51 protein-coding genes, 2 tRNA genes, 1 other RNA gene and 1 pseudogene (1 of these 55 only partly in view) are annotated in these 56,427 nt (G+C 68.1%); 35 read left to right on the top strand and 20 right to left on the bottom strand.

What is annotated here, in order from left to right:
• The 5 genes in view from moaC to ACJASC_RS04770 are tightly spaced (at most 39 nt apart) and all read right to left on the bottom strand, a layout consistent with a single transcriptional unit that may run on beyond the window.
• A protein-coding gene (gene moaC / locus ACJASC_RS04790; protein ID WP_110546376.1) for a cyclic pyranopterin monophosphate synthase MoaC crosses the window boundary here: on the bottom strand, positions 1-194 show its start. 280 nt of this gene lie to the left of the window's left edge; the window shows 194 of its 474 coding nt (coding positions 1-194); the start codon lies at positions 192-194; the stop codon falls past the left edge of the window.
• Positions 191-1,000, bottom strand: coding sequence for an indole-3-glycerol phosphate synthase TrpC (trpC, locus tag ACJASC_RS04785; protein ID WP_415143991.1), 810 nt, complete (start codon positions 998-1,000; stop codon positions 191-193). The genes moaC and trpC overlap by 4 nt, the downstream gene beginning before the upstream one ends.
• A 39-nt stretch (positions 1,001-1,039) precedes the next feature.
• On the bottom strand, positions 1,040-1,702 hold the full coding sequence (locus ACJASC_RS04780) for a uracil-DNA glycosylase (RefSeq protein ID WP_415143989.1): 663 nt from the start codon (positions 1,700-1,702) through the stop codon (positions 1,040-1,042).
• On the bottom strand, positions 1,699-2,718 hold the full coding sequence (trpD, locus tag ACJASC_RS04775; protein ID WP_415143987.1) for an anthranilate phosphoribosyltransferase: 1,020 nt from the start codon (positions 2,716-2,718) through the stop codon (positions 1,699-1,701). The genes ACJASC_RS04780 and trpD overlap by 4 nt, the downstream gene beginning before the upstream one ends.
• Entirely contained in the window at positions 2,715-3,317 is a 603-nt protein-coding gene (locus ACJASC_RS04770) for an anthranilate synthase component II (RefSeq protein WP_021693515.1), read from the bottom strand. The genes trpD and ACJASC_RS04770 overlap by 4 nt, the downstream gene beginning before the upstream one ends.
• A 156-nt stretch (positions 3,318-3,473) precedes the next feature.
• Here ACJASC_RS04770 and ACJASC_RS04765 point away from each other — a divergent pair, with 156 nt between their 5' ends.
• Together ACJASC_RS04765 and ACJASC_RS04760 are read left to right on the top strand one after the other, a co-directional pair.
• A complete protein-coding gene (locus ACJASC_RS04765) occupies positions 3,474-5,222 on the top strand; it encodes a divergent polysaccharide deacetylase family protein (RefSeq protein ID WP_415143985.1) in 1,749 nt (582 codons plus the stop codon).
• A 150-nt stretch (positions 5,223-5,372) separates the two neighbouring features.
• Complete coding sequence (locus ACJASC_RS04760; protein WP_415143983.1) at positions 5,373-5,720, top strand: DoxX family protein; 348 nt, start codon at positions 5,373-5,375, stop codon at positions 5,718-5,720.
• Positions 5,721-5,775: 55 nt separating this feature from the next.
• Here ACJASC_RS04760 and trpE read toward each other — a convergent pair whose 3' ends face one another.
• The 5 genes from trpE to fabI form a co-directional block, all read right to left on the bottom strand.
• On the bottom strand, positions 5,776-7,284 hold the full coding sequence (gene trpE, locus ACJASC_RS04755; protein ID WP_415143981.1) for an anthranilate synthase component I: 1,509 nt from the start codon (positions 7,282-7,284) through the stop codon (positions 5,776-5,778).
• Between the two features lie 5 nt (positions 7,285-7,289).
• Positions 7,290-9,188, bottom strand: coding sequence for a SurA N-terminal domain-containing protein (locus tag ACJASC_RS04750; protein WP_415143979.1), 1,899 nt, complete (start codon positions 9,186-9,188; stop codon positions 7,290-7,292).
• A gap of 77 nt (positions 9,189-9,265) precedes the next feature.
• Positions 9,266-10,441 carry an aminotransferase gene (locus tag ACJASC_RS04745; protein ID WP_415143977.1) on the bottom strand — a complete coding sequence of 392 codons (1,176 nt, stop codon included), beginning with the start codon at positions 10,439-10,441 and terminating at the stop codon, positions 9,266-9,268.
• A 124-nt stretch (positions 10,442-10,565) separates the two neighbouring features.
• Positions 10,566-11,072, bottom strand: coding sequence for a xanthine phosphoribosyltransferase (gene gpt / locus ACJASC_RS04740; protein ID WP_415143975.1), 507 nt, complete (start codon positions 11,070-11,072; stop codon positions 10,566-10,568).
• Positions 11,073-11,076: 4 nt separating this feature from the next.
• Positions 11,077-11,883 carry an enoyl-ACP reductase FabI gene (gene fabI, locus ACJASC_RS04735; RefSeq protein WP_045319816.1) on the bottom strand — a complete coding sequence of 269 codons (807 nt, stop codon included), beginning with the start codon at positions 11,881-11,883 and terminating at the stop codon, positions 11,077-11,079.
• A 168-nt stretch (positions 11,884-12,051) separates the two neighbouring features.
• Here fabI and pdxH point away from each other — a divergent pair, with 168 nt between their 5' ends.
• From pdxH to queE, 10 genes and pseudogenes are all read left to right on the top strand, one after another.
• The gene (gene pdxH, locus ACJASC_RS04730; protein ID WP_415143973.1) at positions 12,052-12,657 is read left to right on the top strand and encodes a pyridoxamine 5'-phosphate oxidase; all 606 of its coding nucleotides are present in this window, start codon (positions 12,052-12,054) and stop codon (positions 12,655-12,657) included.
• A 100-nt stretch (positions 12,658-12,757) separates the two neighbouring features.
• Positions 12,758-13,288: pseudogene (locus tag ACJASC_RS04725) on the top strand (cold-shock protein); the annotation flags it as partial.
• 116 nt (positions 13,289-13,404) lie between these two features.
• Positions 13,405-13,878 carry a DUF192 domain-containing protein gene (locus ACJASC_RS04720; RefSeq protein ID WP_021693525.1) on the top strand — a complete coding sequence of 158 codons (474 nt, stop codon included), beginning with the start codon at positions 13,405-13,407 and terminating at the stop codon, positions 13,876-13,878.
• 61 nt (positions 13,879-13,939) lie between these two features.
• A tRNA-Pro gene (locus tag ACJASC_RS04715) sits at positions 13,940-14,016 on the top strand.
• Positions 14,017-14,562: 546 nt separating this feature from the next.
• Complete coding sequence (locus ACJASC_RS04710) at positions 14,563-16,404, top strand: hypothetical protein (RefSeq protein ID WP_415143970.1); 1,842 nt, start codon at positions 14,563-14,565, stop codon at positions 16,402-16,404.
• Between the two features lie 71 nt (positions 16,405-16,475).
• On the top strand, positions 16,476-17,078 hold the full coding sequence (locus ACJASC_RS04705) for an exopolysaccharide biosynthesis protein (RefSeq protein WP_021693528.1): 603 nt from the start codon (positions 16,476-16,478) through the stop codon (positions 17,076-17,078).
• Between the two features lie 83 nt (positions 17,079-17,161).
• Entirely contained in the window at positions 17,162-19,216 is a 2,055-nt protein-coding gene (locus tag ACJASC_RS04700) for an NAD(+) synthase (RefSeq protein WP_415144200.1), read from the top strand.
• Positions 19,217-19,310: 94 nt separating this feature from the next.
• Positions 19,311-20,009, top strand: a complete 699-nt coding sequence (queC, locus tag ACJASC_RS04695; protein WP_415143968.1) for a 7-cyano-7-deazaguanine synthase QueC — start codon at positions 19,311-19,313, stop codon at positions 20,007-20,009.
• Positions 20,009-20,365 carry a 6-pyruvoyl trahydropterin synthase family protein gene (locus ACJASC_RS04690; RefSeq protein WP_021693532.1) on the top strand — a complete coding sequence of 119 codons (357 nt, stop codon included), beginning with the start codon at positions 20,009-20,011 and terminating at the stop codon, positions 20,363-20,365. Before queC ends, ACJASC_RS04690 begins: the two co-directional genes overlap by 1 nt.
• Complete coding sequence (gene queE, locus ACJASC_RS04685; protein WP_415143966.1) at positions 20,344-21,081, top strand: 7-carboxy-7-deazaguanine synthase QueE; 738 nt, start codon at positions 20,344-20,346, stop codon at positions 21,079-21,081. The genes ACJASC_RS04690 and queE overlap by 22 nt, the downstream gene beginning before the upstream one ends.
• Here the strand turns inward: queE and ACJASC_RS04680 are convergent.
• A complete protein-coding gene (locus ACJASC_RS04680; RefSeq protein ID WP_415143964.1) occupies positions 21,078-21,740 on the bottom strand; it encodes a hypothetical protein in 663 nt (220 codons plus the stop codon). The two genes, queE and ACJASC_RS04680, sit on opposite strands and share 4 nt — an antisense overlap.
• Positions 21,741-21,899: 159 nt before the next feature.
• On the opposite strand from ACJASC_RS04680, the gene ACJASC_RS04675 reads away from it, so the two are divergent.
• From ACJASC_RS04675 to ACJASC_RS04620, 12 genes are all read left to right on the top strand, one after another.
• Positions 21,900-22,910 (top strand): cytochrome c oxidase subunit II, encoded by a 1,011-nt coding sequence (locus ACJASC_RS04675; RefSeq protein ID WP_415143962.1) that lies wholly within the window; start codon positions 21,900-21,902, stop codon positions 22,908-22,910.
• A complete protein-coding gene (ctaD, locus tag ACJASC_RS04670) occupies positions 22,907-25,477 on the top strand; it encodes a cytochrome c oxidase subunit I (RefSeq protein WP_415143960.1) in 2,571 nt (856 codons plus the stop codon). The genes ACJASC_RS04675 and ctaD overlap by 4 nt, the downstream gene beginning before the upstream one ends.
• 10 nt (positions 25,478-25,487) lie before the next feature.
• The gene (locus ACJASC_RS04665; RefSeq protein WP_415143958.1) at positions 25,488-25,910 is read left to right on the top strand and encodes a hypothetical protein; all 423 of its coding nucleotides are present in this window, start codon (positions 25,488-25,490) and stop codon (positions 25,908-25,910) included.
• On the top strand, positions 25,907-26,485 hold the full coding sequence (locus ACJASC_RS04660) for a cytochrome c oxidase assembly protein (RefSeq protein ID WP_415143956.1): 579 nt from the start codon (positions 25,907-25,909) through the stop codon (positions 26,483-26,485). Before ACJASC_RS04665 ends, ACJASC_RS04660 begins: the two co-directional genes overlap by 4 nt.
• Positions 26,482-27,639, top strand: coding sequence for a c-type cytochrome (locus ACJASC_RS04655; RefSeq protein WP_415143954.1), 1,158 nt, complete (start codon positions 26,482-26,484; stop codon positions 27,637-27,639). Before ACJASC_RS04660 ends, ACJASC_RS04655 begins: the two co-directional genes overlap by 4 nt.
• Before the next feature lie 119 nt (positions 27,640-27,758).
• Positions 27,759-28,976 carry an ABC transporter substrate-binding protein gene (locus ACJASC_RS04650; protein WP_415143952.1) on the top strand — a complete coding sequence of 406 codons (1,218 nt, stop codon included), beginning with the start codon at positions 27,759-27,761 and terminating at the stop codon, positions 28,974-28,976.
• The gene (locus tag ACJASC_RS04645) at positions 28,948-29,808 is read left to right on the top strand and encodes an ABC transporter permease (RefSeq protein WP_415143950.1); all 861 of its coding nucleotides are present in this window, start codon (positions 28,948-28,950) and stop codon (positions 29,806-29,808) included. The genes ACJASC_RS04650 and ACJASC_RS04645 overlap by 29 nt, the downstream gene beginning before the upstream one ends.
• Positions 29,805-30,602, top strand: a complete 798-nt coding sequence (locus tag ACJASC_RS04640) for an ABC transporter permease (protein ID WP_415143948.1) — start codon at positions 29,805-29,807, stop codon at positions 30,600-30,602. The genes ACJASC_RS04645 and ACJASC_RS04640 overlap by 4 nt, the downstream gene beginning before the upstream one ends.
• A complete protein-coding gene (locus tag ACJASC_RS04635) occupies positions 30,599-31,636 on the top strand; it encodes an ABC transporter ATP-binding protein (protein WP_415143946.1) in 1,038 nt (345 codons plus the stop codon). The genes ACJASC_RS04640 and ACJASC_RS04635 overlap by 4 nt, the downstream gene beginning before the upstream one ends.
• 107 nt (positions 31,637-31,743) lie before the next feature.
• Positions 31,744-32,499 carry a cytochrome c biogenesis CcdA family protein gene (locus tag ACJASC_RS04630; protein WP_415143944.1) on the top strand — a complete coding sequence of 252 codons (756 nt, stop codon included), beginning with the start codon at positions 31,744-31,746 and terminating at the stop codon, positions 32,497-32,499.
• 65 nt (positions 32,500-32,564) lie between these two features.
• The gene (locus ACJASC_RS04625) at positions 32,565-33,794 is read left to right on the top strand and encodes a hypothetical protein (RefSeq protein WP_415143942.1); all 1,230 of its coding nucleotides are present in this window, start codon (positions 32,565-32,567) and stop codon (positions 33,792-33,794) included.
• The gene (locus ACJASC_RS04620) at positions 33,791-35,146 is read left to right on the top strand and encodes a cytochrome P450 (RefSeq protein WP_415143940.1); all 1,356 of its coding nucleotides are present in this window, start codon (positions 33,791-33,793) and stop codon (positions 35,144-35,146) included. The genes ACJASC_RS04625 and ACJASC_RS04620 overlap by 4 nt, the downstream gene beginning before the upstream one ends.
• A gap of 128 nt (positions 35,147-35,274) precedes the next feature.
• Here the strand turns inward: ACJASC_RS04620 and ACJASC_RS04615 are convergent, their stop codons facing one another.
• The 6 genes from ACJASC_RS04615 to ssrA all read right to left on the bottom strand — a co-directional run bounded on the left by ACJASC_RS04615 (position 35,275) and on the right by ssrA (position 38,834).
• Positions 35,275-35,493 (bottom strand): ribbon-helix-helix domain-containing protein, encoded by a 219-nt coding sequence (locus ACJASC_RS04615; protein WP_045320566.1) that lies wholly within the window; start codon positions 35,491-35,493, stop codon positions 35,275-35,277.
• Complete coding sequence (locus ACJASC_RS04610) at positions 35,486-35,662, bottom strand: DUF4169 family protein (protein ID WP_021695829.1); 177 nt, start codon at positions 35,660-35,662, stop codon at positions 35,486-35,488. Before ACJASC_RS04610 ends, ACJASC_RS04615 begins: the two co-directional genes overlap by 8 nt.
• Positions 35,659-37,059, bottom strand: coding sequence for a class II fumarate hydratase (gene fumC, locus ACJASC_RS04605; RefSeq protein WP_415143937.1), 1,401 nt, complete (start codon positions 37,057-37,059; stop codon positions 35,659-35,661). The genes ACJASC_RS04610 and fumC overlap by 4 nt, the downstream gene beginning before the upstream one ends.
• Positions 37,060-37,145: 86 nt before the next feature.
• Entirely contained in the window at positions 37,146-37,595 is a 450-nt protein-coding gene (locus ACJASC_RS04600; RefSeq protein WP_415144198.1) for an SspB family protein, read from the bottom strand.
• Positions 37,596-37,721: 126 nt separating this feature from the next.
• The gene (locus tag ACJASC_RS04595) at positions 37,722-38,402 is read right to left on the bottom strand and encodes a DUF1194 domain-containing protein (RefSeq protein WP_021693547.1); all 681 of its coding nucleotides are present in this window, start codon (positions 38,400-38,402) and stop codon (positions 37,722-37,724) included.
• A 77-nt stretch (positions 38,403-38,479) separates the two neighbouring features.
• Positions 38,480-38,834, bottom strand: a transfer-messenger RNA (tmRNA) gene (gene ssrA, locus ACJASC_RS04590).
• A 99-nt stretch (positions 38,835-38,933) separates the two neighbouring features.
• On the opposite strand from ssrA, the gene ACJASC_RS04585 reads away from it, so the two are divergent.
• Complete coding sequence (locus tag ACJASC_RS04585; RefSeq protein ID WP_415143934.1) at positions 38,934-39,479, top strand: GNAT family N-acetyltransferase; 546 nt, start codon at positions 38,934-38,936, stop codon at positions 39,477-39,479.
• Between the two features lie 80 nt (positions 39,480-39,559).
• Here ACJASC_RS04585 and ACJASC_RS04580 read toward each other — a convergent pair whose 3' ends face one another.
• Positions 39,560-40,600, bottom strand: coding sequence for an ABC transporter substrate-binding protein (locus ACJASC_RS04580; protein WP_415143932.1), 1,041 nt, complete (start codon positions 40,598-40,600; stop codon positions 39,560-39,562).
• A 156-nt stretch (positions 40,601-40,756) separates the two neighbouring features.
• On the opposite strand from ACJASC_RS04580, the gene acuI reads away from it, so the two are divergent.
• The 9 genes from acuI to ACJASC_RS04535 all read left to right on the top strand — a co-directional run bounded on the left by acuI (position 40,757) and on the right by ACJASC_RS04535 (position 52,962).
• A complete protein-coding gene (gene acuI / locus ACJASC_RS04575; protein WP_415143930.1) occupies positions 40,757-41,746 on the top strand; it encodes an acryloyl-CoA reductase in 990 nt (329 codons plus the stop codon).
• A 148-nt stretch (positions 41,747-41,894) separates the two neighbouring features.
• On the top strand, positions 41,895-43,610 hold the full coding sequence (locus ACJASC_RS04570) for a BCCT family transporter (protein ID WP_415143928.1): 1,716 nt from the start codon (positions 41,895-41,897) through the stop codon (positions 43,608-43,610).
• 136 nt (positions 43,611-43,746) lie between these two features.
• A complete protein-coding gene (locus ACJASC_RS04565; protein ID WP_415143926.1) occupies positions 43,747-44,859 on the top strand; it encodes a mechanosensitive ion channel family protein in 1,113 nt (370 codons plus the stop codon).
• Between the two features lie 51 nt (positions 44,860-44,910).
• Positions 44,911-46,326: a cryptochrome/photolyase family protein gene (locus ACJASC_RS04560; protein WP_415143924.1), complete on the top strand. Its 1,416-nt coding sequence runs from the start codon at positions 44,911-44,913 to the stop codon at positions 46,324-46,326.
• 99 nt (positions 46,327-46,425) lie between these two features.
• Positions 46,426-47,634, top strand: coding sequence for a class I SAM-dependent methyltransferase (locus ACJASC_RS04555; RefSeq protein ID WP_415143922.1), 1,209 nt, complete (start codon positions 46,426-46,428; stop codon positions 47,632-47,634).
• A gap of 41 nt (positions 47,635-47,675) precedes the next feature.
• On the top strand, positions 47,676-48,116 hold the full coding sequence (locus ACJASC_RS04550) for a TrgA family protein (RefSeq protein ID WP_021693555.1): 441 nt from the start codon (positions 47,676-47,678) through the stop codon (positions 48,114-48,116).
• The gene (locus ACJASC_RS04545) at positions 48,116-49,246 is read left to right on the top strand and encodes an NUDIX domain-containing protein (protein WP_415143920.1); all 1,131 of its coding nucleotides are present in this window, start codon (positions 48,116-48,118) and stop codon (positions 49,244-49,246) included. Before ACJASC_RS04550 ends, ACJASC_RS04545 begins: the two co-directional genes overlap by 1 nt.
• 51 nt (positions 49,247-49,297) lie before the next feature.
• Positions 49,298-50,332, top strand: coding sequence for a cysteine synthase A (locus tag ACJASC_RS04540; RefSeq protein WP_415143918.1), 1,035 nt, complete (start codon positions 49,298-49,300; stop codon positions 50,330-50,332).
• Entirely contained in the window at positions 50,329-52,962 is a 2,634-nt protein-coding gene (locus tag ACJASC_RS04535) for a DUF3772 domain-containing protein (RefSeq protein WP_415143916.1), read from the top strand. The genes ACJASC_RS04540 and ACJASC_RS04535 overlap by 4 nt, the downstream gene beginning before the upstream one ends.
• A 19-nt stretch (positions 52,963-52,981) precedes the next feature.
• On the opposite strand, the gene ACJASC_RS04530 is transcribed toward ACJASC_RS04535, so the two are convergent.
• A complete protein-coding gene (locus ACJASC_RS04530) occupies positions 52,982-54,106 on the bottom strand; it encodes an AI-2E family transporter (RefSeq protein WP_415144196.1) in 1,125 nt (374 codons plus the stop codon).
• Positions 54,107-54,260: 154 nt separating this feature from the next.
• Here ACJASC_RS04530 and ACJASC_RS04525 point away from each other — a divergent pair.
• Positions 54,261-54,350, top strand: a tRNA-Ser gene (locus ACJASC_RS04525).
• A gap of 1,183 nt (positions 54,351-55,533) precedes the next feature.
• Here ACJASC_RS04525 and ACJASC_RS04520 read toward each other — a convergent pair.
• Positions 55,534-56,427 (bottom strand): IS3 family transposase (locus tag ACJASC_RS04520; protein ID WP_415143914.1); only part of this gene is annotated, 894 nt, incomplete at its 5' end.

Genomic DNA, 56,427 nt, shown 5'->3' with positions numbered 1-56,427 from the left:
GCCATGATCCCGGCGAGCCGCGCGGTGCCGAGTACGTCGCCCTTGCCCGCGCGCCCCTCGCGCACCAGCGCCAGCGTTCCGACCTGCATGCGCACGGCGCCCGTCGCCACGGCGAGCCGGTCGGTCACCTGCTTGTCGGTGACATCGACCATGTGGGCGCGGCCACCCTCGTCGAAATGGGTGAGCGGCATCACGCGCCGCCCGGAGCCGTCAGCGGGTTGGCGAGGATCGTTCGCGTGGCCGCGGTCACGTCCTCTTGCCGCATCAGGCTTTCGCCGATGAGGAAGCTGCGCACGCCGTAACGGGCGACCTCGGCGAGATCGGCGGGCGTCGACAGACCGCTCTCGGCGACGATCATCCGATCGACAGGCACATGCTTGGCAAGCTTGCGGGTCACGTCGAGCGAGGTCTCAAAGGTCCGCAGATCGCGGTTGTTGATGCCGATCATCTTTGAGTTCAGCTCTGCCGCGCGCTCGAGCTCGGCGCGGTCATGCACCTCGATCAGCGCGTCCATGCCCCAGCGGGCCGCCGCATCCTCGAGCTCGCGCGCCTGCGCGTCCGACACGCTGGCCATGATGATCAGGATGCAGTCGGCCCCGAGCGACCGGCTCTCGGCCACCTGCCACGGATCATAGAGGAAATCCTTGCGCAGCACCGGCAGCGACGTCGCCTCGCGCGCCTGCACGAGGTATTCGTCCGCGCCCTGGAACGACGGTGCGTCGGTGAGCACCGACAGGCAGGCTGCGCCGCCGTCCTCATAGGCGCGTGCGAGGGCGGGGGGATCGAAATCGGCGCGGATCAGGCCCTTCGAGGGGCTCGCCTTCTTGACCTCGGCGATAAGGCCATAGCCCTCGCGCGCCGCTTCGGTGAGACGGGCGGCAAAGCCGCGGGGGGCGGGGGCCTGCGCGGCGCGGGCCTCGATGTCCGAGAGGGGCAGCTCCGCCTTGCGGGCCGCGACCTCTTCGAGCTTGTAGGCCTTGATCTTGTCGAGAATATCCATGTGAAGGTTCTACCGGGGGAATGGGGGCTTGGAAAGCGTTCAGGAGAGGGGGCCGCACCAGTCGATCGCGGGCGCGCCGCGTCGGTCGAGCCATGTGTCGATGCGCCCGAAGGGGCGGGAGCCGAAAAACCCGCGCCGTGCCGAAAGCGGCGAGGGATGCGCCGTTTCGATCACGAGATGATCGGGGCCATGGGAGGGGGCGATGAAGGGGGCCGCGACCTTCTGCGCGTGGTTGCCCCAAAGGAGAAAGGCGCAAGGGCGCGCCGCGACCCGCTCGAGCACCTGACGCACCAGCGCGTCCCAGCCCCAACGGGCATGACCGCCCGCCGCCCCCGGCTCGACCGACAGCGCGGTGTTCAACAAAAGCACCCCCTGTCGCGCCCAATGGGTGAGATCGCCCGTCTCGGGCGCGCAGCCGATATCCTCGCGCATCTCCTTGAAGATGTTACGCAGCGACGGCGGCAGCTTGGTCAGCTCGGAGGGCACGGAAAAGGCGAGGCCGGTGGCGTGACCGGGCGTCGGATAGGGGTCCTGTCCGAGAATCACAACGCGCACCGCCTCTGGCGGCGTCAGCTCGAGCGCCCGAAACCGCCGCTCCGCCGCGGGCATGACGGCGGGAAGGGCGTCGAGACGGTCGCGCAAGGCGGGCCATTCGGCACTGAAAAACGGCAGGTCGGCCCAAGCCTCGGGCAATGCGCTCACGCGCGCCCCGAGGTGATCGCTGCCAGACGGTCGATGGCACGGCGCGCGGCGCCCGAATCGATGCTCGATGCGGCCATTTCGGCCCCGGTGCGCAGATCCTCGACCCGGCCCGCCACCAGAAGAGCTGCGGCGGCGTTGAGCAGCACCGCGTCGCGATAGGCCCCCGGCGCCCCGTCGAGCAGCGCCGCCAGCGCGCGACCGTTATCCTGCGGGGTGCCGCCCAGGATCGCCTCGAAGGGGTGCTCGGGCAGGCCCGCGTCGGAGGGGCTGATCTCGAAGCTTTCGACCCGGCCATCCTCGAGCGCGGCCACCTGCGACGGTCCGCAGATCGACAGCTCGTCCGTGCCGTCGCCGCCATGCACCAGCCAAGCCCGCTGCGAGCCGAGCTGGCCCAGTGTCTCGGCCATCGGCTCGATGAGCGACGCGTCGTAGGCGCCGGTGAGCTGGCGCTTGACGCCCGCCGGGTTGGTGAGCGGGCCGAGGATGTTGAACAGCGTGCGAATGCCGATCTCGGCGCGGATCGGGCCCACATGCTTCATCGCCGGATGGTGCATCGGCGCCATCATGAAGCCGATCCCCGCCTCGCGCAGCGCGCGCTCGACGACCTCGACCCCGACCATCACCTCGACGCCCATCTGGCCCAGCGCATCCGCCGTGCCGGATTTCGAGGAAAGGTTGCGGTTGCCGTGCTTGGCCACCGGCACGCCCGCGCCCGCCACCACGAAGGCCGTTGCGGTCGAGATGTTGAGCGTGTTCTTGCCGTCGCCGCCCGTGCCCACGATGTCGATCGCGCCCTCGGGGGCCCGCACCTTGAGGCAGCGCGCGCGCATCACGCTCGCGGCGGCGGCGATCTCTGAGACCGTCTCGCCGCGCATCCGCAGCGTCACGAGGAACGCGGCCATCTGCGCGGGCGTGGCGTCTCCGTCGAACAGGATGCCGAAGGCCGCCTCGGCCTGATCGCGTGTCAGCGGCCCGGTCAACGCGGCGGCGATCAGCGGCTTGAGCCGATCGCTCATGCCGCCACCGGGGTGCCGGGCGCATGGCCGGGCAACCGGTCGAGGAAGTTCTTGAGCATCTGGTGACCATGCTCGGAGGCGATGCTCTCGGGGTGGAACTGCACCCCTTCGATCGGCAGGTCGCGGTGCCGCAGCCCCATGATCGTGCCATCGGCCAGCGCGGCGGTCACTTCGAGGCTGTCGGGCAGGCTGTCGCGCTCGACCACCAGCGAATGGTAGCGCGTCGCCTTGAACGGCGAGGGCAGCCCCGCGAAGACGCCTGCGCCCTCGTGCAGCATCTCGGCGGTCTTGCCGTGCACGATCTCGTGGCAGCGCACGACCTTGCCGCCAAAGGCCTGCCCGATGGTCTGGTGGCCGAGGCAGACGCCCAGGAGGGGTGTCGCGGTTTCGGCGGCGGCACGGGTGAGGGCGAGGCAGATGCCCGCCTGATCTGGGTCGCAGGGACCGGGCGAGAGCACGATGCTCTCGGGTGCCATGGCCATCGCCGTCTCGACGTCGATCTCGTCGTTGCGCTTGACCACGACCTCGGCCCCGAGCTCGCCGAAGTAGTGAACCAGGTTCCAGGTGAAGCTGTCGTAGTTGTCGATCAACAGAAGCATGGTCCCTCCGGCCGGGGCGGTTCGGTGCAAATTCGGGGCTACCGTTCGACGGTGGTCCCTTGGTAAGGTCGGGCCATAAATGGGACCGCAGGGCGGGAAACGTCAAGGTCCGGGTCTGAGGCGAATGCCGGCAAACGGCGCAGCGGGGCAGGAAACGTGGGATCTGGGTTCATCATCGGCGGACTCTGGGGTCTGATCGTCTCGGCGGGGGCCTTGGCCATCGCCTCCTTGATCGGCGAGCCACCGCGCGAGCGCGCGGCGTTGCCCGAGCCGCTTGGGCAGATCCCGGGGACGCAGGCGATCACGAGTGAGGGCGGGGGGGGCGCATCGCCCGCGGGCACCGAGACCGAGGCGGATACGGACCTGCCGTCCCCCGGCACCGCGCCCGCCGCCCTGCCGGAGGCGGGCGAGGCCGATCCGCTGCCGCGGCTCGGGGACGGGTCCGCCGAAACCTCGACCGAATCCTCGACCGGGCCCGTGGGCGACATCGCCCCGCCGGTCAGCAGCGAGGCTCCTTCGGCCCCGGCCGCGCAGACGCCGATCAGCGAGGCCCCGAGCGCGCCGCGACCGGACCCGGGCGCCGACGCCCTGCCGCGCACGCCGCGTGCCGACGTGCCATCGGGGCGCGGCGACACGCCCACGGCCGATACCGTGCCGATGCTGCGGCCCCGCGCGGATGACGCGATCGAGACCCCCGCCGCCGGTCCCGTGCCTCCCGCGCTGCCGCGTCTCGATGCTGGCTCAGAAGAACCGGTGCTGCCGGGGCCGCAGTCGCGGGTGATCGAGATCCCCGCCAACGAGGCCGACATCACCGTCGCGACCGAACCGCCCCCCGCCCCCTCCGACACCCCGCGCGAGGTCATCGACGAGACGCCGGGCGATGCCGGGATGGAGAAGGCGACGGTGCCGGAGGACGAGGCAGAGCCAGGCGACACACCCGCAACGGAGGCAGATCGCGTGGCCGAAGCCGAGGCCGATGCGACGGAGCCCTCCGTCACGGCGGATGGCGCGGCGCCGCGTGTGCCGTCGCCGCCAACGCGCCCCGAACGGCTGCCCGGGTCGGCGGCGGGCACGATCACGGTTCTGCCGGAGCCCGCGACACCGGAGCTGCCCGGACGCGCCGCCGGGTTTCAGGATGACGCCACCGTCATGGTCCGTCGGCCCGGCGCGGGGGGGGCGGAGCCGCAGGCCCCCGCACCCCAGATGGCCGATGACGCCCCGGCGCTGCTGCGCTTCGCGGCCCCCGATCTGGCCGAGGCCGGGGCGCCGCGCGTCTCGGTGGTGCTGGTCGATGACGGCACGCTCGACGATCCGGTCACCGCGGCCTCGAGCATCCCATTTCCCGTCACCATCGCACTCGACCCCGAAATGGCGCAGGCCGGGGCGCGTGCGGATCGCTGGCGCGCCGCGGGCTACGAGATCGCCGCGATGACGCGGCTGCCCGCCGGGGCCACGCCTTCGGATGTCGAGGTGGCCTACCGTTCGGCCTTTGCCACCCTGCCGGAAACGGTGGCGCTGCTCGATGCGGGCGGCGCCGGTCTGACCGCCGACAAGGCTGTGACGACGCAGGCGCTGGAGTGGCTGGCGCGGGACGGGCGCGGCCTCGCGGCGCTCTCGGCCGGTCTGGCGACGCCGCTGCGGCAGGCGCGCGGGGCCGGCGTACCCGCGATCGAGATCTACCGCGATCTCGGCGAGGTGGGGCAGGACGACCGGGTGATCCGGCGCTTTCTCGATCAGGCGGCGTTCCGGGCCCGCCAGCAGGGATCGGTGGCGCTGTTGGGTGATCTCAACCCCGAAACGATCACCGCGCTCACCTTGTGGGGCAACCGCGCCGATCGCGACGGCGTCGCGCCTGCGCCGCTCAGCGCGCTGTTGCAGATGCAGGGCACCGGTCCAGCCAAGTGATGCTTGTGCGCGCTGGCGCACGGATGCGGTGATTTGGCCCGGTGAGAGGGGTGGGACATGGCTTTGGCTATCCCGCCCCTTTTCGATTGGAGCTCAGATCATGATCGTACAGGCCCCGGCCTCTCCGCCCGCGCCCCGGAAAAGCTCAGCGTGCTGCGCATCGTCAGCGCGCTCATCTTCACGCTGCATGGCAGCCAGAAGATCCTCGCCTTTCCGCCGACCGACCAACAGCCGCCGCTGGCCTCGCTGATGGGCGTGGGCGGCCTGCTCGAACTGGTGGGCGGGGTGCTGTTGCTGCTGGGCCTGTTCACCCGCCCCGTGGCCTTCGTGCTCTCGGGCATGATGGCGATAGCGTACTGGATGTTCCACGCGCCGGGCAACCTGTCTCCAACCCTGAACGGCGGTGACGCGGCGATCCTGTATTGCTTCGTGTTCCTCTACATCTTCGTCGCGGGCCCGGGACCGTGGAGTCTCGACGCGTTGCTGCGCCGCCGCTGAGCGCGGCCCGCAGAGGAATAGCGAAGGGCGGGGATATCCCCCGCCCTTCGCCGTCTCAGCCATTGCCCTCGGGGCGGAACATCGTGGCGTCCGCCGCCGCGCGTCTCAGCGCGTTCGACTTGTGCACCGTCTCCTGGTACTCGGCCTCGGGGTCGCTGTCATGGACCACGCCGCCGCCCGCCTGGATGTAGAGCTTGGCGTCCTGCACCACCGCGGTGCGCAGGGCGATGCACATGTCCATGTCGCCATTGGCGCTGAAATAGCCCAAGCCGCCGCCATAGACGCCGCGCTTTTCGGGCTCCAGCTCGTCGATGATCTCCATCGCCCGCACCTTGGGCGCGCCTGACACCGTGCCCGCCGGAAGCCCGGCCAGCAGCGCCGAGAGCGCGTCCTGATCCTCGCGCAGCTCGCCCACCACGTTCGACACGATGTGCATCACGTGGGAATAGCGCTCGATGATGAAGCGTTCGGTCGGGCGCACGGTGCCCGGTTTGGCCACGCGGCCCACGTCGTTGCGCCCCAGATCGAGCAGCATCAGATGCTCTGAAAGCTCCTTGGCGTCGGCCAGAAGGCTTTCCTCGTGGGCGCGGTCCTCCTCGGGGGTGGCACCGCGCGGCCGCGTGCCCGCGATGGGGCGGATCGTCACCTCGCCGCCCATGACCCGCACGAGGATCTCGGGGCTGGCCCCCACCACCTGATAGCCGCCGAAATTGAAGTAGAACATGAAGGGCGAGGGGTTGGTGCGGCGCAGGCTCCGGTAGAGCGCAAAGGGCGGCTCGGGGAAATCCTGCGTCCAGCGCTGCGCCGGGACCACCTGGAAAATGTCGCCCGCGCGGATGTATTCCTTGGCCTTCTCCACGGCGGCGAGATAGCCCTCATGGGTGAAGTTCGACACCGGCTCGGACAGCGGCGCGGGGGCTTGTAAGGCGCGCGCCTCCTGCGGCACCGGCCGGTCGAGCGCGCGCATCGCCTCGGTGACGCGTTCGGCGGCCTGGGCGAAGGCGGCGCGGGCCGACTGGCCCTGACCCTGCCAGACCGGCGCCACGAGGATCACCTCGCCCTTCACCCCGTCGAGCACCGCCACCACGGTGGGGCGCATCATCACCGCATCGGGCAAGCCGAGCGGGTCGGGGTTCACATGGGGCAGCCTTTCGACCAGCCGGATCATGTCGTAGCCCAGATAGCCGAACAGCCCGGCCGAGGCGGCGGGCAGGTCCTCGGGCAGGTCGATCCGGCTTTCGGCCAGAAGCGCGCGCAGCGTGTCGAGCGGGTGGCCGTCGAGCGCCTCAAACGCGTCCTCGTCATAGCGTGCGGCGCGGTTGACGCGGCTTTGGGCGCCGCGGCAATCCCAGATCAGGTCGGGGTTCATGCCGATGATCGAATAGCGGCCCCGCGCTTCGCCGCCCGTCACGCTTTCGAGGATGAAGGCGTGCTTTCCGGCGTTGGCGAGCTTGAGCATCAGCGAGACCGGCGTGTCGAGATCGGCGGCGAGCCGGGTCCAGACGACCTGGTTCGCGCCTGTCTCGAAGCCTTGGCGGAACGTCTCGAAATCGGGGCTGAGCATTGGCGTTACCTGAAGGAGCTGTGGACCGCCTGAACGGCGGCATCGTCGATGCGAATCTCGGTCTGGGACTGCACGGCGGTGGCGAAGGCGGCGTAGATGTCCTGCGCGAGGCCGGTGCCGAGGCGCTCCTTGATCGCCTGACGCTCGGCCACGACGCCCTCGTCGTCCTCGGCGGGCGGATGGGTCGCATCGAGCCGCACCACGGCGGCGAAACCCTCGCCGGTGATGGCGCGCGTCTCGCCCTCTTCTAGGGCAAAGACGTCGCGGATGAAGGCGGGCAAGGTGCCCTCGACGAAGGAGCGGCGGGTGAGGTTGGCGGCGGCCTTGGGCGCCAGCCCCGCGGCCTCGAAGCTTTCGCCCGCCGCGATGCGGGCGGCCAGCGCCTCGGCGCGCTCGGCGCGCAGCCGCGCCCGCGTCTCGGCCTCGACATCGGCGATCACCTCGTCGCGCACCTCGTCGAGCGGACGCAGCGCGGGCGCGGTCACCGCGTCGAGGCGCAGGGCGAAGACGCCGCCATCCTCGAAGGCCATCAGCTCGGGGAAGGCGCCTTCCCGCGCCGCCGCCGCCGCCTCGCGGAAGGGCGCGTAATCGGTGATGCCGCCGGTGGTCTCGGTGGTCCACTCGATCTGGTCGAGCAGCATGCCGCTGCGCTCAGCGAGATCCTCGAGCGCGGCGCCGCCAGCCATGAGATCGGTGATCTCGTCGGAGCGGCGGTCGATCTCGCGCCGGGCGCGGGCGCGGGCCAATTCGTCACGCAGGTCGGGGGCGGCCTCCTCGAAGGTCACCTCTTCGGCGGCGAGCACGGCGTTGACGCGAAACAGCGCCGGGCCGAGATCGGTTTCGAGCGGACCGACCACATCGCCGGCCTGAGCGGCGAACACCGCATCGGCGGCAGCGCGCAGGTCGCCGCGCGCCACGTCGCCCAGGTCCACCGCCTGCAGCGTCAGACCCCGCGCCGACACCAGATCCTCGAAGCTCGCTTCATCGGCCTCGAGCCGGGCCAGCGCCTCAGTCGCGGCCTCGGCATCGGGATAAATCAGGCGCTCGACCAGACGGCGCTCCTCCTGCACGTATTCGGCGATGCGCTGATCATAGAGCGCGCGCACCTCCTCCTCGCCAACCTCGAGGTCGTCGGCCACGTCCTCGGGGCGCAGCCAGACATAGCTGATCTCGCGGATCTCGGGCGCGGTATAGGCCTCGGGCGCGGCGGCATAGCGGGCCTCGATCTCGGCCTCGGTGGGCGCGGGGATCTCGGCGTCGAGCGCGATCTCGGGTAGGAGCACGCGGGGGCGTCCGTCCTCCTCGGGGGCTGCGGCGGTGTCGCTCAGGGAGACGGGCGCCCATGTGATGTCGCGCCGCGCCATCAGAAAGTCGATCAGCGTCTCGACATGGGTGTCCGAGGCCGTGACGCCGGCGACCACCGCGGATTGCAGGAGGCCACGCGCCGCGCCTTCGCGCAGGCTTTCCTCGAATTCGGCGACCGTCAGCCCGTTGCGGCTCAGTGCCTCGCGGTAGGTGTCGCGGTCGAAATTGCCGCTCAACCCCTGAAACGCGGGGATGGCGAGCACCTGATCGCGCACCGCCGCGTCGCCGACCGACAGGCCGAGCCCGTCGGCGGCCTCGTCCATCACCCGTTCGGTGACGAGCTGGCCCAGAACCGCGCGATCGAGGCCGAGCTGCTGGGCCTGCGCCATGCTCACCGCCGAGCCGGTCTGGCTCTCGAGCGCGCGGATGCGCGACTGCAGCGCGTTGGCATAGCTCTGCACCTCGAGCTCCTTGTCGCCCACGGTGCCGAGCCGGGTCGCGTTGCCCGAGAGCCCCGTCGCGCCGAACCCGATCAATCCCACGAAGAGCAGGATCAGGATGATCCAGACGAATACGCGGTTGCCCTTGCTCGATGCCATTGCGGTCTCCCTGTCGCGCGCCCATTCGGCGTCTAAGGCTGAATAGGCAAGCGGGCAGGGCCGCGCAAGCCGATGGCTCAGCCGGGCAGGGCGCCAAGCCGCGCTTCGAGATCCGAGATGCCCGCGGCATCGACATTGGCGAAGGCGATGCGCAGCTGCCGGCGGCCCGCCTGCGCGCCATGGGGCGTGAACATCGTACCGGGCAGCAGCAGCACGCCCGCGTCGCGCACAAGCCGCCGCGCCAGCGCGTCGGAGGCCTCATCGAAGGGGTGCTCGATCCAGCCGAAATAGGCGCCGCAGCCCATCAGCCGCCAGCCCCTGTCGGCGAGCCGCGAAAAGCTCGTCTCCATGGCGGCGCGCCGGGCGATGATCTCGGCCCGTTCGCCCGCGAGCCAGTCGCCCAGTTTCCGCATCCCCCAAAGCGCGGCCTTCTGGCCGAGGCTGGTGGGACAGATCGTCACCGTGTCGAGAAACCGCTCCATCTGCGCGATCCGCGCGGTGCTCGCGGTGACCGCGCCGATGCGGTGGCCGGTGAGGCGGTAGGCCTTGGAGAAGGAATAGAGCTGCACCAGCACCTCGGCCCAGCCGGGATCGGCGAAGAGATCATGTGCCGGGCCTTCGCGGCTGTCGAAATCGCGGTAGGTCTCGTCGAGGATCAGCGCGAGGCCGTGGGCGCGGCACAGGTCGCGGTACGCGGCGAGGAGGGCGGCGGGGTATTCGACGCCGCCAGGGTTGTTGGGGCTGACCAGCACGATGGCCCGCGTCGCGGGGGTGATCAGCGCGGCGGCGCGCTCGGGGTCGGGCAGAAGGTCGGGGCCGGTCTCCAGCGGCACGGTGCGCACGCCCGCCATGTCGTTCCACATGCGGTGGTTGAAGTACCACGGGCTGGGCAGGATCACCTCCGAGCCTTCGCCGCAAAGGGCGGCGATGGCGGCGCAATAGGCCTGGTTGCAGCCAGAGGTGATCGCCACCTGTTCGGGCGCGACCTCGCCGCGATACTCGCGCCGCCATGTCGCCGCGATCTCGGCGCGCAGTTCCGGCAGGCCCAGCACCGGGCCATAAAGATGCGCGCTCGCATCCTCCATCACGATGTCGGCCATGGCCCGGCGCAGCGGCTCGGGCGGCGGATCGACCGGCGCGGCCTGGCTGACATTGATGAGCGGGCGCTCGGCCGGGAACGTCACCCCCTCGATCCAGCGACGGGCCTCCATCACCGGCGGCGAAAAGGTCGATGCGGTGCGCGTGTCGCTCATGGGGCCTCCCTTGTCTGTCCGGGCGGACGCTAGACGCGGGACCGGGCGGGCGCAATCGCGGCCAAGCAAAACGCGAAAGGCCCCGCCGGTCGGGCGGGGCCTTTTGGAGATGCAGCGGCGCGGCTCAGTCCTTGCCGCGATAGGGCTCGACATATTGCAGCGCCATGTCCCACGGGAAGAAGATCCAGGTGTCCTGGCTCACCTCGGTGACATAGGTGTCGACCTGGCTGTTGCCCATCGGCTTGGCGTAGACGGTGGCGAAATGCGCTTGTGGATAGAGCTTGCGCACCAGCTCCAGCGTGCGGCCGGTATCGACCAGATCATCCACCACGAGGATGCCGGTGCCGTCACCCATGATCCCGGCGTCGGGGGATTTGAGCACCTTGGCGCCCGACTGGTCCTGATGCTCGTAGGATTTGACCGAGATCGTGTCGACGGTGCGGATGCCGAGCTCGCGCGCGACGATCATCGCAGGGGCCATGCCGCCGCGAGTGATCCCGACCACTGCCTTCCAGGCGCCCTCGTCCCCGGGGCCGCGCCCGTCGAGCCGCCAGGCCAGCGCCCGTGAATCGCGGTGCAGCTGGTCCCAGGAGACGTGGAAACCTTTTTCATGCGGCAGTCGGTCGGTCATCGGTTCAGCCTCTCGTGATGTCGGGCGCGTCGGGGTTCTTCATGCCGATCACGTGGTAACCGGCATCGACATGGTGCACCTCGCCGGTAACGGCGCTGCCCAGATCCGACAAGAGGTAGAGCGCGGATTTCCCGACCTCCTCCTGCGTGACCGTGCGGCGCAGCGGCGAATTGTACTCGTTCCACTTCATGATGTAGCGGAAATCGCCGATGCCGGAGGCCGCGAGCGTCTTGATCGTGCCGGCCGAGATCGCGTTGACGCGGACCCCGTCGCGGCCCAGATCCTCGGCGAGATACTGCACGCTCGCCTCGAGCGCCGCCTTGGCCACGCCCATGACGTTGTAATGCGGCATCACCTTCTCTGCGCCGTAATAGGTGAGCGTCAGGCAGGAGCCGCCTTCGGTCATCATCGGTGCCGCGCGCTTGACCACCGAGGTGAAGGACCACACCGAGATGTCCATCGACATCAGGAAGTTCTGCTTCGAAGTGTCGACATAACGGCCGCGCAGCTCGGACTTGTCGGAAAAGCCGATGGCATGGACGATGAAGTCGAGCTTGCCCCATTTTTCCTGCAGCGCGGTGAACAGCGCGTCGATGCTGTCCTCGTCGCCCACGTCGCAGGGCAGCACGATGTCAGAGCCGACCTCGGCCGCCAGCGGATCGACCCGCTTCTTGAGCGCCTCGCCCTGATAGGAAAAGGCCAGCTCGGCGCCCGCGCCCGCGCAGGCCTTGGCGATGCCCCAGGCGATCGACTTGTCGTTGGCGAGCCCCATGATGAGTCCGCGTTTTCCCGCCATCAACTGCGATGTCATGAATATTCCTCTTGCCGATCCGGCGCCGTTTCGATCCGGTGTAGGCGATAGGTCGAGAGGCATCAAGGCCACAGCCTACGCCGCGTCACTACTGGTCCCTATGATCATATGGCGCATTAGATCGATCACGGGTTAGAATGAAGGCGTACGAGTGAGTGAGATGGTATGATGGACGACCGCCAAGGTATCTTTGCGGGCGACGATCCATTCGGAATTGCAAGGCGCTGGCTCGAAGAAGCCGGAGAGTATGAGCCGTCGGATCCGAATGCGGCGGCGCTGGCCACGGTGGATGCTGACGGGCTTCCCGATGTGCGGGTCGTGCTGATCAAGGATATCGAGGACGACGGTTTCCTCTTTTTCACCAATTACGAAAGTGCCAAGGCCCGGCAGATAGCTTCTGCTGGCAAGGCGGCGCTCGTGCTGCATTGGAAATCCCTGCGACGCCAGATCCGGGTGCGCGGGTTGGTGGAGCGCGAGGACGGGCCGAAGGCCGACGCCTATTACCGCTCGCGCGCGCTCGAAAGCCGGATCGGGGCCTGGGCCTCTCCGCAGAGCCGTCCGATCGCCTCGCGCGCCCAGCTCGAGGCCGACGTCGCGCGCCTCGGGGCCGAACTGGGCCCCGATCCCGCGCGCCCGCCCCACTGGGGCGGCTTTCGCATCCGGCCCCTCGAAATGGAATTCTGGGCCGATGGTGCCCACAGGCTTCACGACCGCTACAAATGGACGCGATCCGGCCCGGCCGGATCGTTCAATGTGCTACGCTTGGGACCCTAATTTCATGCGAAATGAAATTCGGTGCTTGTAGTGAATTCCCGACTGTGCTGCACAGTCATCAAAAGATGATCGGCTGGGCCGACGGCCGCTGGAGGCGGAAATGAACGAAATGCTGGACAAGCAGGCTGAAGACCGCTTCGAACTCGATGGTCACGTGAAGTGGTTCGATCCGGCCAAGGGGTTCGGCTTCATCGTGCCCGACGCAGGCGGCGCCGACATTCTTCTGCACGCCAACGTGCTGCGGAACTATGGCCAGAATTCCGTCGCCGATGGCGCCCGCATCCGCATTCAGGCCCAGCGCACGGAGCGCGGCACGCAGGCCGTGGAGATCCTGTCGCTCGACCCGCCGCCGACCGCCTCGGCGGTGCCTCTTGCCGATTTTGCCGAGTTCGATGCCGAGTATCTCTCCAGCCGCCCGCTCGAACCTGCGCGGATCAAGTGGTTCGACAAGGCCAAGGGTTTCGGCTTCGCCAACCAGTTCGGCATGTCGGACGACATATTCCTGCATGTCGAGGTGCTGCGCAGCTCGGGTCTTTCGGACCTGGAGCCGGGCGAGGCCGTGGCGTTACGGGTGATCCAAGGGCGCCGGGGACGCATGGCCACCGAAATCCTGCCCTGGGACGCGGCGGTACGCGGGGTCCGGAGCGGCACGGAGCGGAGCGCGTCCGTCGATGCGGGCACGCAGAGCGACACCGATACGGATACCGACGCTGCCTCGGACACCGACACCTCGTCCGGGTCGCCCGAATGAAGGCGCTGCTGCTGACGGCGCTGCTGCTCGGCCTGCCGGTCGCGGGTCTTGCCGGCGGATGCGCGCCCGACCGTGTCACCGTGCGCGGCGACTGGGGGCAGGCGGGTTTCGCGGTGGAAATCGCGGATGACGCCGCCGAGCGCGCGCAGGGGCTGATGAACCGCGCCGAGATGCCGCGCATGGCGGGGATGCTCTTCGTCTATGACGCGCCGCAAGCCGTCTCGTTCTGGATGCGCAACACGCTCATTCCGCTCGATATCATCTTCGCCGGGGCCGACGGCGTGATCCGCAGCATTCATCCCCGCGCCAAGCCGCTCGATGAGACGCCGATCCCCGGCGGCACGGATATCCAGTACGTGCTGGAGATCAATGGCGGCATGGCGGCCCGCCTCGGCATCACCGAGGGCGACACGCTGCGCCATCCCGCGATCGGTTCGGAAGAGGTTCCGGCAGCCGCGCCCTGCGACTGATCCGCGATCGTCACGCGGACGCTTGCACCCCGGCGCGGAGCGTCCTAGAAGGGCGGCGGTTCGGGGCGTAGCGCAGCCTGGTAGCGCATCTGTTTTGGGAACAGAGGGTCGCAGGTTCGAATCCTGCCGCCCCGACCAGATTTCTCCCAGTCACGATTGATCCCGCTGCGCCTTTGCCGCGGTGCGAGGCGCGATCGCGTCGCTGTACCCACGTCGAATCCCCCCGAGGTCGACCGGTCGCAGGAATTGCGCGATGTCGCCCGACGGGGCCGTTCTCGACGAATCCTCTCCTAGGGTTCCACCACGGTGCAAGACAGGTTCCCGATAGCCCCTGTTGCAGTGCCGCCACGGCCCGAAGTGGACAATTCCAGTCCCCGATTCACACCTCTTGTGGATAACCGCGATGCCCCGTGGTCAAGCGCGCGACGACGCGCAGGCCAAGGTGGCGCGCCGCCAGTGTGGCATGGGCCTTCGAGTGCTCGCCGCAGGCCGCACAACCCTGTGGAAAACTCTGTGGGAGAAACGCGAACTACGGTGGGCAAAAACCGCCCCCGCAAGAATGGCCCTGAGATTCGTCGGACGGCCCCTCCTGGCGCGTTGACCGTGCCCGCCATGCTGCACAGGGTCATGCGGCACCGGGCGGCCCAAAGGCTCCCGATCAGAGGTCCGACACGGGAACACGTCATGCAGATCGAACGGCGCTATAGCATTGCGGGGCGGGACCCGCTGGCCGGCCTGTCGATGCGGCAGGTGACGCTGTCGGATGGCCGCTGCAGTGACGTGCCGGGCGATTGGCCCAACCGCGCCGCCCACGGCCTCGCCGCGCAGGTCTCAGACGCCGCCGTCGATCTGCGGCAGGTGGCGGACCGGCTGGTGCTGCGGCTTCGGATGCGGGCCGAGGCGCAGGGCCGGATTGACGACCCGGCCGATGCGACCGCCTGGGCCGACGAGATGCGCCACATGATCGCCCGGCGGATCGCGGTGGCAGCACCTTGGATGTTGTCGGCGCAGGCACCTCGGACGCCGTCTCCAGCACCGTCGCTGCCACTCGCGATCGACATGGGCGCGGCGCTGCCGCAGCACGCCATGCGGCTGGTGCAGGCCGCGTGCGACGGCGCTCCGCTGGAGCTGCGGTTCGGCAAGGCCACGGTCGCGCCGCGCGTGGTGCTCGATCTTGGCCGTTTCGTGATCGACGGGGCCGTCGACGTCGACGCGCTGGTCGGTGCGGTGCGGGTCTGGACGCTGGCCCTCGCGGTCGATGCGGGGCAGGGCGATCTGGGCCTCGCCGGTCTGGGCGGCGCGCTGATGCGCCTCGGCCTCGGGCCCGCCACGCACGAAGGTCGGGCCATGGGCGCGGCGATGGCGGCGCTCGCCGAGGCCGCGCGCCTGAGGGCGGCGGCGGATCTGGGGCTCGGCTTTGACGCGTCGGCGGGAGCCCGTGGTCTCGCGCGGCTGCAAGACATGGCGGCCTCCGTTGCCGCCGCGAAGCCCGTGCTTTCGCGGACCATCGCCCTGCGAGAGGGGCTTGTGAAGTCGCCAGACGCGCCGCGGGCGCCGCGCCTCGTGGTCGCGCCCTTGGGCGATGCGGCGGCGATTTTGGGCAGCGGGCCGGACCCGCTCGCCCCCGCCCGCGCGCTGACGGTCGAAACCGAGACCCCCGGCGGCGGCCATCGCCGCGCCACCGCACCGGAGCTGGCGGCGGGCCTCGCGGCGCAGGGCCACGGCCCCGACCGGCTCGCGGCGCTGCTGCGCCATGTCGCGGGCCATGGCAGCCTCGCGGCGGCACCGGGGATCGACCATGCGAACCTGCGGGCCTGCGGTCTCGACGCCGCGCAGATCGCCCGGATCGAGGCGGCGCTGTCCGAGGCGCGCGACCTTCGGGCGGTGATCACGCCTTGGCGTCTGGGTCGTGCGTTCTGCACCGACCGGTTCGGCCTCGCGCCCGAGGATGTCGCCGGTCACGGCATGGAGCTGCTGGAACGCCTAGGCTTTGCGCCCGAGCGGATCGACGCGGCGAACCGCCATGTCTTCGGCCATGGAACGCTGAAGGGAGCGGCGGGAATCGACGCGACGCAGGTCGAAGCCTTCGAGGCCGGGCCGGACCTGCGCGCGGCTCTGGCCATGGCCGGGGCCGTCTCGATGGTGCTCGAAGGGCCGGTGACGGCGCTGCTGCCGCTTCGGCGGGACGCCCCGGCCCGAAGCGTGGCCCTCATGATGCGCGCGGCGCGCCGTGCGGGTCTGGCGGCGTTGGTGATCGCGCCCGAAGCGGGCGACGGCCCGCCGCGCGCGGCCCGGCTGCGCGAGATCCTCGCCATGCTGCCGCCGGGCATCCGGCCCGGCACGGCCCCCGCCGGAGCGCTCGAGATCCTCGACGCCGCCGCGCGCACCCGTCCCGAGGCCCGCCGCCACGCCCGCGCCCTGCGCGAACGGCTTCTGGCGGACCCGCTCCCGGCGACAAGGAGCCCGCGCCGCAGCTCCGATCTGCCCGGCTCCGAGGACTCCCGGTCGATAACCACGCGCGATTGAACGCTTTCGCTTGGAACGACGTCGCGCCGACGGGGTTGCTGCCCTGGAAGGTCAGGTCTGGAGACGCGGCGATGGGGCAGAACCAACATGCGGTCGAGGACATCCTCGACCAATTGAAGCAGGAAGGCCGCGACGACGACCGTGCCACGGTCGGCGATGTGACCGCTGCCCTGGGGGATCGCGGCTTCGGTCCGTTTCTCTTTGTCCCCGCCCTGATCGAGATTTCGCCCATCGGCGGTGTGCCCGGTGTGCCGACGCTTCTGGCGCTGATCATTGCGATCTTCGCGGTGCAGATCGTGATGCAGCGCGATGAGATGTGGCTGCCGGGGTTTCTCGAACACCGCTCGGTCTCGGGCGACAAGCTCGTCAAGGCTTCGGACAAGCTGCGCGGCATCGGCCGTTGGCTCGATCGTTGGTTTCACGGGCGGCTCGAGGCGCTGACCGGACCCAAGGCATCGCGGATCGCGGGCGTCGCGGTGTTGGTGTTGTGCCTGACCGTGCCGCCGCTCGAACTCGTGCCATTCGCCTCCACCGCGCCGATGGCGGCGATCGCGGCTTTCGGGCTGGGGATGACGCTGCGCGACGGGCTGCTGATGGGTTTGGGCTTCGTGCTGAGCGTGGTGGCGGTCGCGGTCGGGTTCGGGATGCTCGGCGGCGGAGGCGGTGGCGGTTGACCGCAAGCCACGGGGGGCTGGCATCGCACCCGAAGGGGCGGCATGGTCGCCCCGGAATTGCACAGGATGACGAGGTGACGATCATGCGCAAGGGGCCAGACGCCTTTCACTCCCTGCACCGGCACGGGTTCGTCCGTGTCGCCACGGCGACGCCGCGCGTGCGGCCCGCCGACGTGTCGTTCAACCGCGATGCGGTGATCGCCGAGGCGCGGCGCGCGCATGATGCCAAGGCCGATCTCGTGGTGTTCCCCGAGCTTTGCGTCTCTTCCTATGCGATCGACGATCTGCACATGCAGACCGCGCTTCTCGACGCGGTCGAGGCGGCGCTGGCCCTGATCGTCGAGGCGAGCACCAAGCTTGCGCCTGCGCTGCTCGTGGGCGCGCCGCTGCGCCACGAGGGGCGGCTTTACAACTGTGCAGTGGTGATCTCGCGCGGGCATATACTGGGCATCGTTCCCAAGAGCTTCCTGCCGAACTATCGCGAGTTCTACGAAAAGCGCTGGTTCGCCGAGGGGCGCGGCGTGACCGACCGCATGATGCGGCTCGGGGGAAAGGAGGTGCCCTTCGGCACCGACCTGATCTTCGAGGCCGAGGATCTGCCGGGGCTGATCTTCCATACCGAGATCTGCGAGGATTTCTGGGCCCCCGTGCCGCCGTCGAGCGCCGCCGCGACCGAGGGCGCGCTGATCCTCACCAACCTCTCGGCCTCGAACATCGTGATCGGCAAATCCGACGACCGCCACGTGCTGTGCCGCAGCCACGGCATGCGCAGCTTCGCGGCCTATGCCTATTCCGCCGCCGGACCCGGTGAGAGCACCACCGATCTGAGCTGGGACGGGCAGGGGGCGATCTACGAGATGGGCGACCTGCTGGCGCAATCGGGGCGCTTCGACGTGGAGCCGGAACTGTGCATGGCCGACGTGGATACGCAGCGGCTCCTCAACGAGCGGATGCGCACCGGCACCTTCAACGATGCGGGCAAGGGGCAGGCTCCGGCCTTCCGGCGCATACGCTTCGCGCATCAGCCGCATTTCGAGGATGCGGGGCTCCTGCGCCCGATCCGCCGCTATCCTTACGTGCCCAACCGCGAAAGCCATCTCGATCTTGACTGCTACGAGGCATTCAACATCCAGGTCGAGGGGCTGCGGTGCCGGATGGAGTCGATCGGCAACCCCAAGCTGGTGATCGGCATTTCCGGCGGGCTCGACAGCACCCATGCGCTGATCGTGGCCGCCAAAGCCTGCGACCGCTTGGGCCTGCCGCGCGACACGATCCTTGGCTACACCATGCCTGGCTTCGCCACCGGCGACGCGACCAAGTCCAACGCGTGGAAGCTGATGCGCGCGATGGGGGTGCAGGCGGCCGAGATCGACATCCGTCCCGCCGCGCGGCAGATGCTGGGCGATATGGATCACCCGTTTTCGGGCGGCGAGCCGGTCTATGACGTGACCTTCGAGAACGTGCAGGCAGGGCTTCGGACCGATTATTTGTTCAGGCTCGCCAACCAGAATGGTGGCATCGTCGTCGGAACGGGGGATCTGAGCGAATTGGCGCTGGGCTGGTGCACCTATGGCGTCGGCGACCAGATGAGCCATTACAACGTCAATTCCGGCGTGCCCAAGACGCTGATCCAGTACCTGATCCGCTGGTCGATCCGTTCGGGCCAGTTCGAGGAGCAGGCCACGACCGACGTGCTGCAGGCGATCCTCGACACCGAGATCTCGCCCGAACTGGTGCCGCAGTCCGAGGAGGAGGAGCTGCAATCGACCGAGGACCGGATCGGGCCCTATGCGCTGCACGATTTTTTCCTGTTCCACACCATGCGCTACGGGCTACCGCCCTCCAAGGTGGCCTTCCTCGCCTGGCATGCGTGGCACGACGCCGGGAAGGGGCTCTGGCCGATCGATTTTCCTGAGGAAAAGCGCAAGGCCTACGACCTGCCCGAGATCCGCAAATGGTTAGAGGTCTTCGTGTCCCGCTTCTTCGGCTTTGCGCAGTTCAAGCGCTCGGCCATGCCGAACGGGCCCAAGGTCTCGGCGGGCGGGTCGCTTTCTCCGCGCGGCGACTGGCGCGCGCCGTCGGATGCGAGCGCGGCGGTCTGGCTCGAAGAGTTGCGCGAGAACGTGCCTGAGGGCTGACCTTTTCCGTCCGACCGGGATGCGCTAGAGGGGGTCGCCCGGAATGGTCCGGGCACCGGTCGCAGCCTACCCGGTCAAAACAAGGACGGATCTGATGAAAACCTATGTAATCTGCTCTGGCGGGCTCGATAGCGTGTCGCTCGCCCACAAGGTCGCCGCCGAGAACGAACTCGCGGGCCTCATCTCCTTCGACTACGGTCAGCGCCATTCCAAGGAGCTGGACTTCGCCCGCGCTGCGGCCGACCGCCTCGGCGTGCCGTTTCACCTGATCGACATGCGCTCGATCGGTGCGCATCTGTCGGGCTCGGCGCTTACCGACGATGTCGAGGTGCCCGACGGGCATTACGCCGAAGAGACGATGAAAACGACCGTCGTGCCCAACCGCAACGCGATCATGCTCGCCGTGGCCTTCGGGCTGGCGGCGGCACAGAAGGCCGACGCGGTGGCGACGGCGGTGCATGGGGGTGATCACTTCATCTACCCCGACTGCCGCCCGGCCTTCACCGAAGCTTTCGACGCCATGCAGAAGCAGGCGCTCGACGGGTATGCCGACGTGACGCTCTACACCCCCTTCGTGCGCGAGCCGAAATCCGCGATCGTGACCGAGGGAGCAAGGCACGGCACGCCATTCGCCGAGACGTGGTCGTGCTACAAGGGTGGTGACAAGCATTGCGGCCGCTGTGGCACCTGCGTCGAGCGGCGCGAGGCGTTCCACCTCGCGGGTGTCGAGGACCCGACCGACTATGCCGATCCCGATTTCTGGCTCGAGGCCGTCGCGCGGGGGGCGAAGTGATGTACACGATCACCAAGGAATTCCACTTCTCGGCCTCCCACCAACTCTGCGGCCTGCCGGGGGATCACCCCTGCGCGCGGCTGCACGGGCACAACTACATCGCCGAGGTGGAGCTTCGGGCCGAGACGCTCGACGAAAACGGCTTCGTGCTCGACTACCGGGCGCTCGATCCGCTCAAGCGCTGGATCGACGATCATCTCGATCACCGCCATCTCAACGAGGTCTTCGGCCATGACGGCGTGACCTCCGAGGTGCTGGCCCGTGCGATTTTCGACTGGGCGCGAGCCCGTTGGGATCAGGTGAGCGCGGTGCGCATCTCCGAGACGCCCAAGACATGGGCGGAGTACCGGCCGTGAGCCTTCTGCGCGTCTCGGAGATCTTCGGCCCGACGATCCAGGGGGAGGGCGCGCTGATCGGGCAGGCGACGGTCTTCGTGCGGCTTGGCGGCTGCGACTACCGCTGCTCGTGGTGCGACAGTCTGCACGCGGTCGAAAGCGAATACCGCCACACATGGGCCGCGATGGAGACCGAGGCCGTCTGGGAGCGCATCACCGCGCTCTCCGGCGGGCGGCCCCTCACCGTCACCATCTCGGGCGGCAATCCGGCGATCCAGGATTGCGGCCCGCTGATCGAGAGGGGGCGGGCCTCGGGTTACCGCTTTGCACTCGAAACCCAAGGCTCGGTGGCGCGCAACTGGTTTTCGCGGCTGGAGCCGCTGGTGCTCTCTCCCAAGCCGCCGTCATCGGGGGAGACGCCCGACTGGGACCGCTTCGACGACTGCCTGAAGGCGGCGGGCGAGGCCGAGGCGATCCTCAAGATCGTGGTGTTCGACGAGACCGATTACCTCTGGGCCCGCGACGTGGCCGCGCGTTATCCCGCGCTGCCGGTCTATCTCCAGCCGGGCAACCACACCCCGCCGCCGCCCGAGGCCGAGGATGCCGAGATCGACATGGACGGCATCACCGATCGCATGGACTGGCTGGTGAGCCGCACGCTCGCCGATGGCTGGTTCGAGGCGCGCGTGCTGCCGCAGCTGCACGTGCTGATCTGGGGCAACAAGCGCGGCGTCTAGGCCGCGAGGCCCTGTCGCACCCTTATGAACCCGCTCAGGAACGCGGCCTCGGCCAGAAGCTTGACGCTCTCCTCGGCGATTTCGCCCAGATCATGTGCGAGATCGGGCCGGGCGGTGGAAAAGCCCGTAAACAGCACCCAGGCTTCGTCATTGAGCAGCATGTCGAGCGCCACCTGAAGCACCAGAAGCGCCGCGCCGATGCCGAGCCAGCCCAGCATCTGCGGAAAGCGCCGCAGCTCCGAGCGGCAGACCCACATGACACCCGCGCCGATGAACCCGTAGGCAAGGATGATCACGTCGTCCAGCCGGTCGGTGAAAGGCGTCTCCTCGATGCCGGCAAGACGGTGCAGCAGCCGGTCGAGGTTCTCGTGGATCTGGGCGAGATCGTCGAGCGCCAGCCAGATGAAGCCCAGCCCGATCGCCACCCAGACGATGCGCGGGTCGCGCCATGACAATCCAGCCCCGTCCCGACGCAACCGGCCGATGCGCAGGCTCGTCGCCGCCGTCAGCGCCAGAAGTGCCGCGGAGGTATAGGTGACGATGCCGCTTTCGCGGAACTGGTTGTCGAGATCGCCCAGCGCCAGACCGGCCGCCACGCCCAGCGCGAGGGCGATGCAGGCGATGGCGAAGGCGTGGATGGGGCGGATCAGGTCAAGCATGGGTCATCTTCGAATAAGGGGTGGCGAAGGACACACCGCATGCGCGCCCGACTTTCTCCCGTCGCGTATGTCTTTAACGATGTTGCGAGGTTGACCGCAACGCCGCGCGCACTCTCATTGTCGTGACCCCGGCCGACGGGCCTTTTCCACGGACGATGCATGACCCGCGACCCCCGCGCCCCAAGATCCCTGCCGCCCGGCCTGTCGCGGCTGCTTCTTGCCTCTCCGCTGTTGCTCGCTGCCTGCGAGGGGCGGCAATCGGTGCTTGTCGATGGCGGTGCGGATGCGCGCATCCTGAACGATCTCTTCGTCGTCATGCTGATCGGCGCGGTGGTGCTCTGGTTCGGCATGAACGGGCTGTTCTACTGGGCCACGCGCCGCAGCCCGGCGCCGCATTCGCAAAAGCTCGCCAACTGGCTGGTGATCCTCGGCGGCATCGCTTTTCCGACCGTCACGCTCGGCGCGCTTCTGGTCTATGGCCTCACAATCATGCCCGACCTGCGCGCCACCGGCGACGGGCCGGTGATCCGCGTGACCGGGGAGCAGTGGTGGTGGCGCGTCGAATACGAGCGTGACGACGGCTCGACGGTGACCACCGCCAACGAGATCCGGCTTCCGGCGGGCGTGCGCTCGACCTTCCTTCTCGACAGCAAGAAGGTGATCCATTCGTTCTGGGTGCCGAGCTTGGGCGGCAAGATGGACATGTTCCCCGGCCGGGTCAACGAGATGACCCTCGGCCCCGAACGCCCCGGCATCTATCGCGGCCAATGCGCCGAGTTCTGCGGCGAAAGCCATGCGTGGATGGCCTTCGAGGCCGAGGTGATGGAGCCCGACGCCTTTGCCGCATGGCTCAATGCCGAGGCGGCCGATGCCGCCGCCCCCCAAGGCGAGGCCGCCCGGCGCGGTGCCGCGCTGTTCCTGGCCCAAGGCTGCGGCGCTTGCCATGCGGTGCGCGGCACGCCCGCGGTGGGGCGGGTGGGCCCCGATCTCACCCATGTCGGCTCGCGCCATTCGCTCGCCGCCGGGCGGCTGGGCACCTCTACGGAGGATTTCGCCAAATGGGTCGCCAACCCCGGCGCGTGGAAGCCCGGCGCCGAGATGCCCGCCTATGATCACCTCACAGACGCGCAGATCGGCGCGATCGCCGCCTATCTCGAGGGCCTCGAATGACCGACCACCACATCCCCGCAGGCGATCTGATGCCCGAGGGGATCTATCCGCCGACCGAAGAGATGCTGAACGAGCCGGTGCCCGAGGAGGTGCAGGAGCGGCAGAAGGAAAACTTGCGAAAGGTCTGGAAGACGCCCGAGGGCTGGCGTTACTGGACGGCGGTCAACAACTCCGAAGTGGGGGTGTGGTACACCATGACCGCCTTCACCTTCATGCTGATCGCGGGCGTGATGGCGCTTTTGATGCGGTTGCAGCTTTGGGTGCCCGAGAACGATCTGATCTCGGCCGACATGTTCAACCAACTCTTCACGATGCACGGCTCGGCGATGATGTTCCTCTTCGCGGTGCCGATGTTCGAAGCGATCTCGATCCTGATTCTGCCCGCTTTCCTGGGCGCGCGCGACATGCCGTTCCCGCGGCTCTCGGCCTATGGCTACTGGGCCTTCCTGATCGGCGGTATCTTCGTGATCGGCTCGATCCTGTTTTCGGCCGCGCCCAAGGCGGGCTGGTTCATGTATCCGCCGCTGGCCACGATCGAGCTTGGCATCGGCTCCGACATCTGGCTTCTGGGTCTGTCGTTCATCGAGGTGGCCTCGATCGCCGCCGCAGTGGAGTTGATCGTCGGCGCACTGAAATGCCGACCGCCCGGCATGCGTGTCAACGTCATGCCGCTCTATGCGTGGTACGTGCTGGTGGTCGGCGGCATGATCCTCTTCGCCTTCCCGCCGCTGATCGCGGGCGATTTCCTGTTCGAGTTGGAGCGCTCTTTCGACTGGCCTTTCTTCGATCACACGCGCGGCGGCGACCCGATGCTGTGGCAGCACCTGTTCTGGATTTTCGGCCATCCGGAGGTCTACATCATCTTCCTGCCCTCCATCGCCATCGCGGCGATGATCGTGCCCACGGTCGCGCGGCGCCCGATCCTGGGCTACTCTTGGATCGTGCTGTCGGCGGTGGGGACGGGGTTCCTGAGCTTCGGGCTCTGGGTGCACCACATGTTCACCACCGGCCTGCCGAATATCAGCCTAGGTTTCTTCTCGGCCGCCTCCGAAGCCGTCGTCATCCCCACCGGGATCCAGCTTTTCGCCTTTGTCGCCACGCTGATCGCGGGGCGGGTGAAGATGACGCTGCCTATGCTGTGGATCGCGGGGGCGCTGGCGATCTTCACCGCCGGTGGCCTGACCGGCGTGATGGTCGCCGTCGCGCCCTTCGACTGGCAGGTGCACGACACCTACTTCATCGTGGCGCACCTGCATTACACGCTGTTCGGCGGCATGGTGTTTCCGGTGATCGCGGGGGTCTATTACTTCTTCCCGTTCTTCCGGAAAAAGATGCTGTCCGAGCGGCTCGGGCGCTGGTCCTTCTGGCTGATCTTCACCGGCTTCAACATCACCTTCCTGCCGATGCACCTCACCGGGCTTCTGGGGATGCCGCGCCGGGTCTATACCTACCCGCAGGGGCTCGGCATCGACTGGCTCAACCAGATCTCGACCGTAGGGTCGTTCATCGTCGCCGCGGGCTTCGCGGTCTTCGCATGGGACATTGTGCGCCCCAAGAAGGACCAGCCTCAGATCGAGCGTAACCCGTGGGGCGGCGGCACGTTGGAGTGGAGCCACGAGGTCCCCGAGACCAAGTGGGGTGTCCGCTCGATCCCGCACATCACCTCGCGCTACCCGCTCTGGGACCAGCCCAAGCTCGTGGAGCGCATGGATGCCGGGCGCTACTACCTTCCCGATGCCGAGGAGGGCCTGCGCGAGACCATCGTGACCAGCGTGATCGACGCGCGGCCCATCCAGGTGCAGCGGGTCACGGGACCGGCCTATGTCACCATCTGGGCCGCAGTCTTCACCGGCGGCGCCTTCATCCTTCCGACCTTCCACATTTATGGTCCGGCCATCGTCTCGGCGGCCTTCGCGGTGGTCTGCATCCTCTACTGGCTCTGGACCTCGACCGCGCGGCCGCCCGAGAAGGACATGAAGGATGTCGGCCTCGGCCTGAGCCTGCCGACCTATGCGGCGGGCCCGCAGGCGGTGGGCTGGTGGGCGGTCTGGATCACCATGCTGGGCGATTCCACGGCCTTTGCGAGCCTCGTCTTCGGCGTGTTCTTCTACTGGACCTCGAACACCGCCTTCCCGCCGCCGGGGGCCGAGCATGCGAGCGGCTATCTCGTGGCGCTGGCCACGGCGGCCTTTGCGGCGTCATGGGCGCTGACGCGCGGCGCGCGGAGCCTCAACCGGGCGCGGCGCGTCGGGCTGGCGCGCGGCGCTCTCGCGCTGGCGCCTGTGCTGACGCTGGCGGGGATGGGCGGCTTCGTGCTGTCAGTCATGGATCTCGATCCGACGGCGCATGTCTATCCGGCGATGATGTGGGCGCTGATGGTCTGGGTCGTGGCGCATGGGCTTCTTGCCACGATCATGCAACTCTACTGCCTCGCCGGGTCGCTCTTCGGCAAGCTCACCCCGCGCTACGACGCGGATCTGTGGAACGTCACGCTGTTCTGGCACTTCATGGGCCTCACCGCGTTGGTGACCGGCGCGATGATGGGCCTCGTGCCCCGGCTGATGTGAGGAGGGCGGCATGAGCAGCAACCACCACGACCGGCCATCGCACTCGCGGCAGGACGAGCACGAGTTCGGCGAGGAGCGCGAGAGCCTATGGCGCATCGCCTTCGCGCCGACCATCTGGGCGTTCCATTTCGCGATCAGCTATGCCGCCGTCTCGGTCTATTGCTTCAAGTTCGAACCCGTGGCCTCGATGGGTGTTCTGCGCGCGGGGCTGATCGCGATGACGCTGGTGATGCTCGCCGCGATCGCGTGGATCGGCTGGCGCGCCTATCTGCGCTGGGATGTGCGCGGCACCGGTGAATTTTCGAACCCCGAGGGCAGCGCCGAGGACCGGCACCAGTTCCTCGGCCATGCGGGCTTTCTGCTGGCGGTCGTGTCGTTCATCGGCGTCGTCTACGACACGCTGCCGCTGATCGTGCTGGGAACCTGCCGGTGAAGCCGGTGCCGCTGATCCTCGGGACCGGGCTGCTGGCGGCGATCTGGGTCGCGCCGCTGTCGATGTGGCTCGGCTCGGCCTTCGCGGGGCACATGCTGCGGCACATGACCATCGTGGCGCTGGCAGCACCGCTTCTGGTCATCGGCTGGCCCGCGCTGGGTCGGGCCATGGCACTGGGTCCGCTCGCCGCCGCTGCTCTCGAATTCGCGGTGGTCTGGGCGTGGCACCTGCCGCGCGCGCATGGGCTGGCCTATGGCGCGGGGGGGTGGTTCGTGGCCGAGCAGGCGAGCTTCCTGCTCGCGGGGCTGCTGGTCTGGTCGGGCTGCCTGCGCGCGGGCCATCCGCTCGCCGGGGCGGGGGGGCTTTTGCTCACATCGATGCACATGACGCTTCTGGGCGCGCTCTTGATCCTCGCGCCGCGCGATCTCTATGCGGCGTGGTGCGGGTTGATGCCGAACCTGTCGGGCCAGCAGCTGGGCGGGATGATCATGCTCGGCATCGGCACGCCGGTCTATCTCGTGGCGGGGCTGTGGCTCACCTCCCGCGCGGTGAAGGAAAAGGAGGCCGCGGCATGAAGCAGCGGACGAGAACGGTTCTCTACACGCTGGGCGCGCTCGCCGTGGCGGGGGCGGTGGCGGGCGGCGCCACCATCGCCTTCGGGCTCTACAACGTGTCGGCGCGGGCGGGACACCTGCCGCCCACCTACTGGGCGCTGCACACGACCTATCGCAATGCGGTCGATCTCTATTCCGGCGCCCCCGAGACGCCCGCCCCGAACCTCGACGACCCGGCGCTGATCGAACTGGGTGCGCGGCATTTCGAGACGGCCTGCGCCATGTGTCATGCAGTGCCGGGGCGCGAGCGCACGGCCACCATGCGCGGCATGAACCCCGAGCCGCCGCACATCACCGGGGCCGTGGGCACATGGAGCCAGGAGGAGCTGCACTGGATCGTCTACGAGGGCGTGAAGATGTCCGGCATGCCGCAATGGCCCTCATCGCGCGAGGATGACGTCTGGGCCGCCGTGGCCTATCTGCGCGCGATCCAGAACGGCGCCATCACGCCCGGGCGGCAGGCCGAGATCACCGCGCGCGAGGCGCTGGACGCCCCCGAAGGTGCGGGGTGGTGCGCGGGCTGCCATGGGGAAACGGAGGCGCATGTGCCCCGGCTCGACATCTTCGAGGCAGATTACATTGAGGCTGCCCTCATCGCCTACCGCGAGGGGCGGCGCGAAAGCGGCATCATGCAGCACGCGGCCTCGGAGATGTCGCCCGATGAATTGCGCGCGCTGGCCGAATGGTTCGCCGGGCACGAGGCGGAGCCGAAGACGACCGGTGCTGCCGCGCCCGAGACGCTGACGCTCGGCGAAGAGCTGGCGCGCGCGGGCAGCGACGACGTGCCGGCCTGCACCGCCTGCCATGGGCCGGGGCCGCGCGATCTCGCGGGTTTCGGCGGCGAGGATCTGGAGGGGAGGTTCCCGTTCCCGCCGCTGGCCGGGCAGGACGAGGCCTATCTCATCACGCAGCTGCGGCTCTGGCGCGACGGGGTGCGCGGCGGGACCGAGGCTTACAATCTGATGCGCGTCGCGGCGCAGGAACTGGAGGAGGAGGAGATCGAGGCGCTGGCCGCGTGGTATGCCGCGCTCGACCCCGAGACCGGGGAGATCGCCGGGGCCGGCGAGGCTCCGCGCCGCCGGATCAACCCGATGCGCCTGTCCGCCGACCACTGAAACCTTTCGATGTTGCAAGGGACTGACATATTGGTGTGTTGCGCCATCACCGCCGCAAGGGCAAACCCCGGGCAGGGAGACCGGGCGGCACGACCCGGCGGCATCGACGGGAGAACGGCATGAAGCGGATGATGGCAGGGCTTGGCGGCGCGCTGATCCTCGCGGGCGGAATGGCCCATGCGCAGGAGGGCGATGCGCTGCTCGAAATGAGCTGGGACGAGATCGTCGAGACGGCGCGCGGCGGCGAGGTCAACGTCTTCATGTGGGGCGGGGCCGACAACATCAACGCCTATGTCTCGGACTACATCGGCGGCCTGCTCGAAGACGAGTACGACATCACGCTCAACCGTGTGCCTCTCTCCGACACCGCCGAGGCGGTGAACATCGTTCTGGGCGAGGTCGAGGCGGGCGCGACGACGGGCGCGGTCGACATGATCTGGATCAACGGCGAGAATTTCCGCACCATGAAGCAGGGCGACCTCGCCTGGTGCGGCTATGTCGAGAAGCTGCCCAATGCGGAACTCGTCAACTTCGACAACCCCGCCATCGCCAATGATTTCGGCACGCCTGTGGAGGGCTGCGAGGTGCCGTGGAGCCGGGTGCAGTTCGCCTTTGCCCACGACACCGCGCGCACCGACGCGCGGCCACGCTCGATCCCCGAACTGCTCGACTGGATCGCGGCCAATCCGGGCCGATTTGCCTATCCCGCGCCGCCCGATTTCACCGGCGCGGCCTTCGTGCGCCACGTCTTCACCCATGTGGCGGGCGGCCCGGACGCGTTGATCGGCCCCTTCGATCAGGCCGGGTTCGACGAGGTGGCCGACGAGACATGGGAGATCCTGAACGGGATCGAGCCGCATCTGTGGCGCGAGGGCACGACCTACCCGACTTCGATCACCCAGCTTCAGCAGATGTTCGCCAATCAGGAGGTGGACCTTTTCTTCACCTACGACCCGGCCGAGGTCGGCACGGCGGTGGTGAACGGCATTTTCCCCGAAACCGCGCGCTCCTACGGGCTGCGTGACGGCACGCTGGCCAACACCAACTACATGGTGATCCCGGTCAACGCCGCGAACAAGGCCGCCGCCATGGTGACGCAGAACCTGCTGCTCTCGGGCGAGGCGCAGCTCGAGAAGGCGCAGGCCGAAGTCTGGGGTGCTGCCACGGTGATCGAGCCGGATCGCGCGTCGGACGAGGTGCAGGCGGGCTTTGCCGCGCTGGAGCGGCATCCTTCGGTCGTGTCGATCGAGGATCTGGGTCAGGCGGCGCTGCCGGAGCTGCAGGCCGACTGGACCTCGGCGATCGAGGATGGCTGGATCGACAACGTCGGCAATTGAGGTGATCGGGCGCGGGCATCCATGGCTGTCGCTCGCGCCCGCGCTCTGCGTGATCGCGGTGCTGTTCGGCGGCGGCCTCGTGCTGGGTCTCGCGGGCTCTTTCGGCATGGGGCGCGGGGATGCCGGCCTAGACGCGTGGATCGCCGTGCTGTCGGAGGGGCGGGTCTGGCGTTCGCTCGGGCTGTCGCTGTGGATCGCCTTCGCTTCGACCGCGCTTTCCTGTGTCATCGGGCTGGGGGCCGCGTTGCTGCTGCGCCGCCGCTTTCCGGGGCAGGGGATGGCGCGGCTGCTGTTCCAGATCAACCTCACCATTCCGCACGCCGTGGGCGCGCTGGGCATCCTGTGGCTCCTGTCGCAATCGGGCTTCCTCGCGCGGCTCTCGGCGGGCGCCGGGCTGATCGACGGCCCCGCCGGATTTCCGGCGCTGACGCAGGACCGCTTCGCCATCGGCATCATCGCCCACTACGTCTGGAAAGAGGTGCCCTTCATCGGGCTGATCCTCTTGGCCAACATGCAAAGTCTGGGCGACGACCCCGAAAGCGCTGCGCGGAGCCTGGGGGCCTCGCCCTTCGGGGCGATGCGGCTGGTGCTGCTGCCGCTGCTGTGGCCCGCGCTGATCCGCGCCGGAGCCATCGTCTTCGCCTTTTCCTTTGGCGCATGGGAGGTGCCGGTGCTCTTGGGTCAGAGCGCGCCGACGGCGCTGCCGGTGCTGGCGTGGCAGCGTTTCACCGACCCCGACCTCGCCGCGCGCCCCGAGGCGATGGCGATTGCGATGCTGATCGCGCTGGTCTCGGCGGTGCTGATCCGCGCCGCCTTTGCGGGGCGGGAATGAGCACGCGGGCGCGGGTCGCGCTCGGTCTCGTGCTGATCGTGGCGCTGATCGCGCCGCTGCTGCCGCTGGCGCTGTGGTCGGTGGCACGCGGCTGGTTCTTTCCGCAGATCCTGCCCGCCAACTGGACCTTCGCACCATGGATGCAGGCCTTTGCGCCGCGCTCGGAGATCCCCGGCGCGCTCGTGTCCACGACGCTGATCGCGCTGGCCGCCTCGGCGCTGGCGCTGGGCTTGGGCATCCCGGCGGGCCGCGCGCTCGGGCTCTATCGTTTTCGCGGCAAGGTGCTGGTCGAGCTGGCGCTGCTCGCGCCTGTGATCGTGCCGGGCATCGCGGTTGGGCTCGGCATCCACGGCGTGTTCCTGCGGTTGGGGCTGACCAACTCCGCGCTGGGCGTGGTGCTGGTGCATCTGGTGCCGACGCTGCCTTACGTGATCTTCGTGATGTCGGGGGTTTTTACCAATTACGACGCCGAGGCCGAGGCACAGGCGCGCAGTCTGGGTGCGCGGCCCTTGCAGGTGCTGTGGCACGTCATGCTGCCCGCCATCGCGCCCGGCATCGTCGTGGCCGGGCTCTTCGCCTTTCTCGTGTCGTGGTCGCAATACATCCTGACGCTGACCATCGGCGGGGGCCGGGTGGTGACGCTGCCCTTGCTGCTCTATGCGCAGGCGGGCGCGGGGCGCAACGATCAGGCCGGTGTGCTCGCGATGCTGAGCCTCGCGCCCGGCCTCGTGATCCTCGCCCTCGTGGCGCGACAGCTCACGGGGCGCGGCATGGCCATTGGAGGGACGCGGTGACGCGATTGACGCTGAACGATCTGCACCTGCGCCATCCGGGCGCGGAGCGTGCGACGCTCGACGCGCTCTCGCTTGAGGTGGCGGACGGCGAGATGCTGGCGCTGCTCGGCCCTTCGGGCTGTGGCAAGACCACGGCGCTACGCGTCATCGCCGGGCTGATCGCGCCCGATGCGGGCGAGGTCCGCTTCGACGGGGCATCGGTGCTGCACCTGCCGCCCGAGCGGCGCGAGGCGGTGCTGGTGTTCCAGTCGGGGCAGCTTTTCGCGCATATGGACGTGACCGCCAATGTCGGCTTCGGCCTGCGCATGCAGCGTCGCCCGAAACGCGAGATCGCGATGCGTGTGGCCGAGGCGCTCGAACAGGTGCAGCTAGAAGGGTTGGGCCACCGCCGTCCGCACGAGCTGTCGGGCGGGCAGCGGCAGCGGGTGGCGCTGGCCCGCGCGCTGGTCCTGAAGCCCGGCCTCTTGCTGCTCGACGAGCCGCTCTCCTCGCTCGACGCGCATCTGCGCGGCGAGATGCGCGCGCTGATCGGGCGGCTGCAGCGCGAGACCGGGATCACCACGCTGGTCGTCACCCATGATCAGGAGGAGGCGGCCGTGCTGGGCGACCGGGTCGCCTTGATGCTGGGCGGGCGGATCCACCAGATCGGCACGGGTGCCGCGCTGTGGAACCGGCCCGCCGATCTGGAGGTGGCGCGCTTTTTCGGCGGCTGCAACTTCATTCCCGGTCGCTCATCGGAAGGCGTCTTCGACTGCGCGCTGGGGCGGCTCGCGCTGCCCGAGGCCGCACCCGAGGGCGAGGGCTGCCTGACGCTCCGCCCCGAGGCGATCGAGCCGGGCGAGGGCGAGAACGCGGTGACCCTGCGGGTGATCGAGACCCGCTTCGAAGGGCTGCTGACCCGGATCACCGCCGAAGGTTCGGGGCTCAGGTTCGAGGCGCTGATGCGCGCGGGGGCGGCGCGCGGCGCCACGCCGGGGCAGGACATCCGCTGGCGGCTCCCGCGCGAGGCGCTATGGGTTCTGCCCGGCGTCTGAGCCTTCCCGCGCGGGGCCGACACAATGTCGCACGACCACGTGAGAGCGGCGCTGGTGACGCCCTGTCCGGCGACTGATACCCTCCTGCGATCAAAGGAGTCTGCCCCATGTTCTCAGCCGAGATGATCCTCGACGCGACATTGCTGCCCGCGATGATGATCGCGCTCACGGCGGGGCTCTTGTCCTTTCTGAGCCCTTGCGTGCTGCCGATCGTGCCTCCGTACCTCGCCTATATGGGCGGCGTATCGGTCACCGATCTCTCGGCCGCCAAGACCGACCGCAGGCGGGTGATGACGGCGGCGCTGTTCTTCGTTCTCGGCCTTTCGACGGTGTTCCTGCTGCTTGGCGTCGCCTTTTCGGCGTTGGGGCGGGCCTTCCTGCAGTTTCAGGACTGGTTCAACGTCATCGCCGGGATCACCATCATGATCTTCGGCGCGCATTTCGCCGGCGTCATCCGCATCCCCTTTCTCGACCGCGAGGCGCGGATCTCGGGGGGTGATCGCGGCGGCTCGGCCTTCGGGGCCTATGTGCTGGGCCTCGCTTTCGCCTTCGGCTGGACGCCCTGCCTCGGGCCGATCCTCGGCACCATCCTCGGGCTGGCGGCGACCGAGGCCGACGTGGCGCGCGGCGCGGCGCTGCTGGCGGTCTATGCCGCCGGTCTCGGCATTCCCTTCCTGCTGGTCGCGGCCTTCTTTCCCCGGCTGGGGGGCGCGATGGCATGGATGAAGCGGCACATGGGTCGGATCGAGCGGACCTCGGGGCTGCTCCTGTGGACCGTGGGCCTGATGATGCTGACCGGGCAGTTCTCGGATTTCAGCTTCTGGCTGCTCGAAACCTTTCCCTCGCTCGCGGCGCTCGGCTGAGGCCCGCATTCGGCCTTATGGTGGCCCGCTTCCTCCTCTAGTCTGGGGCCGAAAGGGGAACGGTCATGGACGGATCATCGATGCGGCGGGTGCGCCGTCGGCGGGTGTTCTACATCCCCGGCTTCGATCCTATACACCCGCGCCGCTACCGCGAGCTGTATCGAACCGAAGGGGCCGCGCAGGCCGATCTGTCCGGCTTCGATCTGTCGCTCTCGCCCGCGCGCGGCCGCCGCTTCGGTTGGGACGTCGCGGCCCGGATCGAAGGCGGCGAGGTGCAAACCGAGTTCGAGGTGCTGGTCTGGTCCGACATCGTGCGCGAACAGATGCAGGGCGGCGTCCTCGCCACCTATGGCCAGCTTCTACGCACCGCCTGGACCTACATGTCGAGCGGCGCGCTGGGGCGGCTGATGCGGCTGCGCAAGGGGCCGGTGATCGCGGCGCTCTACCCGGTGGTGATGCTGCTGATGCAGCTTGGGCTGGGGCTGGCTCTGGGGACGCTCGCGGGCGGCCTCGCGGCGACGCTCGGGCGCTGGGCGGGCCTGCCGGGCTGGGTGGCCTACTGGCCGGTGCTGGCGGGTGTGACCTGCGCCGTGCTGGTGTGGTGCAAACGCCATGACCGCCGCGTCTTTGCCTATTATTTGATGCACGACTACGCCTTTGCCGCGCGGTGGGGAGGGGCCAATCCTGCGGCGCTCGAAGCTCGGCTGGCGCTGTTCGAGAATCACATCGCCGCGGCCCTGTGCGAGGATGTGGACGAGGTGCTCGTGGTGGGCCACTCCTCTGGCGCGCATCTGGCGGTTTCGGTGCTGTCGGACCTGATCCGCGTCGGGCGCAAGCCCGCGGGCGGCCCGGCCTTGGGTTTCATGTCGCTGGGGCAGGTGGTGCCGATGATGTCGTTCCTGCCCGAAGCCCGCCGCCTGCGCGCCGATCTGGCCTATCTCTCGGCACGCGAGGAGCTGACATGGCTCGATGTGACGGCGCCGGGCGACGGCTGCGCCTTTGCTTTATGCGACCCGGTGGCGGTGTCGGGTGTCGCCCCCGAGGATCAGCGCTGGCCCCTGGTGATCTCGGCCGCCTTCACCCGCACGCTGAGCCCCGAGCGCTGGCACGCGCTGCGCTGGCGGTTCTTCCGGCTGCATTTTCAGTATCTCTGCGCCTTCGACCGGCCGGGCGATTACGATTATTTCCGCGTCACCGCCGGGCCGCTGACGCTGGCCGCGCGTTTCGCGGATCGCGCGCCGTCGCGGCAGGCCATCCGCCGGCCCCTGTCGCCGCATGTCGCCGTCACTGCATGACGCTTCCGCCCAAGCCCGTCGCCCGCGCGCCGCGCGTATCGCTGTGGCGGCACCTGCGGCTGTTTCGGGCCGATATCCTCTCGGCCCAGCCCGCGCGGCTCTACCGTGCCTGGATGGCCGAGTTCCGCACGCCGTTTTTTCGCTCGGTGCTGATTAACGATCCCGCATTGCTGCGCCGCGTGCTGAACGAACGCCCGCGCGACTTTCCCAAATCCGACCGGATCGGCGCGGGGCTGCGCCCGCTTCTGGGAGACTCGGTGTTCCTCACCAACGGCGCAACATGGGAGCGGCAGCGGCGGATCATCGACCCGGCCTTCGAGGGCGGCAAGCTCAGGGACAGCTTCGCCGAGATGCACGCGGCAGGCGCGGCGGCGGCGGCGCGGCTCGCCCCGCTGGCGGACGGGCGCCCGGTCGAGATCGAGGAACAGGCGAGCCACGCCGCCGCCGACGTGATCTTTCGCACGTTGTTCTCGATCCCGATCGAACACGAGACGGCGCAAGCCACATATCGGGAATTCCATGCGCATCAGCGAAGCCAGCCGCTTTTGAACCTCGCGGCCTTCGTGAAGGGGCCGCGCTGGATGCCGCGCCTGCATTCGCGTGCGACCCGTCGCACCGCGCGACGCATCAGGGGACTTATCGCAGGGCTGGTGGCGGCGCGGGCCGAGGCGATCGCGGCGGGCGAGGCGCCGCGCGACCTCGCCACCAAGATCATGACCACGCCCGATCCCGAGACGGGGGAGCGGTTTTCGCCCGATGAGATGGTCGATCAGGTGGCGATCTTCTTTTTGGCCGGCCACGAGACCAGCGCCGCGACATTGGGCTGGACGCTTTACCTTCTGGCCACGCATCCGCAGATTCAGAAGCGCGCGGCACAGGAGGCAGCGGCGTTTTCAGGCGAGTTCGCAGGGCTTTCCAAGCTGAAGCTCATCCGCGACTGCACGCGTGAGGCGCTGCGCCTCTATCCGCCGGTCCCGATGATGGTGCGCGAGACCACGAGGCCCGAGCGGTTCCGCGACAGGGATCTGCGCCGCGGCACGCAGGTGGTGCTTTCGCCATGGCACCTGCACCGGCACGAGCGGTTCTGGGACGATCCCGACGGCTTCGATCCCGACCGCTGGGGACGGGCCGATACGAAAGACAGCGCCCGGCGGGCCTTCCTGCCGTTCAGCGCCGGGCCGCGTGTCTGCCCCGGCGCGGGGTTTGCCATGGCCGAGGCGGCGGTGCTGCTGGCAGCCTTGCTGGCGCGCTACCGGTTCGAGCCGGTGGTGGGCGACGTTCCGGTGCCGGTGGCGCATCTGACGGTGCGGTCCAAAGCCGGGATCAGGTTGCGCGTGATGGCGCGGGATTAGCCAGACCTCATCGAAAAAGTCTGCACGTTCCTTCGAAGGAACGTGTCAGTGCAAAAGGCCGGACCGGATCGCGGTTGCAGAAGATCACGACCTGCCGGGCATTCTCGATGGCGCGATAACCGCGCCCCTCAACGATTCATGAACCGCCGCAGCACGAAGACCCGGATCGCCGACGCCAGCCCGACATCGCCCCGGCCCGCGTCGATCTCGGCGGCAAGTCCGTTGATCGTCGTGCCCTCGGCGGCCGCGATGTCCCGGAAGGCACGCCAGAACACGTCTTCCAATGATACGCTGGTGCGGTGCCCCCTGAGCGTCAGGGACCGCTTGACGGGACGGCCGTCACTCATCGTCGCGGCGGTGCCCGTCGAGCCGCCTTGCCGCCGCATCGGCCTCGGCTGCATCGCGCGCCTTCTCGGCCTTGCTGCGACCGAACTTCGCGGCATTGGCGTCGGCGCGGGCCCTGTTCTCGGCCCGCGCCTTCTGCTTCCTGAACTGGTTCAGGTTCACCGGCTTCATTTCGGGCCGATCATCTCCTCGGGGCGCACCACGCGGTCGAAGGTCTCGGCATCGACGAAGCCGAGGTTGATCGCCTCCTCCTTGAGGGTGGTGCCATTCTTGTGTGCTGTCTTGGCAACCGTGGTGGCGTTGTCATAGCCGATGGTTGGCGCCAGCGCGGTGACGAGCATCAGGCTTTCGCGCATCAGCTTGTTGATCCGCTCCTCGTTGGCCTCGATGCCCGCGACGCAGTTGTCGGTGAAGGCGGTGCTGGCGTCCCCGATGAGCTGCATGGATTGCAGCACGTTGTAGGCCATCATCGGCTTGTAGACGTTGAGCTCGAAATGCCCCTGCGATCCGGCGAAGCCCACGGCGGCGTCGTTGCCCATCACATGCGCGCAGACCTGCGTCAGCGCCTCGCACTGGGTCGGGTTGACCTTGCCGGGCATGATCGAGGAACCGGGCTCGTTCTCGGGCAGCATCAGCTCGCCCAGACCGCAGCGCGGGCCCGAGCCGAGCAGGCGGATGTCGTTGGCGATCTTGAACAGCGAGGCCGCGACCGTGCGCAGCGCGCCCGACATCTCGACCATCGCGTCATGCGCGGCCAGGGCCTCGAACTTGTTGGGCGCGGTGACGAAGGGCAGGCCTGTAATCTCGGCCATGTTGGCCGCGACCGTCTCGCCCCAGCCTTTCGGCGTGTTGAGCCCGGTGCCCACGGCGGTGCCGCCCTGCGCCAGCTCGTAAATCGCGGGCAGTGCCGCCTTGACGCGGCGGATCCCCATCGCGACCTGATGCGCGTAGCCGCCGAACTCCTGTCCCAGCGTCAGCGGGGTCGCATCCATCGTATGGGTGCGGCCGATCTTGATGATGTCCTTGAACGCGCCGGCCTTCGCGGCCAGCTCGGCGTGCAGCTTCTCCAGCCCCGGCAGCGTCACGTCGCGCGCGGTGGTGGCCACGGCGATGTGCATCGCGGTGGGGAAGGTGTCGTTCGAGGACTGGCCCATGTTGACGTGGTCGTTGGGATGCACCGGGTCCTTGGAGCCGATGGTGCCGCCCAGCATCTCGATGGCGCGGTTCGAGATCACCTCGTTGGCGTTCATGTTCGACTGGGTGCCCGAGCCGGTCTGCCAGACGACGAGGGGGAAGTGATCGTCGAGCTTGCCCTCCACGACTTCCGAGGCCGCCGCGATCATCGCGTCGGCGATCTTCGCGTCGAGCTTGCCGCGGTCCTTGTTGGCCTCGGCGCAGGCCTGCTTGATGACGCCCAGCGCGCGCACGATGGCCACGGGCTGCTTTTCCCAGCCGATCGGGAAGTTCAGGATCGAGCGCTGCGTCTGCGCCCCCCAGTAGCGGTCCGCGCGGACCTCGAGCGGGCCGAAGCTGTCGGATTCGGTGCGGGTGGGGCTGGTCTGGCTCATCGCGGTCTCCCTGGTATGCCGTCGCATGCCATCTACCGCGTGGGCCCCCTCCGGGGCAATTGCCTAATTGCGAAGGGCCGCGCGGCTCAGGACTTGCGAAAGCTGTCGAGGCTGACGACCTGCGCGTCGCCCTTTTTGGGGGCATCTTCCTCGGGTTCGGCCATCTCCTGCATCGGCGCCTCTTCGTCCTCCTCTTCCTCCTCGTCGTCCCCCTCCTGGTTCTCGAAGCGCAGGCCGAACTCGACCGAGGGGTCGACGAAAGTGCGGATCGCATCGAAGGGGATGTAGAGCGGCTCGGGGCTGTCGCCGAAGTTGAGCGTGATCGAGAATCCCTCGTCGGTGACGGTGAGATTGTCGAACCAATGCTGGATCACGATGGTCATCTCGCCCGGATAGCGGTCGGAGAGCCAGTCGGCGATCTCCACGTCGGGATGCATCGTGTCGAAGGTGATGAAGAAGTGGTGCTTTCCAGGCAGCCCCTCCGTGGAGATGCGGGTGAGCACCTCCTGAATCAGCCCGCGCATCGCCCGATGCATCAGGTTTCCGTAATCGATCGAACGGTGGGCAGGGCGGGTCACGTTACGTCATCCTTTCGCGGTCGAGGCAAGCATAAGGGATTCGGAGGCGGATGAAAGGGGGCGGCACACCGCCCGGCCCGCCTGTCACCGCCCCCGTGTCTCCCCGACCACCCGGACAAGCTCGCGGCGCAGCTTGAGACGGATCGCCCGGGGGAAATCGCGATGTCCGCGCGCGGTGAGCACGAAGCCGTCGCGGGTGGCGACGTGTCGCCTGTAAAAGCCGGTGATCGCTTGGCCGAGGCTTTCGATCGCGAGGCCGTTGATCGTGACGCCCATCGCTTCGGCACGTCGGCGGGCAGTCCCCACATCGCCGCCGTCATTGGGCGTGCCGTCGCCGGACACGTCGATCACGAGGCGATGGCAATCGGGGGCCCGCTCGATCAGTTGCAGCGCTGCGTGCAGCGCCTCGGCGGGGGCTGTGCCGCCCATCACGAAGGCGCGCGGCGTCGCCCTGACCCGGCCGGAGAAGTTGTCGAGGGCCGCGCGGTCAGCCGGCTGGATCCAGTCGGTGACGACGATCTGCTGGCCTGCGTCGGACCATTGCAGCACCGCCATCGCGACCTTTCCCATGAGCACCGCCTCGACCACGACGGGGTCGGCCAGCGCATCGGCCAGCCCGTCGATCTGGAGCCTGTATTCGGCCTCGTCGACCGAGTTCGACACATCCATGGCGAGCACCAGCGCCGTCTCGCAGGCCCGCGACATCGCGGGCACGAGCGCGCAGACGAGAGCAGGGGCAAGGGCAAAGGGCATGAGCCGGGCCATGGCCCATGCTGCACCGGAGCGCACACGCAGAGCAAGATTCTTGTCCGGCGATGACGTGGAGAAGATGAACTGGGGAAAGTGCAGGCTTCTGTTGCCAGGTGCCTGCGAACCCCGCCTTACGCTGCTAGGCGCAAGGGCTTAAGTTTCGGCAACCCGGACTGCTTAAGCAGCCAGAGCCATAGCCGGAGCACGGTTGTCGTTGGCAACTGTACAATTTTGGACCGATATCGGTGGTACCTCACCGAGACAAAGCCATCCTCTTTACACGTTCGTCGATCCTGTTTCGGCCCCATCTGCCCCCAACGAGGGATGTATGGTGGAGCCGCCGGGTACCGCCCCCGGGTCCGATCCGCTTATTACAGGCGCGTTTATGTCCATAGTTCCCGAAGGAACATTGCGAATATAGGCGGGCCGCCGCCGCTTGAAAAGGGGGGGTGGCATGAAAGCCGGGTGTTCGGATTAGAGGAGCGCAGGGCAACCTCTCGCCGCAATCCGGTGGCCGCGATCCTATTTCGCCGGTAGGTTGCCCGGATGACCCAGATACCCTCACTCACGATCCGCGCGGCCGAACCGGACGACGCCGCTGCACTTACCGAGATGGCGAACCTGCCCGGTGTGCGGCACGGCACGCTGCAGTTGCCCTTCGGGCCCCGCGCACGGCTCGAACAGCGGCTGGCAGCGACCGGGGACGATCACCTGCTCGTCGGCGAAATCTGCGATACGGGGGCGACGCGCGAGATCGTCGCCCATGGCGGCCTGCTGCGCGGCAAGAGGCGCAGGGCCCATGTGGGCGAGATCCTCCTGATCGTGCATGACGACCACATCGGCCGGGGCCATGGCACGGCGATGCTGCGCGCGCTTCTCGACCTGGCCGACGAATGGCTCGGGCTGCGGCGTCTGGAGCTTGAGGTGAACACCGACAACCTCGCGGCGATCCGGCTCTATGAGCGGCACGGCTTCGAGATCGAGGGGACCAAGCGGGGTGATGCGCTGCGCGCAGGCGAATTGATCGATTGTCACATCATGGGGCGGCTTCGCGAGGCCCCGCGCCTCGCGCCACCTTTCGACCCTCTCTAGCCAGCGCGCGACCTAGCCAGCGCGCGACGGCGGAGCAGGGGCCGCACGAAAACGGCCCCCGTTGGTTCTTTCAAGGCGGCTCAGAAGCCCGACTTGATCATCTCGAAGGTCTCGGCGTGCTGCTCACGCAGCGCGTTCGAGATCGGCAGCTGCGCCAGCACCGGCACTTCGATCTTCTCGAGACCCGAGGCGGTCAGCGTTTCCTCGTCGATCTCGCCCAGCGCCGCGGCGTTGGCGGTGCCGAAGCCCGCCTCGAGCAGAGGCATCGCCGCGTCCGAGGCCAGCATCGCGTTGACGTAGTCGTAGGCGAGATCCTCCGAACCGGGCGCGTCCTTCATCTTCACGTAGCCGCACAGCCAAAGCGAGGAACCCTCGCTCGCCTCGCGCTGAAAGCCGATGGGGCGGCCTTCCTCGACCATCGCGGGAAAGGTCTCGTTCCACGCCCAGCTCACCAGCACCTCTCCCGAGGCCAGAAGCTGGCTCAGCTCGGCCGGGTCGGTCCAATAGGTGCGCAGATTGGGATGCACCTCGCGCAGCCACGCGGTCGCGGCCTCGAATTCGGCTGCGCCTGCCTGCGTCCAGTCGGTCGTGCCGGTGGCGAGATAGGCCAGCGCGTAGGCGTCGTCGACATTGTCGGGCAACGCCACGCGGCCCGCATAGGCCGGGTCGGTGAAAACGTCGAGCGAGCCCACGTCCTCGGCCGGGACCTCTTCGGGGTTATAGGCGATGGCGGTGGAGCCGAAATCGGTGGGCAAGAAATAGACCTCCTCCGTCTTGCCGCCGACCTGCTGGCCGGTGAGGTTCTGGTCGAGATCCTCCCAAGCGTCGACCTTCGAGGTGTCCCACGGCGCGATCAGCCCGCTTTCGGTCCATTTGGTGACCGAGCCCGCGCAGATATGGGTGATGTCGGCGCGAAAGCCTGAGCGCAGCTTCTGGAATGCCTCCTCCTCGTCGCCGAAGAAGGAATAGGTCGGCTCGCCATGCGCCTCGCCGTAGGCCGGGTGGAACGACGGCTCCTCGAATCCCGGATAGTCGAGCACGGTGAGGCTGCCATCCTGCGCCGCGGCGGCGGTGGCGAGGGCGGCGAGAGAGGCGGCGCCGAGAAGACGGAGGTGGATCATGCAATGGCTCCAGTTGGTTGCGCGGCTCCCGCGCGGCACGCGAAGCCTAGAAGCGGCCCCCCGCCGCATCAAGTCCCATGAATGTCCCGCGATTGCGCCGCCCTTCGGGACGTGCATTCATGCCCGCAAGACAGGTTTGCCCAAGGGAGGATGTCCATGTTCAAGGCGCTTTTGGTCGAAAAGGACGAGGCGGGCGCGACCCATGCCTCGGTGCAGGAGCTCGACGACGCACGTCTGCCCGAGGGCGAGGTGACCGTCGCTGTCGAGTATTCGACGCTGAACTACAAGGACGGGCTGTGCATCGGGCCGGGCGGCGGGCTGGTGCGCAGCTATCCGCATGTGCCGGGCATCGATTTCGCGGGCACGGTCGAGGCCTCCGAGGACGACCGCTACGCCCCCGGCGACAAGGTGGTGCTGACCGGATGGCGCGTGGGCGAGGCGCATTGGGGCGGTTACGCCACCCGCGCACGGGTCAAGGCCGACTGGCTGGTGCCGTTGCCCCAAGCGCTTTCGGCGCGCGACGCGATGGCGGTGGGCACCGCCGGTCTCACGGCGATGCTCGCGGTGATGGCGCTCGAGGCGCATGGGCTCAGAACCGGGCAGGGGCCGGTGCTGGTCACCGGGGCGGCGGGCGGCGTGGGCTCGGTCGCCACGGCGATCCTCGCCTCGCTCGGCCACGAGGTCGCGGCCGTCACCGGGCGGCCCGAGACCGAGGATTACCTGCGCGATCTGGGCGCGGCCTCGATCGTGCCGCGCGCCGAGCTGAACGAGACCACGAAGAAACCGCTCGAAAGCGAGCGCTGGGCGGGCTGCGTCGATGCGGTGGGCGGGGCGATGCTGGCGCGCGTTCTGGGCCAGCTCAACTACGGCGCCTCGGTCGCGGCGGTGGGCCTTGCGGGGGGGACGGACCTGCCCGCCAAGGTGATCCCCTTCTTGCTGCGCGGCGTGAACCTTCTGGGCATCGACAGCGTCATGCAGCCCTATGACAACCGCGTCGAAGCCTGGGAGCGGATCGCACGCGACCTGCCGATGGAAAAGCTGCGTGCGATGATCCGCCCGGCGCGGCTCGGCGATCTGCCGGATCTGGGGGCCGAAATCCTCAAGGGGCAGGTGCGCGGACGGGTCGTGGTGGACGTCGCCGGCTGAGCCACGGCCGCCGACACGCATCGGTTGACCCCGTGACGTATGCCGCCACGGGGTCGCATTCCGTGATATGATGTGACAGACACACGTTTTCTTGACCTCGGCCTCTCGGGCCTAGGTCTTCGTGTGACATCTAGCATTGGGGGTGACGATGACGACGCCGGATACGGATCCAGACGCGACAGACGGCACGCGTCTCATAGACGAAACCGACTACGAGGTCGGTCAGGACAACATCCAGACACAGATCGGGCCCTTCGGTCTCGACATCCACAACCCGGTGTTCCTGATCGCGGGTCTCGGGATCGTGGCCTTCGTGCTCGGCACGCTCATGGTGCCCGAGGCCGCGACCTCGATGTTCGGAGGGCTGCGCGACTGGCTCACCGGCGATTTCTCGTGGTTCTTCATCCTGTCGGGCAACATCTTCGTGCTGTTCGGCCTGATGCTGATCGTGACCCCGCTGGGCTCGGTGCGGCTGGGCGGCGCGGCGGCGCGGCCCGATTACGGCTATGCGGGCTGGTTCGCGATGCTCTTTGCCGCCGGTATGGGCATCGGCCTGATGTTCTACGGCGTGTCCGAGCCGCTGTCGCATTTCTCGACCTCCTTCGCCGAGGGCGCAGGCAGCCCCGAAAGCTGGGCGCCGCTCGCGGGTGCGGCGGGCGATGCCGAAGCCGCGCGTCAGCTCGGCATGGCGGCGACGATCTATCACTGGGGCCTGCACCCTTGGGCGATGTATGCCGTGGTGGCGCTGGCGCTGGGTCTGTTCAGCTACAACCAGGGCTTGCCGCTCACCATCCGCTCGGCCTTCTACCCGATCTTCGGTGAACGCGTCTGGGGCTGGACCGGGCACATCATCGACATCGTCGCGGTCTTCGCCACGCTGTTCGGCCTCGCCACTTCGCTGGGCTTCGGCGCGGAGCAGGCGGTCGCGGGGATGGATTTCCTGTTCGGCACCGGTGACACCGCCGAGAACACCCGCGCGGTGTTCGGGCTGAGCTACAACAACCCGTTGCTGAACCCCGAGGGCGACGAGGTCGGCCGCTCCGGCGCCGGGCTCAAGATCCTGCTGATCCTCGGCATCACCGCCATCGCCACCGTCTCGGTCATGGCCGGTCTCGACGGCGGCGTGAAGCGTGCCTCCGAGATCAACATGGTGCTGGCCTTCCTGCTGCTGCTCTTCGTGCTCTTCGTCGGGCCCACCGGCACCATCATCAACACCTTCTTCGCCTCGCTCTGGGCCTATGTCGTCAACTTCCCGGCGCTGAGCCAGCCCTTCGGGCGCGAGGACGCCAACTTCTCCCAAGGTTGGACCGCCTTCTACTGGGCGTGGTGGATCAGCTGGTCCCCCTTCGTCGGCATGTTCATCGCCCGCGTCAGCCGTGGCCGTACCGTGCGCGAGTTCATGATCGCTGTGCTGCTCGTGCCGTCGATGGTCTGCGTGCTGTGGATGAGCGTTTTCGGCGGCACCGCGATCACGCAGGTGGTGCAGGACAGCTTCACGGGCGCGGCCGAGGCGGCGCTGCCGGTACAGCTGTTCGAGATGCTGAGCCAGCTGCCGTTGGCCACGATCACCTCTCTGATCGGCGTCGTGCTGGTGATCGTGTTCTTCGTGACCTCGTCGGATTCGGGCTCGCTGGTCATCGACACCATCACCTCGGGCGGCAAGGTCGACGGCCCGCTGCCGCAGCGCATCTTCTGGTGCGTGTTCGAGGGCCTCGTGGCAATCGCGCTGCTGTTGGGCGGCGGTCTCGCGGCCCTGCAGGCGATGGCGGTGGCCACGGGCTTTCCATTCGCCTTCCTGCTATTGGTGATGTGCGTCGCGATCTTCATCGCGCTGAGAAACGAGCGCAGGAACCCGACGCCCTGAGGCGTCAACGTATCGCCGCATGACCGGGCGGCCCCCATGGCAGGGGCCGCCCGTTTCGGCAAGGATATGCCGCACTGCGGCAAATTCCCGGGCGCGAGGGCTTTCCAGTCGCGACATCGCCCTATGATATCCCCCCATGATGCTGTTTCAGACCTTTTCCGATTTCGGTCTCGGCTGGCTCCCGGCCTGGGCCGTGATCCTGATCGACATGGGGCTGGCGATCGCGCTGGCCGTGATCGTCCATGCCTGTCTCTACGCGGCCCTGCGCCGCTGGGCGCAAGGCAGCAAGATGTTCCGCCGCAACCTCGTGGAGCAGACGCGCGGGCCCGCCCGCCTTGCGATGATCTTTTTGTTCATGGCCCCTGCCGCCAGCGTCGCGCCGCTGTCGCCCTCGGACGAACAGGTTCTGCATCATATCGTGCTGGTCGGGACGATCCTGCTCATCGGCTGGGTCGGGCGCATCGTGATCGACGTCTGGGCCAAGCTGCATCTGCGCCGCTTCACGCTCGATGCCGAAGACAATTTGATGGCGCGTAAGCACATCACCCAGACCAAGATCTTCCTGCGCGTCTCCTCGGTGATGATCTCGCTTATCACCATCGCCACGGCGCTGATGACCTTCGAGGGGGTGCGCCAATACGGCGTGTCGCTGCTGGCCTCGGCCGGGGCGGCGGGCATCGTCGCCGGCCTGGCGCTGCAGCCGGTCCTGAAAAACCTCTTCGCCGGCATCCAGCTTGCCATGACGCAGCCGATCCGCATCGACGACGCGCTCATCGTCGAGGGGGAATGGGGCAATGTCGAGGAGATCACCTCGACCTACGTGGTGATCCGGATCTGGGACTGGCGGCGGATGATCGTGCCGCTGAGCTACTTCATAGAGCAGCCGTTCCAGAACTGGACCCGCGAGAATTCGCAGCTGATCGGCACGGTGCTGATCTATCTCGACCATTCCGCGCCGGTGGACCGCATCCGCGACAAGGCGCGCGAAATCGCCGAGGCCAGCACGCTGTGGGACCGAGACGTGTTCAACCTCGCCGTCACCGATTTCCGCGAGCGGGTCATGGAGGTGCGGCTCCTCGTGTCGGCGCGCAATGCGCCGCGCGCCTTCGACCTGCGCTGCGAGATGCGCGAGAGGCTGGTGGCGTGGATTCAGGCCGAGATCCCGCACGCCCTGCCGCGCACCCGCGAGGAGCTGACGCTACAGACCGGGCACCCCGCGTTCGAGACGCGACGCGACGGCGCGTCTTGATCGGGCGGGCGCGGCGCTAGCTCGGGACGAAAGCGCCCGAGGAGTGACACCATGCCCGCCCCGATCCTGATCTGGCTGCGCCGCGACCTGCGGCTCGCCGACCATCCGCTTTTGAGCGAGGCCGTGATGACCGGCGCGCCGCTGATCCCGGTCTTTCTTCATGACGAGGTGGTCGACGAACAGGGTGCCGCGCCGCGCTTTCGGCTCGGCCTGTCGGTCGAAAGCTTCGCGCGCGATCTCGACGCCATCGGATCGAAGCTGGTGCTGCGGCGGGGAAGGGCGCTCGACAGCCTGCGGGCGCTGGCGGCCGAAACCGGCGCGCGCGCGGTCTGGTGGAGCCGCGCCTACGACCCCGAGGCGCGGGCGCGCGATGCCGAAACCATGGAGGGCCTCGACGCCGAGGGGATCGAGACCCGCGACTTCACCGGCCATCTGCTGTTCGAGCCCGAAAGCGTGGAGACCAAGACCGGCGGCTATTACAAGGTCTATACGCCCTACATGAAATCGCTGCGCGGTCGCGATCCCGGCGCGCCCTTGCCCGCGTCCGCGCGCCTGCCCGCGCCCGACCGCTGGCCCCCAAGCGAAAGCCTCGACGATTGGGACATGGGCCGCGACATGAACCGGGGCGGGGCGGTGGTGGCGCAGTACCTCACCGTCGGGGAGGCGGCGGCGCGCGCGCGGCTCGACCGCTTCGTGGCCGAACGGATCGAGGATTACGGCCTCGCCCGCGACCGGCCCGACATCGACGGCACCTCGGGGCTGTCGGAGAACCTCACCTATGGCGAGATCGGCATTCGGACTTGCTACCGCGCCGCCCTCGCCGCGCGTGAGGCGGGGGCCGAAGGGGCCGAGACTTTTCTCAAGGAGTTGATCTGGCGCGAGTTCGCCTATCACCTGCTGCACCACACGCCTCGGCTGATCACCCGCAACTGGCGCGCCGAATGGGACCGGTTCCCGTGGTCCGAGGATGGCGACAGTCCCGAGGCCACGGCGTGGAAGCGGGGCCGCACGGGGATGCGCTTTGTCGATGCCGCGATGCGCGAGCTTTATGCGACGGGACGGATGCACAACCGCGCGCGGATGATCGTCGGCAGCTATCTCACCAAGCACCTGATGACACACTGGAAGATCGGCCACGACTGGTTCGCCGACTGCCTGATCGACTGGGACCCGGCCAACAACGCGCTGGGCTGGCAGTGGATCGCGGGCTCCGGCCCCGACGCCGCGCCCTATTTCCGGGTCTACAACCCCGAGAGCCAGCTTGCGAAGTTCGACCCCGACGGGGCTTATGTTCGCGCGTGGATCGCCGAAGGGCAATCCGCGCCGCCTCGGACCGCGCTGGATTTCCTCGCCGCCGCGCCGCGCCACTGGGGGCTGTCGGCGGAGATGGCCTATCCCGAGCCGATCATCGGCGCGGCCGAGGGGCGCGACCGGGCGCTCGCGGCCTATAGGGCGCGCGACGCCTGAGGCGCGTCGCGGCACCGCCACCGCGTGACAAGCCGCGCGGCTCGGGTAATCTGGACCCGCGGGGGCGCCTCGGCCCCGGCAGGACACGGAGCGCGCGTGATGATCCTGACGAGCACCGAAGGCCAGACCGATCTGCCACGCTACTTCGCGCAGGTCTTCGCTATGATGCGCGGGATCGAGCATGGGCGGCTCGACATCGTGCTGCCCGACGGGCGGCGGTTTCGCGCGCAGGGGCCGAAGCCGGGCTTCGCCGCCGAGATCGCGGTCCACGACCCCGACTGCTTCGCGCGGCTGATCCGCGAGGGCGATCTGGGGTTTTCGGAGGCCTATGTCGATGGGGCGTGGTCCTCGCCAGACCTCTTGGGTCTTCTGGACTTCGTGCATGAGGAGGTCGAGGTGCTGTTCGACGGGTTTCCGGGCCGCAGGATGTTGCGCGCCTATGAGCGTTTGCGCTTCTGGCTGCGCGCCAACAGCCCCACGCAGGCGCGGCGCAACATCCGGCACCATTACGATCTGGGCAACGCGTTCTACGCGCTCTGGCTCGACGAGACGATGACCTATTCCTCGGCCCTGTTCGACGGCGGGCAGCAGAGCCTCGAAGCGGCGCAACGGCGCAAATACGACAGCCTGCTCGACGCCATGGGCGCGCGGCCCGGTGATCGGCTGCTCGAGATCGGCTGCGGCTGGGGCGGCTTTGCCGAACATGCGGCGCGCGAAAGAGGGGTGCGGGTGACCGGTCTGACCATCAGCCCCGCGCAATACGAGCATGCGCAGGCGCGCATCGCGCGCGCCGGGCTGTCCGAGCGGGTCGAGCTGCGGCTGCAGGACTACCGCGAAGAGCGCGGGATCTATGACGGCATCGCCAGCATCGAGATGTTCGAGGCGGTGGGCGAGGCCTATTGGCCCGGCTATTTCGACCGGCTGCGCGCCTGCCTGCAGCCGGGCCGCCGCGCGGGCCTGCAAGTGATCACGGTGCAGGATCACCGTTTTGCGCAGTACCGGCGCGGCGTCGATTTCATCCAGAAGCACATTTTTCCGGGCGGCATGTTGCCCAGCCCCGGGATCTTGCGCGATCTGAGCGATGCGGCGGGGCTGCGCGTCGCGCGGTCCATCACCTTCGGCGACAGCTATTCGCGCACGCTGCGCCTGTGGCACGAGCGGTTCAACGACCGCTGGGACGAGATCGCGCGCCTCGGCTTTGATGTCAGATTCCGACGCATGTGGAATTTCTATCTCTGCGCCTGCGCCAGCAGCTTTCGCTCGGGCAATTGCGACGTTACGCAGTTCACCGTGACCCGACCGGCCTGAGCCGCTTCGGCCCCCCTCCGCCGTCTCTCAGGAGAGCCTTCATGCCCACCGCTTCCAAGCTTGTCGGAGCCCTGCTGTTCGCCGCGTTGGGCTATCTCGCCACGATACTGGCGACGCCGCTGCTGTCGGGGATATACGTGCCGGCCTCCGCGCCCGTCATCAACGCGGTGCTGGGCGCGATCACCGGCTGGTTCATCGCCGGGCCGCGGGTCGGCGGGGGCTGGCAGGGGGGCGTGAGCAACGGGCTGACGGCGACGGCCAGCGGGCTGTTGATGGCGATCGTGCTGCATGGAGCGATTTTCATGTGGCGCAGCGCCATGCGGGGCCGATACCGCGACCCGGTGGATGCGCTCGAGGCAATGATCGATTTTTGGTTCGTTGTGGCGCAGCGCCTCGCCGTGCCGCAGGTGATCGGGCTGCTGCTCGTCGGCGGCGTGGCGGTCGGGCTGGCGCTCGAATTGACGCGCTCACGGAGGTTCTGATGCACGAGTTGTTTCTTGTCGGGCCGCTCGCCGCGCCGGGCGTGTTCGAGGCCGTCACCGGGGTCGACTGCACGCACCGCCTGGCGCGGCTCGCCGATCATGCGCTCGTCGGCGCGGCCGATGCCGCGCCCGCGGTCGTCGCGCGGCGAGGGGACGTGCTCGAAGGCCGGCTCGTGGCGCGGCCCGACGCTACGGCGCGAGACCGGCTCGAGAGCTATGCCGCGACGCTCGGGCTGAGCGAGCGCAAGGTCGAGATCGTTCTGCCGGGCGACGACGTCGTCGCCGCCGCGCTTCTCGCGCCCGAGGCCGAGCCGGACGCGCCCGACTGGTGTGTCGAGGCGTGGCGTGAGCGTTGGTCCGAAAGCTGGCCTCTCATCGCCGCCGAGATCGCCTTGCATATGCCACCGATAACGCCGGGCAGCTTTGCGCGGCAAAAGACGATGATGGCGGTCAGGGCGCAGTCACGGCTACGCGCGGCGCGAGCGCCCGCACCCGCGACGCTGCGCCGCGAGGCCGCACCGGGCGATTTCACGTGGCGGCCCGACGCGCCGCTCGCGGGGCAGTTCTTCAAGCTCGCCGGGCTGCGCATCGATCATGCGCGCTTCGACGGCGGCCGCGCTGAGGCATTGCCGCGCGAGGTGCTGGTGGGGGTCGATGCGTGCCTCGTGCTGCCCTATGACCCGCGCCGCGACCGGGTGCTTCTGGTCGAGCAGTTTCGCACCGGCCCCGTCAGGCGTGGCGCGTCGAACCCGTGGAGCCTCGAGCCGGTGGCGGGCATCGTCGATCCGGGCGAAACCCCCGAAGCCGCGGGTCTGCGCGAGTCCTTCGAGGAGGCGGGGCTGCGGCTCGATGCGTTGATTCCGATCTTCGGCGGCTATCCTTCGCCGGGCTCGAACACGGACTACTTTCATTGCTACCTTGCGCTGGCCGACCTGCCACGCGAGGAAAGCTGGCGCGGCGGCCTCGCCGAGGAGCACGAGGATCTGCGGCTGCATGCGATCTCCTTCACGCGGGCGATGGATCTGGTGCTTTCGGGCGAGATCGACGTGATCCCGATGCAGGGCATGCTCTACTGGCTCGCACATCATCGTGCACGGCTGCGAGCCGATGCGGGGGTGTCAGACGCTTGAGTTCTGCGCCGCCGCTGCCTATTGCTCGGGCAACACAGGAAAGGCCGCCAAATGGACATCAAATCCGATCTCGCCGCCGCCGTCGGCAACACCCCCCTGATCCGGCTGCGCGCCGCCTCCGAGGCGACGGGCTGCGAGATTCTGGGCAAGGCCGAGTTCCTGAACCCCGGCCAGTCGGTCAAGGACCGCGCCGCGCTCTGGATGATCCGCGACGCGGTGGCGAAGGGCACGCTCAAGCCCGGTGGCACGATCGTCGAGGGCACGGCGGGCAACACCGGCATCGGTCTGGCGCTGATGGGCGCCTCGATGGGTTTCAAGACCGTCATCGTGATCCCCGAGACCCAGAGTCAGGAAAAGAAGGACATGCTGCGGCTCGCGGGGGCCGAACTGGTGCAGGTGCCCGCCGCGCCCTATCGCAACCCCAACAACTATGTCCGCTATTCAGGCCGCCTCGCCGAGGAGTTGGCGCGCACCACGCCCGAGGGCGTGCTCTGGGCCAACCAGTTCGACAACATCGCCAACAGGCAGGCGCATATCGACGCCACCGGCCCCGAGATCTGGGAGCAGACCAAGGGCAAGGTCGACGGCTTCATTTGCGCCGTGGGCACGGGCGGCACGCTGGCGGGCGTCGGCATGGCGCTGCAGCCCAAGGGCGTGAAGATCGGTCTCGCCGATCCCGAAGGGGCCGCGCTGCACAGCTTCTACACCACCGGTGAGCTGAAGGCCGAGGGCGATTCGATTACCGAAGGCATCGGGCAGGGGCGGATCACCGCCAATCTCGAAGGCTTTACCCCCGATTTCAGCTACAAGATCCCCGACGCCGAAGCCTTGCCGATCGTGTTCGACCTGCTGCAGCACGAGGGTCTCTGCTTGGGCGGCTCTTCGGGCATCAATCTGGCGGGTGCAATCCGCATGGCGCGGGATCTGGGGCCGGGCCACACCATCGTGACGGTGCTGTGCGATTACGGCACGCGCTACCAGTCCAAGCTTTTCAACCCCGGCTTCCTGAAGTCGAAGGGGCTGCCGACGCCGGACTGGCTCGATCAGGGCCCGTCCTCCATCCCGGGCGTCTTCGAGGACGCATGAGCGCCCGCATTCCGGCGGCCCGCAAGGGATCGCGCCTCGCCGGTCGGCTGATGCTGACCATCTGGCTTGCCCTGTGGGTCGGGCCTGTCCTTGCACAGGGAATCGCGCCTGCGCCGGGCGGGCTGTTCGATGCGCCCGAGGCCGAGACGGCCGCCCCGCCTGAAGCCGTCCCCTCCGACGCCCCGGCCGCCAGCATCGAGGAGGCGCTGAGCCCCGAGGTGATCGAAGCCGCGGATGGGGTCACCGACGGGACGACCGCCGAAGCTGCCGAAGGGGAAGGGGAAGGCGAGGCCCTGACCCCGGCCACCGCCTATCCGTCAGGGGGCGAAAGCCTGCCCGGCACCGGGCCGCTTTCGGCGGTTCTGGCCGCGAATGGCGTGAACTGGGAAAGCTGGGAACGCACGACGGCGCGCAGCGAAGCCATGTCCGAGCGCGGGCAGGGGTCCGACTTCGCGTTGCAGCGGCTGCGCGAGGACCTCGTGGTTTGGCGCGACAGGTTCCAGCAGGCACGCGGCGCCAACAGTGGCCGCATCGGCACCGTCGAGGCGCAGCTCACAGCGCTCGGGGCCGCGCCTGAGGCGGGGGGTGAGGACGCCTCCATCGCCGCGCGCCGCGCCGCCCTCACCGAACAGCTGATGCGGCTGCGCGCGCCCGTGCGCCTCGCCGACGAAGCCTATGCCCATGCCGACGGTCTCATCCGCGAGATCGATCGGCTGATCCGCGAGCGGCGGGGCAGGACGCTCGGCGATCGCGGCGCCTCGCCGCTCAATCCGGGTCTCTGGGCCCCCGCGCTGGTCGTGATGTTCGAACGGGCCGAGGCGCTGAGTGCCGAGCTCTGGGCGGGCTGGACCTCGCAGACCCGGCGCGACGCGTTGCGCGCCGTGCTGGCCGAGGTGCTGCTTCTGGGGGTGATCGGCGGGCTGTTGATGCGCGCGGGTCTCTGGGCGCGGCACCTGCGCCGCCGCATCCTCGTCGCCGACCGGCGCGGATCGCGCGCGATGGGCTTCATGGTATCTCTGGGACAGGTGGCGTTGCCTTATGCGGGGCTGGTGTCGATCGCGCGCGCGCTCGATATCGCCGGGATGGACGGGCCGCGCGCGGGCGCGTTGCTGTCGGTCCTGCCGATGGCCGGTCTTGCGGTGCTTTTGGCGCGCTGGATGGCGGGGCAGTTCTTTGGCCCCGAGGCGGCGCAACCGATCGCAGGCATCGCATTGGCGCGGCAGACCCGCGCCCGGCGGCAGCTGATGTGGCTTGGCTGGGCCATCGCGCTGGCGCAGGTGTCCCAGGCCCTCATCGCCACGGCGGACGCGCCCGACGGCGCCGAGGCTGCGCTCTACCTGCCGCTGCAGCTCCTGATGGCGATCCCGCTGTTCTTGCTGGGCCGGACGCTCGCCGGGGTGGCGCGCGACGGCGCTCCGGCCACGGCGGTGCCGACGCCGCAGCCCGAGGCGGCGCGGCGCGACACGACGGGGTTCCGGCAGGGGCTCTTGTCGGTGCTGGGCAAGGTGGCCATGGCGGTGGCCGTTCTGGCACCGCTGCTGTCGATCCTCGGCTATGCGGCGCTGTCGGATGCGCTGCTGATCCCGGCGATCAAGACGATGATGCTGATCGGCGTGCTGGTGCTCTTGCAGCGATTGGTGTTCGACTTGTGGACCGTGGCGACCGGGTCCGAGGACGTGGCGCGCGACGCGCTGGTGCCGGTCCTGATCGGGCTGTTCCTGATCCTCGCCGCGGTGCCGGTGCTGGCGCTGATCTGGGGCGCGCGCCCCGAGGATCTTGCCGAGGTCTGGACCCGGTTCCGCGAGGGCTACTCCTTCGGCGAAACCCGGCTGCAGCCGACCGATCTGATGTGGCTCTTCGTGATCTTCGTGATCGGCTACGCGCTGACACGGCTGATCCAGCGGGCGCTACGCTCGGTGGTGCTGCCGCGCACCAAGCTCGACCTTGGCGGTCAGAACGCCGTCGCGGTGGGTTTTGGCTATGTCGGCATCACGTCGGCGGCGATCCTCGCGATCACCACCGCCGGGCTCGACCTGTCGAACCTTGCCATCGTCGCCGGTGCGCTCTCGGTCGGCATCGGTTTCGGCCTGCAGAACATCGTGTCGAACTTCGTCTCGGGCATCATCCTGCTGATCGAACGGCCGATCGGCGAAGGCGACTGGATCGAGGTCGGCGGGCAGTCGGGCTATGTGCGCGACATTTCGGTGCGATCGACCCGGATCGAAACCTTCGACCGGACCGACGTGATCGTGCCCAACGCCGATCTGGTGTCGAACCAGGTGACCAACTGGACCCGTGGCAACTCGGTCGGTCGTGTGATCGTGCCGGTGGGCGTGGCCTATGGCAGCGATCTGGTGCGGGTGCAGGAGATCCTGCTGGAGGTCGCCGAGGACCATCCGCTGGTGCTCGCCAACCCGGCGCCCGCGGTGCTGTTCCGCGCCTTCGGGCCATCGCGGCTCGAGTTCGAGATCCGGGCGATCCTGCGCGACATCAACTTCGTGGTCGCGGTGCAGTCCGAGATGAACAACGACATCGCGCGGCGCTTCAAGGCCGAGGGGATCGAGATTCCGTTCCCGCAGCAGGATCTGTGGCTGAAGAACCCCGAGGCGCTGCGCCCGGAGACGAGCTGAGAAAACGGCCGGGGCGGCTCTATTCCGCCGCCTCGTGCCGGGGCGCGTGGTCGCGCGCCTCGGTCTCGGGCTCGGGCAGCCCCTCACGCGACAGCAGGATCGCGATTGGCCTGAGCGCCGGAATCTCGGAGCAGACGATCATCGCGGCCACGGTGATCGGCACCGACAGAAACATCCCCGGGATGCCCCAGACCGCGCCCCAGAAGGCGAGAGAGATGATGATCCCGAACGACGAGAGTCTGAGCGCGCGGCCCATCATCATCGGGTCGAGAACGTTGCCGTTGATGAACTGGATCGTGCCGGTGATCGCGAAGATCGCCCCCGTCGTCGCGGGATCGCCCAGCTGCACATAGGCCACCAGCGCCACCAGCGCCGTGGCCACGATCGAGCCGATGTTGGGGATGTAGTTCAGGATGAAGGTGAGGATGCCCAGCGCCACCGCCAACTCCAGCCCGAAAAGCCCGGCCAGCGCCCAGACCATGACGCCGGTCATCAGCGACACCAGCGTCTTGACCGCGAGGTAACGGTTCACCCGGCGGATGATCGAGCCGATGATCCGGCCCACCCGGTCGGCCTGCACCGGGTCGCCCACGAAATTCATCAGCTTGGTCGAGAACCAGACCCGCTCGGCGAAGAGAAAACCCACGAAGAGAATGACGAGCACCGTGCCTTGCATCAGGTTGCCCGCCTGGCTCGCCAGCGCCCGTATATAGCCGCCGAATTCCACCGTCTGCACGGAGTTGAGCACCGCGGCCTCGGTGTTTTCCCCCAGCCACGAGAACAGAGCCGCGATCGCCTCGGGGGCGCGGTCGACGTAGCTCAGCGTGGTGATCAGCACCGTGTTGATCTGCGCCAGCACGATCGAGGTCAGCGTGAGAAGGAGGGCGGCGATGGCGACTACGGCGGCGACGGAGGCCAGCCAGTTGGGGATCGCGAGCGGGCCGATGCGTGCGCGGGCGATGAAATTGATCGCGTCGCTCATGAGCGAGAAGATCACGATGGCCGTCACCAGCGAAATCAGCAGGAACCGCGCCTGCACCAGCAGAAACAGCACCACCGCGAAGGCGATGATGATGAGGGCGACATCCTGCACCCGGTGCGGATCGCGGGGGGAAAGGCGGGATCGCGGGCGGTCGGGTCGCAGCGTGTGGCGGGGCGGTTCGTTGATCAACTGGGGGTCTCGCGGCCTGTTACATTGACACTATGCGGGAGCGGCGAGCCAGTAGCAATCAAGGCACGATATTGCGTCATTTTCGGCTCTTGCAATGCCGGTTCGGCTTGGCTACTGAGCCCGCAACGGAGCGGTGGCCGAGTGGTCGAAGGCGCACGCCTGGAAAGTGTGTAGGCGGGGAACCGTCTCGAGGGTTCGAATCCCTCTCGCTCCGCCAGATACATCCAAAACTTCTCGTTACAACAATGATTTGCTGACGGACTGGCGTTATCCGTCCCCCATTTCAACCGCCATTTGGTTTTCGAGTGACGTCCTTGATGGGCTGTCAATGTGCGCTTAGAATCCGCAGGTTCGTGGATCTTGCTGGCTTGAGGTTCAATATCAGCCCGTACCCCTTTTTTCTGAACCGGCGGAATGCGAAGGCATGGGGGCATAGGTCCCATGTAATGCGCAAGCGGCTTTTCGACACGCTCCCCCCGTCCAGCAAGAAAGATCGAGGCAGCAGGGGACAGTGCCCTTGCGGTTCTAACGAAAGATAAAGCAATCGAGCCCCAGCACGTCAGACGCCGGTCTGAGCGCGGCCTCGGGAGTGACGTCCGTTCGGACTTTTCTATCAGTCGCCATGCGCCGAGGTAACAAGGGATTCGGGTGTGTCGCAGCGACAACGCTCGGCGTGCATGTTGCAGCCTCACCGGTCTGGACCAAAGGGGCGAACGGCGCTTCGGGTCGCGCGGTTAGGGCAGGGCCTTTCAACGCTGAAGAGGAAATATTGACGTCCGCGCTCACGATACCCACTGAAGTAGGCGACGACTCCAATTTCTTAGGAGGCACGACAGACTTAGTGGATGTAGGCACCACAGGCTTAACCCGACTTTTCGGCCCCAACAGCATTTCAATGGCGGCCCCCCAAAGTGCCTCGTCGTCAATCGAGGTGCGATAGGTCATGCTCTCGACCGGCTCATCCGACAACTCCGCCTGAAACCCTCTGTTAGTCATGCTTGCTCCATTGTCTCCGCTCAAACGGCTAGGCACCCAATATCGGTTCGTAAGGTTATGAACTGTCTCAATTCATCTGCTCTTCTCCTGTAGTGACGTTCGCAGGAGGAGAGAGCTAGCTAGGAGATACTGGCAAACCGCCGGTGCAGAATTCGGACGATTCGAGGGCGAATGCTGTTTGTAGCGACTGTGTCGTCGGGGACACCACACCGGCTTGGCTGCAACACTTGCAGTCGCCTTATATGCAGCTGGCGGGGTTTCAGCGCTTCTTTTCTCAATTCCCAATTTTTGGAAGTGAGCGTTGTCCGGCAGGCGCCGGTGCGACGTTGTTGCACATCTCGGTGAGGAGGATTCACCGAGCGGGTCCTGACGGTTAGTGGTCTTGCCCCTGTTTCACCGGACACTCAGGCGGTTGCGGTTTGAGCTGCGATGAGTTCGCGGGGCGAGCGCATCTTCAGCCCTGAGTGTGGGTGATGGATGTTGTAGTCCTCAAACCAGTCGGCGAGCAACTCGAGGACGGTAATGGCGTCCGGCAGCGGCGTGACGTGAACGTAGTCGCGCTTCAGCGTCTTCACGAAGGACTCCGCGATGCCGTTGCTCTGCGGGCTTTTCACCGGCGTGTAGCAGGGCTTCAGTCCCAGCTGCCGGGCGAAGATGCGGGTATCCTTGGCGACGTAGGGCGAGCCGTTGTCGCTGAGCATCTCGACAGGATGCGGCGCCCGGTAGCCGCCAAAGCGGGCCTCGACGGCCTCCAGCATCATGTCGCGGATGTCCGAGCCGCTGATGCCGGCGTTCACCACGGCCCGCCAGGCGATGATCTCCCGGTCATGCGCGTCGGTGATGAAGGCTCCTCGGACGATCTCACCGTTCCAGCAGGTGAACTCAAAGCCCACCGGCGAACGAATGTTCGAGCGCAGGGTGATGACCTTGCCCTCATGCGTCTGCTCCGGCCGCTCGGTGTATCTGCGCGCCAGCAGTAGGTCGTGCGCCTGCATGATGCGGTAGACCCGTTTGTGGTTCACGGGCGCGGCGCCATCGGCCCGAAGCCGTCGGTTCAGAACCGCCGCGATGCGCCTGTAGCCATAGGTCGGCCGCGCCGCCACGATCGCCGAGATCAGCGGAAGCACCACCGCGTCTTGCGCTTTGTGATAGCGCCGACGCGGCTTCGCGCTCTGAACCGCGCCGGGTTTGTCGGAGGCTCCAACTCCTGAGTAAGGTGGAGCATGAGCAAGACGACGAACAAGTATGCGCCTGAAGTGCGCGAGCGTGCGGTTCGCATGGTTCTGGGCAACGAAGGA

The organism is Limimaricola cinnabarinus, from assembly GCF_047631075.1.
Classification (GTDB): Bacteria; Pseudomonadota; Alphaproteobacteria; order Rhodobacterales; family Rhodobacteraceae; genus Limimaricola; species Limimaricola cinnabarinus.
The sequence above is the reverse complement of the archived record's forward strand: the minus strand, read 5'-3'. Positions and strand labels throughout refer to the sequence as shown.

Bases quoted from the DNA above. Each gene is read 5' to 3' on its own strand.
- gpt (WP_415143975.1), bottom strand. From the start codon at position 11,072: ATGACCGACCGACTGCCGCATGAAAAAGGTTTCCACGTCTCCTGGGAC.
- trpD (WP_415143987.1), bottom strand. From the start codon at position 2,718: ATGAGCGATCGGCTCAAGCCGCTGATCGCCGCCGCGTTGACCGGGCCG.
- ACJASC_RS04745 (WP_415143977.1), bottom strand. From the start codon at position 10,441: ATGAGCGACACGCGCACCGCATCGACCTTTTCGCCGCCGGTGATGGAG.
- fumC (WP_415143937.1), bottom strand. From the start codon at position 37,059: ATGAGCCAGACCAGCCCCACCCGCACCGAATCCGACAGCTTCGGCCCG.
- ACJASC_RS04600 (WP_415144198.1), bottom strand. From the start codon at position 37,595: ATGCATCGGGCGATGCGCGGGCTGATTCAGGAGGTGCTCACCCGCATC.
- ACJASC_RS04620 (WP_415143940.1), top strand. From the start codon at position 33,791: ATGACGCTTCCGCCCAAGCCCGTCGCCCGCGCGCCGCGCGTATCGCTG.
- fabI (WP_045319816.1), bottom strand. From the start codon at position 11,883: ATGACATCGCAGTTGATGGCGGGAAAACGCGGACTCATCATGGGGCTC.
- ACJASC_RS04655 (WP_415143954.1), top strand. From the start codon at position 26,482: ATGAAGCAGCGGACGAGAACGGTTCTCTACACGCTGGGCGCGCTCGCC.
- ACJASC_RS04625 (WP_415143942.1), top strand. From the start codon at position 32,565: ATGGACGGATCATCGATGCGGCGGGTGCGCCGTCGGCGGGTGTTCTAC.
- ACJASC_RS04650 (WP_415143952.1), top strand. From the start codon at position 27,759: ATGAAGCGGATGATGGCAGGGCTTGGCGGCGCGCTGATCCTCGCGGGC.
- ACJASC_RS04770 (WP_021693515.1), bottom strand. From the start codon at position 3,317: ATGCTTCTGTTGATCGACAACTACGACAGCTTCACCTGGAACCTGGTT.
- ACJASC_RS04545 (WP_415143920.1), top strand. From the start codon at position 48,116: ATGCACGAGTTGTTTCTTGTCGGGCCGCTCGCCGCGCCGGGCGTGTTC.
- ACJASC_RS04610 (WP_021695829.1), bottom strand. From the start codon at position 35,662: ATGAAGCCGGTGAACCTGAACCAGTTCAGGAAGCAGAAGGCGCGGGCC.
- ACJASC_RS04580 (WP_415143932.1), bottom strand. From the start codon at position 40,600: ATGATCCACCTCCGTCTTCTCGGCGCCGCCTCTCTCGCCGCCCTCGCC.
- ACJASC_RS04680 (WP_415143964.1), bottom strand. From the start codon at position 21,740: ATGCTTGACCTGATCCGCCCCATCCACGCCTTCGCCATCGCCTGCATC.
- ACJASC_RS04560 (WP_415143924.1), top strand. From the start codon at position 44,911: ATGCCCGCCCCGATCCTGATCTGGCTGCGCCGCGACCTGCGGCTCGCC.
- ACJASC_RS04595 (WP_021693547.1), bottom strand. From the start codon at position 38,402: ATGGCCCGGCTCATGCCCTTTGCCCTTGCCCCTGCTCTCGTCTGCGCG.
- ACJASC_RS04615 (WP_045320566.1), bottom strand. From the start codon at position 35,493: ATGAGTGACGGCCGTCCCGTCAAGCGGTCCCTGACGCTCAGGGGGCAC.
- trpC (WP_415143991.1), bottom strand. From the start codon at position 1,000: ATGGATATTCTCGACAAGATCAAGGCCTACAAGCTCGAAGAGGTCGCG.
- trpE (WP_415143981.1), bottom strand. From the start codon at position 7,284: ATGCTCAGCCCCGATTTCGAGACGTTCCGCCAAGGCTTCGAGACAGGC.
- ACJASC_RS04550 (WP_021693555.1), top strand. From the start codon at position 47,676: ATGCCCACCGCTTCCAAGCTTGTCGGAGCCCTGCTGTTCGCCGCGTTG.
- ACJASC_RS04700 (WP_415144200.1), top strand. From the start codon at position 17,162: ATGCGCAAGGGGCCAGACGCCTTTCACTCCCTGCACCGGCACGGGTTC.
- ACJASC_RS04710 (WP_415143970.1), top strand. From the start codon at position 14,563: ATGCAGATCGAACGGCGCTATAGCATTGCGGGGCGGGACCCGCTGGCC.
- ACJASC_RS04570 (WP_415143928.1), top strand. From the start codon at position 41,895: ATGACGACGCCGGATACGGATCCAGACGCGACAGACGGCACGCGTCTC.
- queC (WP_415143968.1), top strand. From the start codon at position 19,311: ATGAAAACCTATGTAATCTGCTCTGGCGGGCTCGATAGCGTGTCGCTC.
- ACJASC_RS04665 (WP_415143958.1), top strand. From the start codon at position 25,488: ATGAGCAGCAACCACCACGACCGGCCATCGCACTCGCGGCAGGACGAG.
- ACJASC_RS04540 (WP_415143918.1), top strand. From the start codon at position 49,298: ATGGACATCAAATCCGATCTCGCCGCCGCCGTCGGCAACACCCCCCTG.
- ACJASC_RS04535 (WP_415143916.1), top strand. From the start codon at position 50,329: ATGAGCGCCCGCATTCCGGCGGCCCGCAAGGGATCGCGCCTCGCCGGT.
- ACJASC_RS04640 (WP_415143948.1), top strand. From the start codon at position 29,805: ATGAGCACGCGGGCGCGGGTCGCGCTCGGTCTCGTGCTGATCGTGGCG.
- ACJASC_RS04565 (WP_415143926.1), top strand. From the start codon at position 43,747: ATGATGCTGTTTCAGACCTTTTCCGATTTCGGTCTCGGCTGGCTCCCG.
- ACJASC_RS04675 (WP_415143962.1), top strand. From the start codon at position 21,900: ATGACCCGCGACCCCCGCGCCCCAAGATCCCTGCCGCCCGGCCTGTCG.
- queE (WP_415143966.1), top strand. From the start codon at position 20,344: ATGGGCGGAGTACCGGCCGTGAGCCTTCTGCGCGTCTCGGAGATCTTC.
- ctaD (WP_415143960.1), top strand. From the start codon at position 22,907: ATGACCGACCACCACATCCCCGCAGGCGATCTGATGCCCGAGGGGATC.
- ACJASC_RS04555 (WP_415143922.1), top strand. From the start codon at position 46,426: ATGATCCTGACGAGCACCGAAGGCCAGACCGATCTGCCACGCTACTTC.
- ACJASC_RS04705 (WP_021693528.1), top strand. From the start codon at position 16,476: ATGGGGCAGAACCAACATGCGGTCGAGGACATCCTCGACCAATTGAAG.
- ACJASC_RS04690 (WP_021693532.1), top strand. From the start codon at position 20,009: ATGTACACGATCACCAAGGAATTCCACTTCTCGGCCTCCCACCAACTC.
- ACJASC_RS04750 (WP_415143979.1), bottom strand. From the start codon at position 9,188: ATGGCATCGAGCAAGGGCAACCGCGTATTCGTCTGGATCATCCTGATC.
- ACJASC_RS04585 (WP_415143934.1), top strand. From the start codon at position 38,934: ATGACCCAGATACCCTCACTCACGATCCGCGCGGCCGAACCGGACGAC.
- pdxH (WP_415143973.1), top strand. From the start codon at position 12,052: ATGGACGACCGCCAAGGTATCTTTGCGGGCGACGATCCATTCGGAATT.
- ACJASC_RS04630 (WP_415143944.1), top strand. From the start codon at position 31,744: ATGTTCTCAGCCGAGATGATCCTCGACGCGACATTGCTGCCCGCGATG.
- ACJASC_RS04720 (WP_021693525.1), top strand. From the start codon at position 13,405: ATGAAGGCGCTGCTGCTGACGGCGCTGCTGCTCGGCCTGCCGGTCGCG.
- acuI (WP_415143930.1), top strand. From the start codon at position 40,757: ATGTTCAAGGCGCTTTTGGTCGAAAAGGACGAGGCGGGCGCGACCCAT.
- ACJASC_RS04645 (WP_415143950.1), top strand. From the start codon at position 28,948: ATGGCTGGATCGACAACGTCGGCAATTGAGGTGATCGGGCGCGGGCAT.